This window comes from Cellulomonas sp. SG140, from assembly GCF_025770785.1.
Classification (GTDB): Bacteria; Actinomycetota; Actinomycetes; order Actinomycetales; family Cellulomonadaceae; genus Cellulomonas.
Genome location: NZ_JANZLA010000007.1, coordinates 57,672 through 113,682 on the forward strand (window position 1 = coordinate 57,672; position 56,011 = coordinate 113,682).

Here is a 56,011-nt window from a genome sequence, read left to right on the forward strand (position 1 = left end):
GGGCGGCGTCGACGACGCAGTGGTCGAGGTGGTCCTCGAGCAGCCCGAGGCCGACGGCCTGCAGCGCCTTGGTCACCGCGGCGATCTGGGTGAGGACGTCGATGCAGTACGTGTCCTCGTCCACCATGCGCGCGATGCCGCGCACCTGCCCCTCCACGCGGCGCAGCCGCTTGAGGTAGGCGTCCTTGTCGTCGCTGTATCCGGGCACCGGGGGTCCTCCTCGCGCGGGCCGTCGTCGACCCGTCGCTCGTGACTATATACCCCTACCGGGTATTGGTACCAGGGACTGACGACCTGTGTCGGTGACGACGTCCCTAGGCGGCTGCGTCCGGGAGGGCTGAGGATGACGACGACCGGACCACCCGACGGCGAGAGGGCTGCCATGGACCACGTCGCACGAGCAGAGGTGTTGATCGGTGCGCCAGCGGAACGCGTCTGGGACGTCCTGACCAGCCCCGAGCCGCGGCCGGAGATCATGTTCGGCGCGCGAACCGTCAGCGACTGGCAGCCCGGCCACCGGATCACGTGGAGCGGTCAGTGGCAGGGCCACCCCTTCGAGGACAAGGGCGAGGTGCTGGAGGTCGAGCGTCCGCACCGGCTGGTGGTGACGCACTTCAGCCCGATGTCGGGGCAGCCGGACGTACCGGAGAGCTACCACCGGCTCCAGTACGTGCTCGAACCGGTCGACGGCGGGACCAGGGTGGTCCTCGAGCAGGACAACAACCCGACGGCCGAGTCGGCCGAGCACAGCGCCGCCAACTGGCGCGCGATGCTCGACGGGTTGAAGACGGTATCGGAGGCTCGCGGGACCTAGCTGGTCCGTCGCCGTGTCGAGGTCAGTGGCCGCCGAGGTACACGCCGCCCCAGGCCACGCCGTCAGCGTCGTGCGCCGGCAGGTACTGCCGCGGGTCGCGGAGCCGCCCGCACCGCGGGCAGCGCAGGACGACGACCGTGTGGTCCTCCGCATTCGGGTGCAGCACGCGCCTGCCGTGCCACCCGACGTAGCAGCGCATCGACGCGCGACCGCCGCAGAGACCGGTCAGCACCTCCCAGCGCAGGCGCGGGGCCGCAACCAGCATCGAGGCGGCGAATGCGAGCGGGTGGGGGGCATCGGCGAGCTCGGCGTCGAGCTCCTCCCGGTACCGCCGCCGGGCGGTCGGCGGGAGCAGCCGCACGGCAGCGGTCAGCAGGGCGGTAGCGAGGCGGGGCATGTCACGCCTCGTCCGGCAGCGGCGGCGAGGCGACTGGTCCTGCGAGCCGGCGCCGCAGCCGAGCCTGCCGGGCGGCGACCCCGGCCAGGGCGGTCCGGGCCTGCTCGGCGCCGGCGGGAGTGAGCCGGTAGAAGCGACGGCGGGGGCGTCCGACGGCAGAAGGGTCGACGCTCTCCCACTGGCTCTCGACCCAGCCCGCTGCCTCGAGGCGGGCGAGGACCGGGTGGATCGTGCCGCTGGCCAGGCCCGTCGCCGCGCCGAGCTCCAGGCCGTAACGAGCGGACCGCGGCCGCTCGAGGAACGTCTCGAGCACGCTGACCACTGCGCTGGACATCTTCGGCGCCTTCGCCATGGTCTAACTCTACCTAGGGCTCATGAAGCGGTCCAGAAGACCGACGAGCCTCGGGAGGCACCGTCAGCTGACGCGCAAGGGCGCACGCGATCCCGACGCCGCCACCTAGTGGGGCATCCACACCCAGAGGACGAGACTCACGGTGCCGATGAACCAGGCGCCGTACGCGGCCGTCCCCACGACGAACGAGAACGTCCCGAGCGCGATCCGCTGGCCGAGCCCGACCCGCGCACCGAGGCGGAGGAGGGACCGAGCCCGCGCGGAGACGATCTCCGGCCGGTCGGTCGCTGCCGCCGTGAGCGCCATGCGCAGCGGCGTCGGAAGCCGCGGGTCCGGGCCCAGCCACAGGAGCACGCAGCGCCTTCGCGCATCGCGGAGGTAGACGACGTGGGAGGCGAGTCCCGGGCGTCCTTGGATCGTCAGCGCGCCGATGCGTCGCAGAGCCCGCAGCTCAACCTGCCTGCACCCGAGGACCGTGTCCACGAGGAGCTCGTCAGGTGGGTCGACTTCGGCAAGGGCGGGCCGACCCACGGGCAAGACCAAGAAGGGTGTGAGTGCCGCGACCACCAGGGACAGGAGGAAGAGGGTGATGGCCACGGGGTGATCCGGCAGGCCATGGTCGAGCGGTGCGTGGATCCAGAGCGGTCTGGTGGCCCACGCGGTGACCCAGATGGCCGGGATGGCGGCGAGCGTGATCCGACCGAGACGCACGAGGACGTCGACACGACGCCGGTTCTCGTGAGCTTCGCTGGTGTGCCGAGGTCTACGCGTCGCGCCTACCGCCGCCGGGGTCTCCTCCGGACTCATGTCGTCCGCCGAGGTGCTGGGGGGTCACCCGTGGGCATGAGGGCGGCGAACGGCCACGGCTCGACGTCGAGGTACTCCCGGTGCACCACCGCGCTGACCTGCGCCTCGTCCGGCGGGAGTGCGTAGCGGTTGGCCTGTAGACGATGCAGGACGGCGGCGACGACTGCTTCGTCGTCCAGCGGAGGGTCGTCCGGAAGCGGTCGGCCCCCGACGGGATGCTCGTACCCCGCCATTCGCAGCGCGATCAGCGTCTCCATGGTGCGCCGCCTGGCCCCGGTCTTCTCGAGCACCAGTCCGTGGTCAGCGGCATCCATGTCGCGCAGGAGCTGAACAACGCGGGCCCGGTCACCGAGCTGTGCGCGCCAGTCGGACTTGCGCGCGAGCGTCACGCACAGCACGGCGAGGGCGCGAAGATCGGCCTCGACCCGGGCGTTGATGGTGCCGGCGGCGTCGAGCGGCGCCTCGTTCCGTCCTCGCCCGATCCGGTTGACCCAACTGGCGAAGCTTCGGCGACGGCGGCGAAGCTGTTCGATGCCCGCTGCATGACTGCCACCACCTCGGACTGCGGCGCCGATCGAGTCGCCTCCCCGGGTGGCCGACCACGACGTCAGGATCCAGCTGTCCCCCGTCGTCGCTCCGCAGTCCTCGTAGGGCAGCACGACCTCGAGCTCGTCCGCGACGACGTGCGCGCCGTCCGGAGCGAGTACGAGATCACAGGCGGCGTGGGCCGGCCGCCCGGGGATCAGGAGGCCTCCGTCCGCAGCACGAGCCTCGCGTAGCCAGGCGCTGAGCGTCATAGGACTCCAGGCGGAAGAGCGCGGGGGTGACCCTGATGCCGTACCCGGACGGGTCAGGCGGTCGGGCGCTCGGCCGTGGCGGCCGCCGCGGCAGCCGCAGGCAGGGCCGCCTCGATCCGGCCGATCGCCTCCTCGTCGTGCGCGGCGGAGACGAACCACGCCTCGAAGGGCGACGGCGGCGCGTACACCCCGTGCTCCAGCAGCGCGTGGAAGAAGGGCGTGTACCGCCAGTGCTCGCTGGCCAGCACGGCGTCGTAGTCCCGGGCACCCGCGGCGGCCGGACCGGCGCCGAACATGGTGCTGAACAGCGACCCCGCCCACTGCATCGCGTGCGGCACCCCGGCCTCGCCGAGCGCCCGCGACAGGGACGTGCGCAGCCGGGCCGACGTGGCGTCGACCCGGGCGTACACGTCCTCGTCGGCCAGCCGCAGCGTCGCGAGGCCCGCAGCCACCGCCACAGGGTTCCCGGACAAGGTGCCCGCCTGGTACACGGGCCCGAGCGGCGCGAGCGACGCCATCACGTCGGCCCGTCCACCGACCGCCGCGACCGGCAGCCCGCCGCCGATCACCTTGCCGAAGGTCAGCAGGTCCGGCGCCCAGCCCTCGGCCTGGCCCTCCAGCCCCCACCAGCCCGACGCCGACACCCGGAACCCGGTCAGCACCTCGTCCTGGATCAGCAGGGCACCGGCCTCCGCGGTGATCCGGCGCAGCTCGGCGTTGAATCCCGGCAGCGGCGGCACCACGCCCATGTTGGCCGGCGCGGCCTCCATGATCAGCGCGGCGATGCGCGGCCCGTGCGCCTCGAAGGCGGCGCGGACGGCGTCGAGGTCGTTGTACGGGAGCACCAGCGTCTCGGCCGCGACCTCCGCGGTGACGCCCGCGGATCCCGGCAGGGCCAGCGTGGCGACGCCGGACCCGGCCGCGGCCAGCAGGGCGTCGACGTGCCCGTGGTAGCAGCCGGCGAACTTCACGACGAGGTCGCGACCGGTGAACCCGCGCGCCAGGCGCAGGGCCGTCATCGTCGCCTCGGTGCCCGTCGACACCAGCCGGATCCGCTCGGCGGCGGGGACGCGGCGCCGGATCTCCTCGGTCAGCTCGACCTCGGCCAGCGTCGGGGCGCCGAAGCTGAGCCCTCGAGCTGCCGCCTCCTGCACCGCCGCGACCACCTCGGGGTGCGCGTGCCCCAGCAGCGCGGGCCCCCACGAGCCGACCAGGTCCACGTACTCCGCGCCGTCGACGTCCCGCACGTACGCACCGTGCGCCGATGCGATGAACCGCGGTGTCCCGCCCACCGAGCCGTAGGCGCGCACCGGCGAGTTCACCCCGCCGGGGATCACCCCCAGGGCGCGGTCGAAGGCGTCCGCGCTCGCGGACTGCTCGGTACGGGCGTGGGTCATCGGGTCCCCTCGGAGAGCCAGTGGGCCAGCTCGACGGCCCAGTAGGTGAGCACGGCGTCGGCGCCGGCACGGCGGATGGACAGCACGGACTCGGTGATCGCACGGCGGCGGTCGATCCAGCCGTTGGCGGCGGCGGCCTCGATCATGGCGTACTCGCCGGACACCTGGTACGCCCACACCGGCACGGGAGACGTGGCGGCGACGTCGGCCAGCACGTCGAGGTAGGACATCGCCGGCTTCACCATGACGACGTCGGCCCCCTCGGCCACGTCGGCCGCCACCTCGCGGGCCGCCTCGCGGCGGTTGGCGGGGTCCATCTGGTACGTGCGGCGGTCGCCCTGCAGCTCGCTCTCGACGGCCTCGCGGAACGGGCCGTAGAACGCCGACGCGTACTTCGCGGCGTAGGCCAGCAGCGCGGTGCCGGTGAACCCCGCGGCGTCGAGGGCGTCGCGGCAGGCCGCCGTCTGGCCGTCCATCATCCCGGAGAGCCCGATCAGGTCGACGCCGGCCGCGGCCTGCGCGAGCGCCATGTCGGCGTACCGCACCAGCGTCGCGTCGTTGTCCACCGAGCCGTCGGGGGCCAGCACGCCGCAGTGGCCGTGGTCGGTGAACTCGTCCAGGCACAGGTCGGCCTGCACGACGAGCGCGTCGCCCACCTCGGCCACCACGTCGGCGATCGCCACGTTGAGGATGCCGTCCGGCTCCGTCGCGCAGCTGCCCACCGCGTCCCGACGCTCGGGGATGCCGAACAGCATCACGCCGCCGACACCGGCCTCGGCCGCCTCGACGGCGGCGCGGCGCAGCGAGTCGCGCGTGTGCTGCAGCACGCCCGGCATCGAGCCGAGCGGGCGGGGGTCGGTCAGCCCCTCCTTGACGAACATCGGCAGGATCAGCTGCTCGGCGTGCACCCGCGTCTGGGCCGCCAGGCGGCGGCGGGCGGGGGTGGCGCGCATCCGGCGCAGGCGGACGCGGCCCGGTGTGGGGACGGAGCGGGACTCAGGGGTCGGGACCGTGGTCATCGGGTCTCCTTCGGGTCGAGGTCTGCTGCGTCCGGTGCGACCGGCGCCGGTGGGGCGTCGCCGTGGGTGGCGACCACCGCCTCGGACAGCGCGCCGACCAGGGCGGACATGGTGCGTTCGGGGGCGACGACGGCGACCGGCAGGCCGGCGTCGCGGGCGGCGTCCGCCGTGGTCGGCCCGATGCAGGCCAGCACCGTCCCGCTCGGCGGCGGTCCGAGCCGGGTGGCCAGCGCCCGGACGGTGCTCGGGGAGGTCAGCAGGGCCGCGGCGATCGAGCCGTCCCGCCAGGCCGCGACCACGTCGTCGGGCGCAGGACCGGCCGGCACCGTGCGGTACGCGACCACGTCGTCCACGGCCCAGCCGCCCGCGCGCAGCCCGTCCACCAGCTCGGGACCGGCCAGGTCGCCGCGGGTGAACAGCACTCGGGCCCCGGCGACGTCGGGCGTCGGCCACGCGTCGGCCAGAGCACGCGCACCGGAGGTCCCGACGAGGTCCGCCGTGACGCCCACGGTTGCCAGCGCGCGCGCCGTCGCCGGACCCACGGCCGCCACCTTGGTCCGGCCCACGACGTCGCCGAGCGCCTCCGCACTCTCCAGCGCCCGTCCGACGAGCGCACCGACCGCCGCCGCACTGGTGACCGCCAGCCACGCGTACCGGCCGGCCCGCAGGTCGGTCAGCGCCGAGTCGAGCACCGTCGGGTCGTCGACCGCCTCGGTGCGCACCAGTGGCACCACCACCGGCTCGGCACCGACGGCCCGCAACGCCGCCTCGGCGTCCGCGCTCCCGGACGCCGGCCGTGGCACCAGCACCCGTAGGCCTTCGAGCGGTCCCGTCATCCGCGCGCCTTCGGCTGCGCCGCGCCGCCGACCTGGGCGGTGTCGTCTGCTGCCGGACCGGCCGATGCCGTCGGACCGCGCGATGCCCCCGGCCCGACCGGCGCCAGCTCCGCCGCCCCGTCCTCCAGCAGCAGGTCGGCCACCCGGGTCCCGAGGTCGCTGGCGGCAGCCACGTCGGCGCCGGTCGCGGCCAGCGTGCGGCGCAGCGCTCGGCCGCCGTCCACGCCGGCGACCACGGCCTGCAGCTGCAGCTGGTCCCCGACCAGCTGCGCGAGCGCTCCGACCGGTGCCGCGCAACCGGCCTCGAGCCGGCCGAGCAACGCGCGCTCCGCCGTGACCGCCAGCCGGGTGGCGAGGTCGTCCAACGTGCGCAGCGCTGCGGCCAGGGCGCCGTCTCCCGACGCGTCCTCGGCCCGCACCTCCACCGCCAGCGCACCCTGCCCGGGTGCCGGCAGCATCACGTCGGCGTCGAACACCTCCGTCACCGCGTCGAGCCGGCCCAGCCGCGCCAGCCCGGCACGCGCCAGCACCACCGCGTCGAGGTCGCCAGGACCCGTGCTACCCGCCACCCGACCGAGGCGCGTGTCCACGTTGCCGCGCAGGTCCACCACGTCCAGGTCCGGCCGTGCGGCCCGCAGCTGGGCGGCGCGCCGCGGCGACCCGGTGCCAACCCGCGCACCACGGGGCAGCTCCGCGAGCGTCAGGCCGTCCCGCGCGCACAACGCGTCCCGCGGGTCCTGCCGCACGGGCACAGCCGCGACGACGAGGCCTGGCGCGGGCGCCGTCGGCAGGTCCTTGAACGAGTGCACCGCAACGTCGCAGCGTCCCTCGAGCAGCGCGTCGCGCAGTGCGGTGACGAACACACCGGTGCCTCCCAGCGCCGCGAGGGAGGCGCGGCTGCGGTCACCCTCCGTGCGGACCCGGACGGTCTCCACGGCCAGGCCGGCCGCCGTCAGGTCGGCTGCCACGTGTCCGGTCTGGGTCAGCGCGAGCGCGCTCGCGCGTGTGCCGATGCGCACCTGCATGGGCGTCAGTGTCCCTCCGGTGGCTGTGGCATCGAAATCCGGGGGCCGACGGGGCGCATTCCCGAGGGCTGCGGGACGGCATTGCGACGCGCGTCGCACCGGACCGGCGGAAATCGAGGAGGCGACATTTCTGACGCGGTGTCAGATCAATGCTCGTCGCGAAATGTCGGCTGGTCGGGCTCGCCCGCTCGGCTCCGCCGGCTCAGCCGCGCGGGCTCGGCGCTCCCAGCAGCTCTACGGCTGCCGCCCGGGCCTGCGGCACCACGGACGCCAGACCGTTGCCGGCCACCCACGCACCGGCCAGCGCCAGCCCGGGCACCCGCTCGACCGCGTCCCGCACCGCCGCCACGGCGTCGCGGTGCGCCGCGCTCGGCCGGGGCAGCGCCTGCGTCCACCGCACCACGTCGTGCCCCACCAGCCGGTCGGCCGGCAGCGGCGTGCCCAGCAGCGTGGCGGCGTCGGAGAGGGCGAGCCGCACCAGGTCGTCGCCGGCGGGGAGCGTCGCAGAGTCGCCCTCCGCTCGACCGAAGGACAGTCGCAGCACGTGCCGCCCGGGACCGGCGGCAGCCGCGAGCCACTCCCACTTCGCCGTCGCGTGGGTCAGCGCCTTGGCGGTGACGTCGGTGGCGTCGGGGGCGACCAGCACACCGGTGCCGCGCGGCGCCGAGTCGAGGGCCGTCACGCCGTCGAGCACCAGCGTGACCAGGGTGACCGGCGTCCCCTCGTCGGTGCGCATCGCGCTCGGGTCGGCACCCGTCAGCTCCGCGAGCAGCGGGACGGCAGCCGCCGTGGCCAGCAGCACCCGGTCCGTCCGGACCTCGTCGTGGGCGGTCCGGACCACGAAGCCGCCCTGGGCCGTCGCCGCGGCCCCGACCTCGTCCGCCGCCAGGCCTGTGACGGCCGACCGGACCCGCACCTCGCCACCGTGCGCCTGCACGTCCGCGACCAGGGCGTCCACCAGCCGCCACACCCCGCCGGCCAACCCCTGCACCGCCGACCCGGCCGGCGCCGCGGCGCGCAGCGCGCCGACCGCCCGCCCGAGCGTCCCGTGCTGGGCGAGCGCCGCCCGCAGCCCGGGCGCCACCACGTCCACCGCCAGCTGGTCCGGGTCGGCTGCGTGCACACCCCCGACCAGCGGCCGCACCAGCCGGTCGAGCACCCTTGCGCCCATCCGGGCCCGCACCAGCGCGCCCAACGTGGTGGCGTCGGCGCCGACCCGTGCCGGCAGCACCCCGTCGAACCGTGCCCGCCAGGAGCCGACCAGGCCCAGCGTGCGCCGCACGTCCGCCGCGCCGGGGTCCGTCGGGATGCCGAGCAGCCCGGTGGCCGGCAGCGGGCCGTCGCCGCTGACCAGGTGCACCCAGGAGCCCCGCGGCGCCGGGGTGCACAGGTCGTCGGTCATCCCCAGCTCGTCGACCAGGGCCGCGACCGCCCCGCCGCGCGTCGCGAACGACTCCGCGCCGGCGTCCAGCCGCAGCCCGGCCACGTCGTGCGACCGCACGGCGCCCCCGGGCGCGTCCCGGCCGTCCAGCACCAGCACCCGCAGTCCCGCCCGAGCCAGCTCGCGCGCGGCCACCAGCCCACCCAGACCTGCGCCGACGACGACGGCGTCCCAGCGCTCGGTCACAGCGAGTGCACCAGCTCGACCAGCCTGGTCAGCACGTCGGGATCGGTGTCCGGCGGCACCCCGTGACCGAGGTTCACCACGTGCGCGGGTGCCACGGAACCCCGCTCCACCACGTCCCGCACGTGCGCCTCGAGCACCTCCCACGGCGCCGCGAGCATCGCCGGGTCCACGTTCCCCTGCAGCGGCGTGCGACCGCCCAGCCGCCAGCTCGCCTCGTCCAGCGGCACCCGGTAGTCCACGCCCATCACGTCGGCACCGGCGTCACGCATCGCCACCAGCAGCTCGCCGGTGGCGACCCCGAAGTGCACCGCCCGCACGCCGAGCTCCCGCACGCCCGACAGGACCCGCGCCGAGGCCGGAACCACGTGCTGCGTGTAGTCGGTCAGCGACAGCGACCCCGCCCAGGAGTCGAACAGCTGCGCCGCCGACGCCCCGGCCCGCACCTGCGCCTGCAGGAACGCCCCGGTCACGTCCGCCGCCCAGCCCATCAGCGCGTGCCAGGCGGCCGGGTCGGAGTGCATCAACCGGCGGGCGCCGAGGTGGTCGCGGGACGCGCGGCCCTCGACCAGGTACGCGGCGAGCGTGAACGGCGCACCGGCGAACCCGATCAGCGGGGTGTCGCCCAGGGCGGCCACCGCGGCGCGCACGCCGGCGGTCACCGGGGCGGCCCGTTCGTCGGTCAACGGGCCGAGGTCGCGCAGCCGTGCCACGTCGTCCACGGTCCGCACGGGCGAGCCGAACACCGGGCCCACGCCGGGCTCGATCTTCACGTCGACCCCCAGCAGCGCCATGGGGACGACGATGTCCGAGAAGAAGATCGCCGCGTCCACCCCGTGCCGGCGCACCGGCTGCAGCGTCAGCTCCGCCGCGAGGTCCGGGTCCAGGCACGAGTCGAGCATCGCGACGCCCGCCCGCGACGCCCGGTACTCCGGCAGCGACCGTCCCGCCTGCCGCATGAACCACACCGGCAGTCGTCGCGGTCGGTGCCCCGAATAGGCGCTGACCAGGGGGGAATTCGTGGTGCGGCCGGTACGCAGAGGGTGGTCCTCGGGAAGGGTCACACCGCGATTGTGCCGGACAAATGTTCGGGTGATTCAATCGGCCGCGTGGCGCTGCTCAGCTGTGCCGCCAGCCACCACGACCTCGAGCTGTCCGCCCTGGAACGTCTGTCCACCGACTGGGCCGGCGTCGGCCCCGAGCTCGTGGCGGCGGCGGGTCCCGTCCGGGGTGCCGTGGTCCTCGCCACGTGCAACCGCTTCGAGCTGTACCTGGACGTGGACGACGAGCGGCTCGCCGAGGCCTGCGCCGCGGCCTCCGAGGCCGTCGCCGCGCGGTCCGGCCTGGCGCCGGCCACCGTCCGCGGGCACCTGCGCCACCGCACCGAGGCCGATGCCGCGCAGCACCTGTTCGCCGTCGCCGCCGGGCTGGACTCGATGGTGGTCGGCGAGCGCGAGATCGCCGGACAGGTGCGCCGGGCGCTGACCCACGCGCGCCGCGAGGGGACCACCACGTCGGTGCTGGAGCAGCTGTTCCAGCGGGCGTCGCGGGTCTCCCGTGCGGTCGAGGCCGCGACCGGGCTCGGCGGCACCGGCCGCTCGGTGGTCGGGGTCGCGCTGGACCTGGCGGCCGGCACGCTGCCGCGGCACGTGCACGACGCGGCCGCGGGGCCCGCGGGAGAGCACGTGGACTGGTCGGGGCTGCGCGTGGTGCTGGTCGGCACCGGCTCCTATGCCGGCGCGAGCCTCGCGGCACTGCGCGGCCGCGGGTGCCGGGACGTGCGGGTGTGGTCGGCGAGCGGCCGGGCAGCGGCCTTCGCCGCAGCCCGCGGTGCGCACGTCGCCGATCCGGACCTGCTGGCGGAGCTGGCCCACGCCGACCTCGTCGTCGCCTGCAGCGGCACCGGCGGCCCGGTGCTGCACGGGTCGGCGCTCGCGGCCGTCCGGGCCGCCGCGGGGAACGCCGCGCCGCTGACCGTCGTGGACCTCGCGCTGCGGCACGACGTGGACCCGAGCGTGGGTGCGCTGCCCCAGGTGCACCTGGTGTCGTTGCACTCGGTCGCGGAGCACGCCCCGGCCGGCTCGGTGGCCGTCAGCGAGGGCGCTCAGATGGTGGCTGCCGCCGCGGCGGAGTTCGTCGCCGAGCGTCGGGTCCGTGCCTGGGATCCCGCCGTCGTCGCCGAGCGCACGCGGGTGCTCACGGCGACCGAGGGCGACCAGGCTGCTCGCCGGCGCGCCCGTGCAGCGCTGCACGGTCCGACCGTCCGGGCCCGCGAGGCCGCTCGGCGCGGCGACGTCGACGCGTACCGCCAGGCGCTCGCGGAGCTGGCCGCCGTCCAGCCGGTGGTCGGCGACTCGATCGCCTGAGCCGCGCGTCGCCGCCTCGGCTGCGGGCGTCTGCGCCCCGCGCGACTGGCCACCGGTCCGCCCGACGACGGACGTGCCGGGCCTGGACGGGGGGAGCGCCAGGCCCGGCACGCGTCCGGGGCGCCGCGCGGACCGCAGACCGCGCCGCGGTGGTCCGTCAGTAGTGCGCGTGGTGCTGGTAGGGGGCGCCGTAGGAGCGCTGGGACGTCGTCGTCGGACCGGGCGCCCACGTGACCGGCACCACCTGGTTGGTCTGCAGGTCGGTGAGCTCGGCGGCGTAGACCACCGCCTCGTACACGCCGGCCTCCACCTGCTGCAGGTGGAGCCGCTCGGCACGGTCCATGTCGTCGCCCAGGTGCGAGATGCGGGCGACCACGTACCGCTGCGCGTCCTGCCACTGGTCGACCACGCGCACCGCGAGGCCGTTCCAGCGTGCCGTCAGGTCGAGCTCGAACAGCTCGGAGACCTCGGTGCGGGCGACGTGCCGGTACCAGCGGCCGCTCGGCGACTGGTCGAACCCGGTCTCGGCCAACGGCGGGTTGGCCAGGGCGAGCACCACGGTGTCGTCGTCCAGCACGTCCGCCTCGAGGTACGCCGAGTGCCACTTGGCCACCGGGCCGACGCAGCGCGAGAGCGAGGACAGGCCGGGCTGCCCGGGGATGCCGGGCGCCGAGGTCCAGCCGGTACCGACGTCGCCGTACCAGGCCAGCAGCCGCGAGCTGCCGTCGGAGTACACCCGCACCAGCTCGGTGCGCGGCGGGATGCGGGAGTGCCGCAGCCACCACAACGGGACGATGTAGCCGGGCACGTCGCGGTACTGCAGCTGCGGTGACGACTCGAAGCGCAGCAGGTCCACGTGGTCGTCGGTGGGCCGGAACGGCGAGCCGGGGTAGCCGAGCCCGTGCACCTCGAACAGCTGCGCCGGGGTGGTGGCGAACGACACGTCCGCGGCGCGCACCACGTAGCCGGCCATCCGGTCGTGACCGTTGACCAGGTGCGCGTACGACGACGCAGGTGTGACCACCTTCTGCATGAGCGTCACGGGAGAACCCTGCTGCGAGATGGGGAGGAACCCGGGTGAACCGGACGAGCCGTGGGCATTCTGGCCCTAACAAGCACACGTGTCCAGGTTGCGGCGCGTCGCCGCGGGAGCGCTCACACGGACGGGCGACGCAAGGTCCGTCGCCGTGCTCCCGCGGTGCTGCGGGGCCTGCTCGGCCGGCGAGGCGGTCCCTCTCAGTCGGTCAGGTGGTCCACCAGGTCCGCGGCGATGCCGGTGTACGCGGCCGGCGTCATCGCCTGCAGGCGCGCGGCGACGTCGTCCGGCAGGCCGAGCGACCCGATGAACTCGCGCATGTCCGCCGCCGTCAGCCGGTGCCCGCGGGTCAGCTCCTTGAGCCGCTCGTACGGGTTCTCCATGCCGGTGACGCCGGCGACCGAGGCGGCCCGCATCGCGGACTGCACCGGCTCGGCGAGCACCTCCCAGTTCTCGTCGAGCTCCGCCGCCAGCAGTGCCGGGTCCACGGCCAGCCCGCCGAGGCCGCGGCGCACGTTGTCGATCGCCAGCAGGCTGTGCCCGAACGCCGGACCGATGTTCCGCTGGGTGGTCGAGTCGGTCAGGTCGCGCTGCAGGCGGCTGGTGACCAGCGTCGCGGCGAGCGTGTCGAGCAGGGCCGACGAGATCTCGAGGTTGGCCTCGGCGTTCTCGAAGCGGATCGGGTTGACCTTGTGCGGCATCGTCGAGCTTCCGGTCGCACCGGGGACGGGGATCTGGGTGAAGACGCCCCTGGAGATGTACGTCCAGACGTCCGTGGCCAGGTTGTGCAGCACGCGGTTGAACCGGGCGACGTCCCCGTACAGCTCCGACTGCCAGTCGTGCGACTCGATCTGCGTGGTCAGCGGGTTCCAGGTGAGCCCGAGGTGCTCGACGAACGTGCGGGAGACGAGCTGCCAGTCCGCGCCCGGCACCGCGGCGGTGTGCGCGCCGTACGTGCCGGTCGCGCCGTTGAGCTTGCCCAGGTACTCGTCGGACTCGATGCGGCGCAGCTGGCGGCGCAGGCGGTGCGCCAGCACGGCGAGCTCCTTGCCGAGCGTGGTCGGCGTGGCGGGCTGCCCGTGCGTGAGGGCGAGCATCGGCAGCGCGCGATGCTCGGCCGCGAGGGCGGCCACCTGGTCGACGAGCTCGACGGCCGCGGGGAACCACACCTGCTGCACGGCGCCGCGCACCATCAGCGCGTAGGACAGGTTGTTCACGTCCTCGCTGGTCAGGGCGAAGTGCACCAGCTCGCCGACCGACGGGAGCACGGTGTCGGCGCCCAGCGCCTCGGGTGCTGCGGCCAGCCGCCGCTTGAGGAAGTACTCGACCGCCTTCACGTCGTGCACCGTGGTCCGCTCGATCGCGGCCAGCTCGGCGATCTCGTCGGCGCCGAAGGTGTCCACCACCCCGCGCAGGTACTCCTCCTCCGCCGGGCTGAGCGAGGGCGCGCCGGGCACCACAGCGTGCGCGCACAGGTGGATCACCCACTCGACCTCGACGGCGATGCGGGCGCGGTTCAGCGCGGCCTCGGAGAGGTGGTCCACCAGGTCGGCGACAGCCGGACGGTAGCGGCCGTCCAGCGGGCCGAGGGCGATGGCAGGGGTGATGTCGGCCAGGCGCACGCGGGGCATGGCAGCAGTGTCCCAGAGCGGTGGACGGCGGCGGCGGGCGGTGCGGACGACGAGACGGTGCGGGCCGCCGGGCCGGGGTCGTCGCAGGCGTGTCGCGCACCCACAGCCCGGACGGCGCGCTCCTCGTCCGTGCGCTCGATCCTCCGGCGTCCGCCGCGCCCGGAGGCGTCCCTAGCGTCCCGGCCGTGGACATCCGAGGGGCGCAGGTGGTGCTGACGGCGGCGCAGCAGGAGGTGGGGTCGGTGCGGGCCGACGTGGCCACCTGCCAGGGGCTGCCCTGGAGATCGCCGGCGGCGGTCGCGTACGAGGACCAGATGGTGGCGGCCGCCGGGGACCTGGGCCTGTGCGCCCGGGGACTGATGACGTCGGGAGGCCTCGTCGCGGCGGGCATCAACGGTGGACCCACCTGGTGCACCTCGGACCACGGACCGGTGCCGCCGGTGGCGGGCTGGTCGACACCCGTCCCGCGCTCGAGCGTGGGCGGCACCTCGGTCCGGGTGGGTGCGGACGGGGTGACCAGCGTCGACCCGGAGGCGCTCCAGGTCGCCGCCGCCAAGCTCACCTCGTGCGCCGACCGCCTCGACCACGTCCACGCGTCGCTGTCCACGCTGACGGTCGCGCTGCCGACGCCGGTGCTGATCGACAACCACCAGCGAGCCTCGATCTGCCTCCTGCTCGGCGCCCGCTGGTCGCCGTACCACCTGGCGGAGAACCTGCGGGAGCTGGCGAAGCGGCTGCACGCCGCGGCGGAGGTGCACGCGGCCGGCGAGAGCACCGTGTCGGGGGTCGTGCGCGGGGCTGGCGCCGTCTGGGGCGGGATCGTCGGGCTCCTGCCGGCGCCGGTGCTGGCCGTCGAGGGCGTGCTGGCAGCGGGTGCCGCCGGGCTCACCGGACTCGCCCTGTTCGGCGAGACGTCGCGCGTCGTGGGGCCGGAGAAGGCGGCGCAGCTGGCGGAGACGGCCGGGGCGGCCGCGGCCAAGGCGGCTGTGCGCTCGGGGGTGGTCGAGGTGGCGACGACGGCCGTCTCGGCGGTTGCACGGGGGCAGGCCGGCGGCCTCCCCACGCTGCACCCGGTGCCGGGCGGCGCTGCGGTGCTGGCCGGGCTGATGACGGGGCCGGCGGGCACGGCCGTCGTGACGCCGGTGGCGGCACCGGTGCCGCAGCCGGCACCACACGGCCTGGCCGATGTGATGCGGCTGGTCGCCACCAGCTACGGCGGCTCGGCGGCACCGGGCACCGAACCCGGCACGGTGACCATCCAGCGCCTGGACCGGCCCGACGGGACGCGCTCGTGGGTGGTGGCTGTGCCCGGCACCCAGACCATGGCGATGTCCGGGACGGTTCCTACGGACATGGGCACCAACCTGCGCCTCGAGGCGGGGCTCGCCGACACGATGACGGCCGGCGTCCTGGCCGCGATGCGGCAGGCCGGCATCCCTGCCGGCCAGCCTGTGACGCTGGTCGGTCACAGCCAGGGCGGCATGGTGGCGATGAACGTCGCGGCGAGAGCCGGCAAGGAGTTCACCGTCGGCGCGGTGGTGACCGCCGGCTCACCGGACGTCCCGGCGCAGCTGCCGTCCAACGTCCCGGTGATCCGCATGGAGCACGTGGAGGACGGCACCGCGCGGCTCGATGGGGCACCGACCCGGGTGGCGCCCCAGGTCACGGCGATCACCAGGGAGCTGGCGGAGGACGGCCAGGGCACGCCCAGCTGGGGCACCGCGCACGGGATCAAGAACTACATCGAGACGGGGCGCCGGGTGGACGAGGCGGTCGCGCAGGCGCCGGGCTCGATCCCGGGGGTCGGCGCGCTCGACGGCGTGCTCGGTGGTCCGGGGACCGTCGCGACGACGTCGCAGTACGTGGTCCGGCGGGAGGTGGGCTGACGGGTCAGTGGGCTGACGGGTCAGTGGACGCGGCGGCGGCCGACCACCAGGGACAGCACCCAGCTGACGATGCTGATGATCAGCGCGCCGACCACGGCCGTCCCGAAGTTGTCGACCTGCAGGCCCCAGGCGGCGTGGCTGGTGATCCAGGCGGTGAGCATGAGCATCAGCGCGTTGACGACGAGCGTGAACAGCCCGAGCGTCAGCACGTACAGCGGCAGGGACAGCATGGCGACGATCGGCTTGACGATCGCGTTGACCAGGCCGAAGACGAACGCGACCAGCAGCAGCACACCGACGGTGCTGCCGGTGAAGCCGCCGCCGGCCACCTTGACGTGCATACCGCTGAGCAGCTGCGTGGCCAGCCAGATCGCCACGCCGTTGATGAGGACCCGCAGCACGAAGCGCACGGTTCGATCCTGCCAGCCGCACCGGTCTGCCGACCAGGCTTGACGTGCATCGGTGCTGGTCGACGGCCGGCTCGATGGCCTGGTCGGTGGTCTGGTCAATGGCCTGGTCGGTGGGCTGACCGGTGGGCTGACCGGTGGCCTGACCGGTGGCCTGACCGGTGGCCCGGTCGGTCGGGGTCAGCGGCCGAGCCTGGCCTTCGCCTCGGGGCTCACCGGCGTGAAGCAGTTGACGAGCGTGCCGTCGGGGTCCCGCAGCAGCAGCGAGCGGTTGCCCCACGGCATCGTGGTCGGCTCGTTGACGAAGGTGCCACCGACGCCGGCCAGGCCGTCGTGCAGCCGGGCGTAGACCGCGTCCACGTCGTCCACCAGGAACTCGACGATCGCCGTCCGGTTGTCGGCGGCGTGGACGGAACCGGGGGCGAACGCGGCGACGGTGCGCGTGCTGCCGATGGCCAGCGTGCCGGCGGGCGTGGCCAGCTCGGCGAAGTCGGGGGTCGCCCAGCGGACGGGGGTGTCGGTGACGAGCTCGTAGAACGCGGCCAGGCGGGCGACGTCGTCGGTGATCACCCGGACGGAGACGAGGGAGGCGGGACGCGGAGCGGGTTCGTTCGAGGTCATGGCAGGTGACGGTAGGACGTATACCGGACAGGATCCGCCCGCTATCGGCCAGGATGTCGGGATGACCCGTCCGACCGCCCGCGTACTGGCCCTGCTCGAGATCCTGCAGGCCGGTGGCACGCGCACGGCCGCCGACCTGGCTCAGCGTCTCGGGGTCGACGAGCGCACCGTCCGTCGGTACGTCGAGCACCTGGTGGACCTCGGCGTCCCGGTCGAGTCGGTGCGCGGCCGCTACGGCGGCATCCACCTGGTGCCCGGCTACCGGATGCCCCCGCTGATGCTGACGGAGGACGAGGCGCTCGCGGTGGTGCTCGGCCTCGTCGGCTCGCGTCGCGACGGGTCCACGTCCAGGTCCGCTGGGACCGGCGGCCTGCCCGGAGCCAGCACGGTCGCGCTGGAGAGCGCCACCGCCAAGGTGCTGCGCGTGCTGCCCAAGACGCTCGCGCGCCGGCTGGACGCCCTGCTGACCGGCGTGCAGCTCACGGCGCCGACGGGCGAGCCGACGGCGGTGCAGGCGGACCACCTGCTGGTGGTGGCGGAGGCGGCACGGGACCGTCGGCCGGTCGCCCTCGAGTACACCGACTCGCAGGGTCGTCGCAGCAGCCGCACCGTCCACCCGTACGGCGTCGTCGCCCACTCCGGCCGGTGGTACGTGACGGCCGCCGACCCGGCGGCGCCGGGCGTGCGGACGTTCCGGGTGGACCGCATCGCGGCCCTCACCACGCTCCCGGGGTCGTTCGAGGTGCCGGAGGGGTTCGACCCGGTCGGTGCGCTGCTGCAGGCGGTCGCCGGGGCGCCACGTCGGCACGCGGTCCGGCTGCGCGTCCAGGCGCCGGCCGACGCGGTGCGCGGCATGTTCCCGGCGGGCATCGCCACGCCGGACGGCACGGACGACGAGGGCTGGACGCGCGTGGTGATCCAGGTGGAGCGGCTCGACTGGGTGCCGACGGTCCTCGCGGCAGTCCCGGTGCCGTTCGTCGTCGACGGCCCGGAAGAGCTCTGGTCGCTGCTGCAGGCCCTGGCCGCTCGGTTGACCGCCGCCGCCCCGGCCACGGTCCAGGCCGCGTCCCCCTCCGCGCACCCCTCCTCGTCCCCCTCCGCGCCCCCTGCCGCCGAGGCGGCCCCGGCCGCGGACGTCTGACGCGGCGGTGGCATGCTGTCCGGCGTGACCCGCGTGCCCCTCCGCCGTGCCCTCGCTGACCTCCCGCCGTACGTGCCGGGCGCCCGCGCCGGCGGCGGGGCGATGGCCTACAAGCTCTCGTCCAACGAGAACCCGTACCCGCCGCTGCCCTCCGTGATGGCCGCGATCGCCGACGGCGCGGTGGACGTGAACCGGTACCCGGACATGTACGCCACCGAGCTGACGGAGGCGATCGCGCGGCACCTCGACGTGCCGGTCGAGTCGGTGGTGACCGGCGGTGGGTCGGTGGCGCTGCTGGGCCACGTGCTGGCCGCCGTGTGCGAGGCCGGTGACGAGGTGGTGCTGCCGTGGCGCTCGTTCGAGGCGTACCCGATCTACGTCACGCTGGCCGGTGCCGTCGGCGTGCCGGTGCCGGTGGGCACCGACGGTCGGCTGGACCTGGTCGCGATGGCGGCCGCCGTCACGCCGCGGACGCGCGTGATGCTGGTCTGCACACCGAACAACCCGACCGGCCCGGCGGTGCGCGCGGACGAGCTGGCGGCGCTGCTCGACGCCGTGCCGAAGGACGTGCTGGTGCTGCTGGACGAGGCGTACGTCGAGTTCGTCCGCGACCCGGAGGCGGCCGACGGGCTCGCGGTCTTCGCCGAGCACCCCAACGTGGTGCTGCTGCGCACCTTCTCCAAGGCGTACGGGCTGGCCGGTCTGCGCGTGGGCTACGCCGTCGCCCGGCCGCGCCTGGCCGCCGCGATCCGAGCCGCCTCGACGCCGTTCGGGGTGTCGCACATCGGCCAGCTCGCGGCGTTGGCGTCCCTGGCGGCGCAGCAGGAGATGCGGACGCGGGTGGACGCGATCGTCGCGGAGCGTGCGCGCATGCTGACCGGCCTGCGTGCGCAGGGCTGGCACGTGCCGGACAGCCAGGCGAACTTCGTCTGGCTGGCGCTCGGGGAGCACGCGAAGTCGTTCGCCGACCGGTCGGCGCGCGCCGGGGTGCTGGTGCGGCCGTTCGCCGGGGACGGCGTGCGGATCAGCGTCGGCGAGACCGAGGCGACCGACCTGCTGCTCGAGGTGACCGCGGAGGTCGTCCGGCGCTGAGCGCGTCCCACTGGCCGTGCGTCACGGGGCGCGGCACGCTGTGGGGAGCCGACAAACCGGCTCGGTGAGGCTTGTCGGCACCCCGGTCGGGAAACCTACGGTTCCGTAGCCTACGCTGACGTAGGTTCGGCGCCGGGAGCGGGCGCACCGCCGCACACGAGGAGCACGCGTGACCACCCTTCCCACGCACCTTCCCCCGCAGCAGGGCCCCCTCACGGAGGACGGCCTGGTCCAGCTGCTCACCCCCGCCGGCCAGCGCGTCGACCACTCCGACCCGTACGCGGACGCCCTGGACGCCGACCGGCTCCGGGCGATGTACCGCGACATGGTGCTGGCCCGCCGGTTCGACACCGAGGCGACCAGCCTGCAGCGGCAGGGCGAGCTGGCGCTGTGGGCGCAGGCGCTGGGCCAGGAGGCCGCGCAGATCGGCTCCGCGCACGCCGTCCGTGACCAGGACCAGGTGTTCCCGTCGTACCGGGAGCACGGTGTGGGCATGGCCCGCGGGGTGGACCCGGTGGACATCCTGCGGCTGTTCCGGGGGGTCGACCACGGCGGCTGGGACTCCGAGGCGGTCAGCTTCCACCTGTACACGCTGGTGGTGGGCGCCCATCCGCTGCACGCCGTCGGCTACGGCATGGGCCTGCAGCGCGACGGGCTGGTCGGCACCGGCGACGCCGCCCGCGACGCCGCGGTGATCACGTACTTCGGTGACGGGTCGACGTCGCAGGGCGACGTGAACGAGGCTCTCGTCTTCGCGGCCGTGAACCAGGCGCCCGTGGTGCTGTTCTGCCAGAACAACCAGTGGGCGATCAGCGAGCCGACCACCCGGCAGGCGCTGGTGCCGATCGCCGACCGCGCCCCCGGCTTCGGCATCCCGAGCGTCCGGGTGGACGGCAACGACGTCATCGCCACCTACGCGGTCACGGCCGCGGCGCTGGACCGGGCCCGCAACGGCGGCGGTCCCACCTTCATCGAGGCGTTCACCTACCGGATGGGCGCCCACACCACCTCCGACGACCCGACGCGCTACCGCACGCACGAGCAGGAGGAGCACTGGCGGCGTCGTGACCCGATCGACCGCCTCAAGGCCTACCTCGAGGCGGCCGGCGAGCTGCCCGAGGTGTTCCAGGCCGAGCTGGCCGGCGAGGCGGACGCCCTCGGCGAGCGCGTCCGCACGCAGGTGCGCGCGATGCCGAAACCGCCGGCGGACAGCATGTTCGAGCACGTGTACGCCACCCCGCACGCGGTGGTGGACGGCGAGCGCGCGGCGTTCGCCCGGTACGAGGCGTCGTTCCTGGACACCGAGGAGGCCCACCGATGACCACCACCACCGAGCGGCGCACCGCGGCCGCCCCGTCCGGCGTGCAGAAGCTGACGTTCGCCAAGGCGATCACCCTGGGACTGCGTCGCGCGATGGTCGACGACCCCAAGGTGCTGCTGATGGGCGAGGACATCGGCAGGCTCGGCGGCGTGTTCCGCGTGACGGACGGTCTCTACGACGAGTTCGGCGCGCAGCGCGTGGTGGACACCCCGCTCGCCGAGTCCGGCATCGTCGGGACCGCCATCGGCCTGGCGCTGCGCGGCTACCGGCCGGTGTGCGAGATCCAGTTCGACGGGTTCATCTTCCCGGCGTTCGACCAGATCACCACGCAGCTGGCCAAGCTGCACTACCGGTCCCGCGGTCGGCTGACCGTGCCGGTCGTCATCCGGGTGCCCTACGGCGGCGGCATCGGCGCGGTGGAGCACCACAGCGAGTCGCCGGAGGTGCTGTTCGCGCACACCGCCGGGCTGCGCGTGGTGAGCCCGTCGAGCCCGGCCGAGGCCTACACGATGATCCAGGCGGCGATCGCGTCGCCGGACCCCGTGCTGTTCTTCGAGCCGAAGGTGCGGTACTGGGAGAAGGGCGAGGTGGACCTCGGCCCGGCGGACGACGAGCGGGTCCCCGGTTCCGTCCCCGCGCCCGACGACGCCGTGCTGAACCGGGCGCGCATCGTCCGGCCCGGCACCGACGTCACCGTGGTGACCTACGGCGGGAGCGTGGCGACCGTGCTGAAGGCGGCCGACGCCGCCGCGGCCGAGGGCACCAGCCTCGAGGTGATCGACCTGCGTGCCGTCTCCCCGCTGGACACCGCGACGGTCGCCGAGTCGGTGCGCCGCACGGGCCGCTGCGTCGTGGTGCACGAGGCGCCGGTGCTGTACGGCTCCGGTGCCGAGGTCGCGGTGCGGATCACCGAGGAGTGCTTCTACCACCTGCAGGCGCCGGTGCTGCGGGTCGGCGGCTTCCACACCCCCTACCCGGTGGCCAAGCTCGAGCACGAGTACCTGCCGAGCCTGGACCGCGTGCTCGACGCGGTGGACCGCACGCTCGCGTTCTGACCCGCCGACCCACCCGCGACCCGACTGGCCGTTCCGGCCCTTGACTGGCTGATCCGAGGAGACACCGGTGCCGACCTACCAGCAGTTCCCGCTGCCCGATGCGGGCGAGGGCCTGACCGAGGCCGAGATCGTCGAGTGGCGCGTCGCGCCCGGTGACGTGGTGACCGTCAACCAGACGATCGTGGAGATCGAGACCGCCAAGTCGCTGGTCGAGCTGCCGTCGCCCTGGTCGGGCGTGGTGAGCCGGATCCTGGTCGAGGTGGGCACCACGGTGGACGTGGGGACGCCGATCATCGAGATCGACACGGATCCGTCGGGGACGGCCACGCCTGCGGCCGGGGGCCGGGCGGTGAGCGGGGCCCAGTCGCCGCACGGGCACCACGAGCACCCGTCCCGCGCCTCCGAGGAGCCGGGCGGTGCCGAGGAGATCGGCGCCGCTCGCGACGAGCGCGCTGAGACGTCGGGGTCCGTGCTCGTCGGGTACGGGCTCGGGTCGGGCGGGTCCGGTCGGCGTCCGCGGGCGGGCGCTGCGCGCGCCGCGGGCGCGGCGACGAATCCGACCGCGCCGGCCCCCACAGGCGCGTCCGTCTCCACCCCGGAAGCACCCGCACCCACCCCGGCGGCGACGGTCTCGGCGCCGGCACCAGCCCCTGTGCGGCCGGCCACGACGACCAACGGCAACGGGTCCTCGTCGTCCGTCGCCTCGTCGTCCGCCACCTCGTCGTCGGCCGCCGTCCACGCCCTCGCCAAGCCGCCCGTGCGCAAGCTGGCCAAGGACCTCGGTGTCGACCTCGAGATCGTCACGCCCACCGGTCCCGGCGGGATCGTGACCAGGGAGGACGTGCTCGAGCAGGCCAACCGGGCGGAGGGGCGCACGCTCGCCACCTACCCGGGCGACGACGCGCCGTGGCTGGCCAGCGGCACGGTGTCGGCGGACGGCCGCCAGACGCGGGTCCCCGTGAAGTCGGTGCGCAAGCGGACCGCCGAGGCGATGGTCACCAGCGCGTTCACCGCCCCGCACGTCACGGTGTTCCACACGATCGACGTCACGCGCACCATGCACCTGGTGCAGCGGCTGCGCGCCGACCGCGAGTTCGCCGACGTCCGGGTCACCCCGCTGCTGATCGCCGCCAAGGCTCTGCTGCTCGCGGTGCACCGGCACCCGGAGGTGAACGCCTCGTGGGACGACCAGACGCAGGAGATCGTCTACAAGCACTACGTGAACCTCGGCATCGCCGCCGCGACGCCACGCGGCCTGGTGGTGCCGAACATCAAGGACGCCCACCGGATGAACCTGCTGCAGCTGGCGCAGGCGCTCGGTGACCTCACCGCGACAGCGCGGTCGGGCAAGACCACCCCGACGGCGATGTCCGACGGCACCATCACGATCACCAACGTCGGGGTGTTCGGCATCGACACCGGGACGCCGATCCTCAACCCGGGCGAGGCCGCGATCCTGGCCTTCGGTGCCATCCGGGAGCAGCCCTGGGTGCACAAGGGCAAGATCAAGGTCCGCCACGTCACCCAGCTGGCGCTGAGCGTCGACCACCGGCTGGTGGACGGGGAGCTGGGCTCGCGGGTGCTCGCCGACATCGCCGCGATCCTGGCCGACCCGGCGCAGGCGCTCGTCTGGGGCTGACCGCAGGCCCGGGGACAGCGACCGGCCGCGCGGCGTGTCGGCCGCGCGGCCGGTGTCCGTGCCGATGTGCTCAGGCCTGCTCGATGCGCACCATGTTGCCGGCGGGGTCGCGGAACGCGGCGTCCCGCACGCCCCACGGCTGGCTGACGGGCTCCTGCAGCACCTCGGCACCGGCCGCGGCGGCGACCTTCTCGAACGTCGCGTCGAGGTTGTCGGTGCGCAGCTGCAGCATGCCGAGCGCACCCTTGGCCAGCAGGGCGGCCAGCGCGTCGCCGTCCTCCTGGGAGCGGCCGGCGTGCGCCTCGGATAGGACGATGTTGATCTCCGGCTGGCTCTCGTTCACCAGGGTGATCCAGTGGAAGCCGCCCTGGGCGACCTCGTTGCGCACGGTCATGCCGAGCGTGTCGCGGTAGAACGCGAGGGCGGTGTCGATGTCGTCGACGGCGACGTGGACGCCGCTGAGAGAAACGGTCATGGGGACGACGCTAGGCGGGCGCCGTGGCGGGTGCTTCTTCGAAACTGCTCACTTGCGTGCCCTCCGTCGTCGGACGCGGCTCGGACTCCTCGCCGCGGGTGCGGCGCGGCCGGGTCGCGGCCATCACGTGGCAGACGGGCAGCTGACGCAGGGCGGTGTGGTCCGCCGCCCGGTAGGCGCTGGGCGTCTGGCCCACCAGCTCGGTGAACCGGGAGCTGAACGAGCCGAGGCTGGTGCAGCCCACCTCGAAGCAGACCTCGGTGACGCTGAGGTCGCCCCGCCGCAGCAGGGCCTTGGCCCGCTCGATCCGCCGGGTCATCAGGTAGGAGTACGGCGTCTCGCCGTAGGCCTCGCGGAACCGGCGGCTGAAGTGCGCCGTCGACATGAACGCGGTGGCGGCCAGCGCAGGGACGTCGAGCGGCTCGGCGTACTCGCGGTCGATCCGGTCGCGCGCGCGACGCAGCCGTCGCAGCTCGTCGAGGTCCGCCGCCATGCACCGATTGTGCACATGACCCCGGCCGGACCGCTGCTCCCTGGTCCCCCGGCGGCCGGCGGCGTCAGGTCTCGGCGGGACCGACGCGGACGAGTCCCGTCTGGTAGGCGACCACCACCAGCTGGGCGCGGTCACGCAGGTCGAGCTTCACCATCGAGCGGTTGACGTGGGTCTTCACCGTGGCGGGGGAGATCACCAGGCGCTCGGCGATCTCGTCGTTGGTCAGGCCCTCGGCCACCAGGGCGACGATCTCGCGCTCGCGGTCGGTGAGCTGCTCGAGCCGCGCCGGGACGCCGGCGGCGGCCACCCGGTTGGGCTGGGAGAGGAACGTGGTGATCAGGCTGCGGGTGGCGGCAGGGGACAGCAGCGCCTCACCGGCCGCGACCAGGCGGATCGCATCGAGCAGGTCGTCGGGGTCGACGCTCTTGCCGAGGAACCCGCTCGCTCCGGCGCGCAGCGCGAGGAACACGTAGTCGTCGAGCTCGAAGGTGGTGAGCACCAGCACCTTCACGCCGGCCAGGTCCTCGTCCGAGCAGATGCGGCGGGTCGCCTCGAGGCCGTCCATCCCGGGCATCCGGATGTCCATCAGCACCACGTCGGCGCGGGCGCTGCGGGCCAGCTCCACGGCCTGGGCGCCGTCGGCCGCCTCGCCGACCACCTCCAGGTCGTCGGCACCGTCCACCAGCACGCGGAAGCCGGCGCGGATCAGCGCCTGGTCGTCGGCGATCACCACGCGGGTGGTCATCGTCCCGCCCCGCGCGTCGCGTCGGTCCGGGACGAGGGCGACGCCGGGGTCGGTGAGCCCGTCGCGTCGGCCCGCGGCGCGAGCGGCAGCTGCGCGGCGACCCGGTAGCCGCCGTCCTTGGTCGGACCCGTCTGCAGCTGCCCACCGGCCGCAGCGACCCGTTCCCGCATGCCGACCAGCCCGAGGCCCGAGCCGGTCGGTCCGTCCTCGGACGGCACCGGGCCGGCGGCGGGACCGCGCGGCAGGGCGCCGGCCGGCGGCCGGTCGTTGGTGACGGTGACCTCCAGGCGACCGGCGCGCGAGGAGAGCAGGACGGTGGCGCGCGCCCCCGCAGCATGCTTCTGCACGTTGGTCAAGGCCTCCTGCACCAGGCGGAACGCCGTCAGGTCGACCGCGGGCGTCAGGTGCCACGGCGGTCCGGAGCGTTCCACGGTCACCGGTGTCCCGATCGCGCGGGCCGACGCCACCAGCTCCCCGATGCGGTCCAGGCCCGGCGTCGGGGCGGTCGGCAGGTCGGACTCGTCCTGCCGGAGCACGCCCAGCACCGACTGCAGCTCGGTCAGCACCGCCTTCGCGGACTCGCGCACGTGGTGCAGGGCCTCGCGCGCGGCGGCGGGGTCCCGGTCGACGACGTGCTCGGCGACGCCCGCCTGCACGCTGATCACCGCGGCGTGGTGCGCGATCGCGTCGTGCAGCTCCCGTGCGATGCGCACCCTGTCCTCGGCCACCCGGCGCAGCGCGGTCTCCTCGCGGGTCTCCTCCGCGCGCCGTGCCCGGTCCTGCAGCGCCGCGAGGGTGGCGCGCCGTCCCTGCACGGCCATGCCGAGCGCCGCGGCGGTCCACAGCCAGAGGATCAGGTTGTGCCGTCCCCACACCTGGTCGGCCACGGTCAGGCCGAGGGCCCAGGTGGCCCCGAGCACCACGGAGGTGGTCGCCGCGGCCACCAGCGCCTTGGTGCGGGAGGCACGGCTGGCGTAGACGTACAGGGCGATCACGAGGGCGAGCTGGGCCAGGTTGACCGACCAGCCGCCGAGGAGCGCCGCGAGAGCGGCCGCCCCGGTGGCGAGCAGCGTGACCAGTGGGAGGCGCCGGACCTGGGTCAGGGCGGCGGCGCTCACCAGCGTCAGGACGACGTCCGGCCCGGTGACCGTCAGGTCGAAGCCGCCGCCGTAGCGGCCGGACTGCGCCATCAGGATGGGCACCCGCAGGAACACCACGGCGAGGACGAGGGCGACCAGCAGGTCGACCAGCGCCGGGCGCGCACGCAGCGCCCCGACGACCGTCCTGGTCCTCACCATGCGCGCCACCCTAGGTCCGCCTCATCCGGAGCCGCGGGTCCAGCGCCTGGTCAGACGTCGCGCCGGCTGATCGCCACCACGGCGCCGACCAGCACGGCCAGCACCCAGGCGACCAGGACGGCGACGCCGGCGCCGACCCCGAGCACGTCGGTACCGGCGCGCTCCACGGTGGTGAACGCGGCCGCAGCGGAGCTCGGCAGGTACTTCAGCGCCGGGTCCCAGCTGGTGGGCAGCAGCGCCCCGGCCAGACCGGGGAGCACCAGCAGGCCGGCGATGAGCACGCCGATGCTCCCCGCCACGCTGCGCAGCAGGACGCCGAGCCCCATCCCGAGCAGGCCCACCGCGGTCAGGTAGCCGGCCATCCCCAGCACCTGTCGGAGGACGCCGGGGTCGCCGAGCGCCGCGGTCTGGTTGCCGCCGGAGTGCAGCACGGACATGCCGAGGAAGAAGGCTCCGAACACCCCGACCAGCGTGGTGACCACCAGCACGCCGGTGAGCACGAGCGCCTTGCCGACCACCACCTGCCACCGCCGCGGCACCGCGGCGACGGTCGAGGCGATCATCCGGGAGCCGTACTCCCGGGCCCCGAGCACGCAGCCGAGCACGCCCACCACCAGCACGCCGATGTTCGCTCCGGTCAGCACCGTGGCCACCGGCCCGACCCCGGCGAACGGCCCGTGCCGGTCCGGCGCCTGGCCCATCCGGTTGTTGGAGATCGCGGACGCCAGGGCCGCGAACCCGATGAGCAGGGCCATCAGCAGCAGCTGTCCGGCCCAGCTGGCGCGCAGGGTGCGGAACTTGATCCACTCGAAGCGGAGCACGCGTCCGAAGCTCTGCCGGTAGTGCCGGACCAGCCTCCGGTCGGGCAGCACGGTGGTCGGGGACGGGATCGTGGTGGTCATCAGGCGGCGCTCCTCTGGGCGGTTCCGGCGTGCGGGGCGTGGTGCTCGACGGCGCCGGCGTACTCGACCTCGTCCCTGGTCAGGGCCATGTAGGCCGACTCGAGCGAGCCGGTGTGGGTCGCCAGCTGGTGCAGCCGCAGCCCGTTGGCGGCAGCGACGTCGCCGATCACGTCGGCCGCCAGCCCCCGGACCTCGAACGTGCCCGCCTCGGTGGAGGTGAGGGTGACGCCGTCCCGCGCCAGCAGGGGCGCGAGCGCGGCGGCGTCCGGCGAGGCGACGACGACGGTGCCGACGGACGCCTGCGCGATGAAGTCGGCGATCGGCATGTCCGCCAGGATCCGGCCGCGCCCGATCACCAGCAGGTGGTCGGCGACCAGCTCGAGCTCGCTCATCAGGTGGGACGACAGCAGCACGGTCCGACCCTCCGCCGCGAGCTCGGTGAGCAGCGCCCGGATCCACTGGATGCCGTCGAGGTCCAGCCCGTTGACCGGCTCGTCCAGCAGCAGCACCGACGGGTCGGCGAGCAGCGCCGCCGCGATCCCCAGCCGCTGTCCCATGCCGAGCGAGAACTCCCGCGTCCGCTTGCCCGCCACGTGGCTGAGGCCCACGGTGCCGAGCACCTCGTCGACCCGACGCGGCCCCACGCCGACCGTGGCGCCGAGCGCCAGCAGGTGGTTGCGCGCGGTCCGCCCGCCGTCCGTCCCCTTGGCGTCGAGCAGCGCACCGACCTCCGCCAGGGGCGCCCGGGAGTCCACGTACGGCCGCCCGTTGACCAGGGCGACGCCGGAGGTCGGCCGGTCCAGGCCGAGCACCACGCGCATGGTGGTGGACTTCCCGGCGCCGTTGGGCCCGAGGAAGCCGGTGACCACCCCCGCGGGGATGGTGGCGCTGATCCCGTCGACGGCGAGCTTGTCGCCGTACCTCTTGGTCAGCTGATGGAGCTCGATCATGGTGCCGCCTGTCTGTGGGCTGGTGGCGGACGAGCCGTGCCACGGCGTGGTCCGGTGGGGTACGGCATCAGGGTCACCCGGCCGGGGGCTCGTCGTCGTCCTCCGCCCGGACGGTTCGGCGCGTACGACGAGCGCGGTACGCGACACCGCGTGGCTCTGGCGGAGGGGTGGGTCGGTACGGCACGGTGGGCTGCCGCCGCCCGTCGACCCCGGAGCACCCCGTGAGCCAGCACGAGCCGACCCCGTCGTCCCTCCCCTCGCCCTCCGCCCTGCCGACCCTGCCGCCCGAACCGCCCTACTACGCGGTCGTCTTCACGTCCCTGCGCACACCGGGCGACCAGGGCTACGCGGAGCGCTCCGACGAGATGGAGCGGCTGGCTGCCGGGATGCCGGGGTTCCTCGGGTTGGACTCGGCGCGCGGCGCCGACGGGTTCGGCATCACGGTGTCGTACTGGCGGGACGAGGAGTCGATCGCCGGCTGGCGCGACCAGGCGGACCACGCCGCGACGCGCGCCGACGGGCGCGCGCACTGGTACGAGTCCTTCGCCGTGCACGTCGCCAAGGTCGAGAGGTCGTACGACTTCCACCGCTGACCTGGTGCGGCGGACCCCTCGGTGCCAAGGTCGGCACTGAGGGGGGCGTCCGATGCGCGTGCTTCGGTGGGTGGCGTGGGCGGCGGTGGCCGCATGGGTCGGGCTGTTCGTCGCGTGGATGATCCAGGGGCGCGAGCTGCCGGCCTCGTTCGTCGCGGCGCCGTACGTCGCGTTCGGCGTGCTGTTCGTGGTCGCGGTGGTGCGCGACGTCGTGCGGCCGCGGCGCGGCGGTGCGGCGCGGGCGACGCTCGGCCCCGTCGTACGGGGGTTCGACGACGTGCAGGACATCTACTTCGGTCGGACGCCGGGGATCACGCCGCGGTACGGCAGCGACGAGCCGGACGTCGCCTCTCTGGTCGAGCCGCACCCGGACCCGTTGGACGAGCGGCGGTGGGTCGTTCCCCCGCAGCAGCCTCGTACCTGACGTCCGGACCCGCCGGGTCCCTCGACCGGCTCGTCCCGTCGCGCCTCGTGGACTGACGAGGTGCCCGGTCAGGGACGGCGGGGGCGTTCGACGACGAGCAGGACGAGCGACAGCACGATCGCGGCCGTCTCCGTGACGGCGGACGTCCAGATGGGGACGCCGGTCCACTGCTCGTGCACGCCGAACAGCCCGTGCGCCGTGGTGGACACGAGGAACGCGCCGAACGTCGCGACGCCGAAGCCGAGGGCGCCGAGCAGCGGCAGCCAGTGGCGCCAGACGAGCAGCAGCACGCCGATCACCAGGCCGCCGACGGCGTTGAGCAGGAAGGCGGGACCGACCACCGTGAACTGCCGGAACCCCGAGAACCACAGCTCGAGGTGCACCACGGCGGACATCAGCACGCACGCGGCGAGCAGGCCACGCAGCACGTCGGAGGCCGCCTGGCGTCCGGTGTGCCAGGTGGCGAGGTTCGAGCGGGACGTCGTCGTCCCCGGCGCGGGCACGGCTCAGCCCTTGCCCGCCATGACCGTGCCATTGACCACGTGCACGTCGACCGGGGGGAGCGGGGACGGCGCCGGGCCCTGCTTCACCGAGCCGTCGAGGGCGAACACCGAGCCGTGGCACGGGCACTCGAGGTCGCTCTTGGCGGCCATCACCGTGCAGCCCTGGTGGGTGCAGATCGCCGAGAGCGCGGTGACGGTGCCGGCCGTCTGCTGCACCAGCAGCACCGGCTTGCCGTCCACCTTCGTCGCCAGCGCGCCGCCCACCGGGATGTCCGAGACCTTCGCCAGACCGCCGGCGGCACCGCCGCCGGAGCCACCGGCGCCGCCCGAGCCACCGGATCCGCCCGACGACGAGGCCCCGCACGCCGCCAGCACGCCGACGGCCGCGACGCCGAGCCCCACGGCGCCGCCGCGCACCAGCAGGTCACGCCTGCTCAGGCCGGAAGCCTCCACGGTCTCGGTCTGCTCGGTCGAGGTCATGCACGCCTCCGGGGTGAGCGCAAGGGTCAGACGTCCTGACCTGCACCGACGCTAGTCGGTCGCGGCGCCAGGCTGCCCGTCGGTCGCCGGATTCACAGCAACCTTTACGTCCGCGGATCGCTCGCCCGCCACCCGCGCGCCTGCCGATCGCTCGTCCGCGGACGCGGTGCGCTCGTCGGACGCGCGCTCGTCGGCTGCCGCGGTGCGCTCGTCGTGCGCCCGCTCGTCCGCCTGCCGGCTCTGGATGCCGGAGACGTTGCGCAGCGGCAGCTCGGGCACCAGGAGGGTCAGCACGATGCCGGCCACCATCACGATCGCCGCGAGCAGCAGGACCTTGTCCACCGACTGGCTGAAGCCGACCAGGAACGGCTGTGCCAGGCGCGGGTCGAGGGCGTTGATGAAGGCGGAGTCGTCCAGCGACGGCGCCGGACCGCCCTTCAGCATGCCGATCACGGCGGCGTTGGCGGGGTTCGCCGCGACCGCGGGGTCGGCGACCGCGGCGAGGAACGACGGGGTCTTGACGGCGGCGCGGAAGGCGGTGGCGATGTTGTCGCCGACCGTCGAGAACAGCACGGACAGGAACACCGCGGTGCCGAGCGTGCCGCCCATCTGCCGGAAGAACAGGGACGACGAGGTGGCGACGCCCATGTCCTTGGCCGGCACGGCGTTCTGCACGGCGAGCACCAGCGGCTGCATGACGAAGCCGAGCCCCAGGCCGAACACGACCGAGTACGTGAAGAACTGGGCCATCGGCGTGCTGGGGTCGAGGCGGGAGAACAGCAGCGCGCCGATGCCCATCAGCACCGTGCCGCCCACCGGGAACACCTTGTAGCGGCCGGTGCGGGCGGTCGTCTGCCCGGAGGCGATCGACGCGGTCATGATCCCGACCGTGAAGGGGATCAGGACGAGGCCGGCCTTCGTCGGGCTCAGGCCGCGGACGATCTGCAGGTAGAGGGGCAGCGTCGCCAGGCCGCCGAACATGCCGAGGCCGATGACGGCGTTGGCCCCCGCGCCCACCGAGAAGGTCCGGTTGCGGAACATGTAGAGCGGCAGGATCGCGTCGGCGCCGGCGCGGGTCTCCGCCGCGAGGAACAGGCCGATGCCCACCACGCCGATCGTGTAGCAGAGCAGCGCGTGACCCGAGCCCCAGCCCCACGCACGGCCCTGCTCCGCGACCAGCAGCAGGGGCACCAGCGCGACGATCAGGGCCAGCGCGCCGGGCCAGTCGATGCGGTGCTCCACCTTGCGCAGCGGCGGCAGGTGCAGCACCCGCCAGATCACCGCGATGCCGACCAGACCGAGCGGCACGTTGACCAGGAACACCCAGCGCCAGCCCGTGATGCCGAGGATGTGCGGCGTGCCGGCGAAGAACCCGCCGATCACCGGGCCGAGCACCGAGGACGTGCCCCACACGGCCAGGAAGTACGCCTGGTAGCGGGCGCGCTCCCGAGGCGCGACGAGGTCGCCGAGGATGGTGATCGCCAGGCTCATCAGGCCCCCGGCGCCCAGGCCCTGCAGTCCGCGCGCGAGCGCCAGCTGGTACATCGAGCCGGCCATGCCGGACAGGACCGAGCCGACGACGAACAGGCCGATGGCCGTCATGTAGAACGGCTTGCGGCCGTAGATGTCGGACAGCTTGCCGTACAGCGGCGTGGCGATCGTCGAGGTCAGCAGGTACGCCGTGGTGACCCACGCCTGCAGCGACAGGCCGTGCAGGTCGTCGCCGATGGTGCGGATCGCGGTGGCGACCACCGTCTGGTCGAGCGCGGCGAGGAACATGCCGATCATCAGGCCGCCGATGATCGTGAGGATCTCGCGGTGGCTCGGGGCGTGCAGGCCGGCGGGCTGCGGCGACGCTGGCGACGCGGCCCCTGAGGCGTCGCGTGACGCGGCGGGAGGCGAGGCCTCCGGGGTGCTCTGCTGGTCGGTACGAGAGGACATCGGACCTTCTGGGCTCTGGGCGGTCGCTGGGACGGTGCGTGTCACCGGGACGGTGTGTGTCCCTGGGGCGGTGTGTGTGGGGCGGTGCGGTGTCGCCGGGGCGGTGCGGTGCGGTCGGGTGCTGCTCGCCGCGGCGCGCGGGGCGCACCGCGGTGCGAGGGCCGAGCGAAGGCGTCGCGGGACGTCCGCCGGCAGCTTCCCGGCACAACACCGTCCACAGCGCGATGTGTTCCCGCTGTGCGCCGGCGGCTGCCGTGCGATGTGTTCCCGCTGTGCGGCGGCGGCTGCCGCGCGATGTGTTCCCGCTGTGCGGCGGCGGCTGCCGCGCGGTGACGACGGTCGGCTCAGGTGCGATCGACCGTCGGTCGCTGTCCCGACGAGCACGGCGACACGCGCTCCGGCCTGCTTGCAGCCAGGGGCGTTCCGCCGAACCGTCCACAACCCCGCTGATTTGCACTGGTGCATCAACTGACGGGCGACCTTTTCCACCCAATTCTCTTCCGGGTGTATTGGACCCCGCGGTGCGCTGACCTGCGCGTACGCGCCTGTCCGCTGTGTCAGTGGTCGTCGGTAGTGTTGTTGGAGCGGAAATTCGGTGCGGGGGCCGAGGAATGTGCGGAGGGAGGCGAAGGCGTGAGTGGGATATCGGCGGTGAGGAGTGCGGGTCGACCGGCGGACGTGATCGGCGCTGCGCCGGCCCTTCTCGCGCTGACTGCCGCGGTGGACGAGGTCGTCGGCCTCGTGCGCGGCGCCGAGGCCGACCTCCGCGGCGGCCAGGACTCGATCGACCTCCTCCTCGGCGTCCGGGCGCAGCTCGACCGGTTGGTGGTCGCGTCCTCCTGCCTCGCCGTGACGGTGGATGCCGACGGGTGGTGGGCACTGGAAGGTGCGCGGTCGTTCTCCCACTGGCTGGCCGCCTCGTCGGGGTTGTCGGTCGCCCGAGCGCGTGAGGTCGTGGCAACCGGCCGGGCGCTGCGGGAGCACCTTCCGGCCACGGCGCGTGCGGCCTTCGACGGCGAGATCGGTGCCGAGCAGGCCGTCGTCGTCGCCAGGCTCGCCCCGACGTCCGACGCCCGACGCGCTGCGCTGGCCGCTCCTGCGGAGGAGTGCGGCGAAGGGTTCCTCACGGCTCAGGCGAAGGTGCTGCCCGTCGGCTCCTTCCGACGGCTCGTACAGCGATGGGCTGCCGCGGCGGATCCGGAGGCGGACGAGCGTGGGTACCGGGACGCCTGCGATCGGGAGCACGTCACCCTGTCGACGACGACGGGCGGCGTGCACCTCGCGGGCTTCCTCACCTCCGAGCACGGTGCGCTGCTGAGCTGCGCCCTCGACTCCGTGACGACGCCACCGGCGCCGGACGACCGTCGCTCGACTCCTCAGCGTCGCGCCCAGGCGCTCGCAGACGTGGCGCGACTCTGCCTCGACCACGGTCTGACGGGGACGGGCGCCGCGGTCCGGCCCCACGTGTCCTGCGTCGTGGACTTCGAGACCCTCCGCCGCGCCGTCGGTGCGGACAGGGCCGGGAGGCGCGGGGCTGGGAGGCGCGGCGCTGGTGGGCCCGGCGCGGACGATGCCGGAGTGGTCGGCACGGACGGTGCCGGAGTGGTCGGCACGGACGGTACCGAGACGGCCGGTGCGGAAGCGGGCGGGACAGCCGGTGCTGAAGCGCTCGGCGCCGAAGCCGGCGGGACAGACGGCGTCGGTCGGTTCGGTGGCTCGCGTCGACGGTTCCGGCTGCCGGCCGTCGCCGACGTCGAGCGGTTCGCCGTCGCGGAGGTCCTCGGGTCTGGCCCGGTGCCGCCCTCCGTGCTGGCACGGCTGGCCTGTGACAGCGAGATCAGCCGCATCGTCTTCGGTCCGGACTCGCAGGTGATCAACGCCGGCCGTGCCGAGCGGACCTTCTCCGGACCGCGACGACGAGCGGTGATCGCCCGCGACGGGACCTGCCGGTATCCCGGCTGCAGTGCACCACCGGCCCTGTGCGAGGTGCACCACGTGGACGGATGGGTCGCCCGGCGTGGTGAGACGGACGTGAACCGAGGCGTGCTGCTCTGCTGGCACCACCACGACGTGGTGCACCGGCGCAGCGTGCGCATCGAGTCGACGCCCGGCGGTGGGTTCGGGTTCCGGACGCGCCACGGCACGCCCGTGGCCGGCGCACCTTGACGGTGGGCGGAGGGCTCCGGATCGGCTTTGTGGGGTGCGGCGCACTAGCGTGCCGTCCGTGCCGAGTGGGAGCAGCAGCGTGCCGACGACAAGGTTGACCGGTCCGACGGACGGCGAGGGTGTGCCCTGCGTCGAGGCGGGTGGCGCCGTCAGCGGCCGCCGACCGGCGCGTCGCTCGGTGCTGACCGTCCTGGTGGCGGCCCTGGTGGGCGTCCTCGGCGTGGCAGTCGCCGGCCCGGCCGCCGCCCACGACGAGCTGGTGTCCACCGACCCCGCGGACGGCGCCACCGTCCCGACGGCCCCCGACCAGGTGACGCTGACGTTCACCGACAAGGCGATCGCGCTCGGCACCGAGGTGAAGGTGACGGCTCCGGACGGGTCGGTGGTCAGCACCGGCGACCCGCAGCTGGGTCCGACCACCGTCGCACAGCCGCTCGCGCCGGCGCGCCCAGCCGGCACGTACACGGTGGTGTGGCGCGTGACCTCCGCCGACGGGCACCCCGTCTCCGGCACGTTCCGCTTCGTCGCCACGTCGGCCGTCGGCGTCGCGGCCCCGACGGCCTCTGCCGTGCCGTCCGAGGTGCCCAGCGCCACGCCGGGCGCCTCCGTCGCCAGCCCGTCCGCAGCCGGTCCCGCCCCGACACCGAGCGCCTCCGCCGACCCGGTGCCCTCCGCGTCGACCGGTCGCCCGTCCTACTGGCTGGTGGTCGGCGCCGTGCTGGTGCTCGCGGCCGTGGCGGCTGCCCTCGGCCGACGTCGGCGCCAGGCGCTCGGCGCCGGGACCGACGCGGGGACCGGGGCTGGTGCCGACTCCACCGACGCCGCGCGCGGCACCGGGACTCCCCCGGAGCAGCCGCAGCCCTGAGCCCACGTCCCCGCCCGGCCGCCGCACGGACACCGGGGACGGAACCGAACCTCCCGCACGTTGACCCGGACAGCGGCGACCGCGCCCGTGCGTCCCGCCTCCCGCCCGAAAGGACCTCCGATGAGCACCAGACGTGGGCGTCACGCCTTCGCCGCGCTCGGACTTCTCGTCGCCACGGCGCTGGCCGTCACCGGGTGCACCGCGGGCGCCTCACCGAAGCCGACAGCCTCGTCGTCCACCGCCGCCGCCCGCACCGACGCGACGCTCCGCCTGGGCCTGGCCGCCTCCCCCGCCAACCTCGACTTCACCACCACGGGCGGCGCAGCGATCTTCCAGGCGCTGATGGGGAACGTGTACGAGGGGCTGCTGCGCCTGGACCAGGGCGGCAAGGTGGCGCCGCTGCTGGCGACCGGGTACACGGTCAGCCGGGACGGGCTCACCTACGACTTCACGCTGCGCGAGGGCGTGAAGTTCTCCGACGGCTCCCCGTTCGACGCGGCCGCGGTCAAGTTCTCCCTCGAACGCGTCAAGACGTGGAAGGCGAACACCCCCGGCAACCTGGCGGCGCTGGACCACGTCGAGGTCGTCTCGCCCACCGAGGTCAAGGTGGTGCTGAGCACGCCGGACGCGACTGTGCCGTTCTGGCTGGCCGGTCCGCTGGGTGCGATGTTCTCCCCGACGGCGGTGGGTTCGTTGGCGACCAAGGCGGTGGGCACCGGACCGTTCACGGTGGCGTCCTACCAGACCGGCGTGAAGCTGGTGCTGACCCGCAACGACGCCTACTGGGGTGCGAAGGCCCTGGTCAAGCAGGTGGACCTGGACTACTTCGCCGATGCGAGCGCCGCCGCCAACGCCATGCGGTCCGGCGGGGTGGACGCCCTGTACCAGTCGGAGGCGTACGACCAGCTCGCCTCGTTCGCCAACGACCCGAGGTTCGTGGTCACCACCGGGAGCACCCAGGGCGTGGTGGTGCTGTCGATGAACGAGGCGAACCCGGCGCTCGCGGACGTGCGGGTCCGGCAGGCCATCAGCCACGCGATCGACAAGAAGGCGGTGGTCGCGGCGGCCACCGGGGGGTTCGCCACCGAGCTGAACGGGCCCGCGGTGCCGACGGACCCCTACTACGTCAGGTCCGACGAGCCGTACCCGTACGACCCGTCACAGGCGAAGCAGCTGCTCGCCGACGCCGGCGTCACGGGGTTGAACCTCACCTTCACGGTGCCGAACCGGCCGTACGCCCAGGCGATCAGCCAGGTGGTGCAGCAGGACCTGGCGGCGGTGGGCATCACGGCCACCCTGCAGACGCAGGAGTTCCCCGCCGTGTGGGTGGACAAGACCCTCACGCAGCACCAGTTCGACCTGACCGTCGTGAACCACGTCGAGCCGCGCAACGTCACCAACTACGGCAACCCGAGCTACTACTGGAGCTACTCGAACCCGGTGGTGGAGAAGGACTTCGCGGCGGCGAAGGCGGCCACCGACGAGGACGCCTATATCACGCACATGACCGACGCGGTGCAGGCGATCATCAAGGACGCCGCAGGGGTGTGGCTGTACAACCCCCCGAACGTGGTCGTGTCCACCCCGGCCGTGCACGGGATGCCGACCGACGACCTGGGCGTGGGGATCGGCCTGGCCGGCGTCTCCGTCACGGGCTGACGCCCGACCGGTGAGCCGTCGATGCTGCTGACCGTGCTGCGGCGCCTCGGGGTGTTCGCCCTGGCGGCCCTGGTGGCGTCGATGGTCGTCTTCGTCCTGCTGGCCGTCCTGCCGGGCGATCCGGCACGGGCCCAGCTCGGCCTCGACGCGACGCCCGACCAGGTCGCGGCGCTGCGGCACCAGCTGGGCCTCGACCGGTCGCTGCCGGCGCAGTACGTCCACTGGCTCGGTCAGCTGGCGACCGGCAGCCTCGGTGTCTCCTACTCCACGCGCGCACCGGTGGGGCCGGAGGTGCTGAACGCCATGCAGGTGTCGCTGCTGCTGGTGCTGGCCGGCATGGTGGTGGCGGCGCTGATCGCCCTGCCGACCGGGCTGCTGGCGGCCGTGCGGCAGGGGCGCGCCGACGGCGCGGCGCTCTCGGCGGCCACCCAGGTGGGCATCTCGGTGCCGAGCTTCCTGGCCGGGCTTCTGCTGGTGACGGTGTTCGCCGTGCGGCTGCACTGGCTGCCGTCCGGCGGGTGGGTGGCGCCGGTGGACGGAGTCGGGGGGTTCCTGCGGCACCTGGTGCTGCCGGCGCTCGCGCTGGGCCTGGTCAGAGGCGCGATCCTGTCCCGCTACCTGCGCTCGGCGCTGCTCGACGTGCAGCGTGAGGACTTCATGCGGACGGCGCGGGCCAAGGGGATGACCCGGTGGCAGGCGCTGCGGCGGCACGGGCTGCGCAACGCCCTGGTGCCGGTGGTGACGGTGACCGGCGTGGAGCTCGCCGGGCTGCTGGTGGGCGCCGTGGTCATCGAGAGCGTGTTCGTCATCCCCGGGCTGGGGTCGTTGCTGCTGCGGTCGGTGGCCAACCGGGACCTGGTGGAGGTGCAGGCCGTGGTCATGGTGGTGGTGCTGCTGGTGCTGGCGCTGAACCTGCTGGTGGACCTGGTGTACGTGCTGGTGGACCCGCGGCTGCGGCGGGCGCGATGAGATCGAACCGGTGGAACGCACCGCTGCTGGTCGGGGCCGTGATGGTCGGCGCCGTCGTCCTGCTCGGGCTGGTGTCCCTCGTCTGGACCCCGCACGACCCGCTGGCCACCGACCCGCTGCACCGCCTGCAGGGGCCCAGCGCGGCGCACTGGCTGGGCACCGACGGCCTGGGGCGCGACGCGGCCAGCATGCTGATCGCGGGCACGCGGGTGCCGCTGCTGGTGGGGCTGGTCGCGGTGCTGATCTCCCTGGTGCTGGGCGTGCCGTTCGGCATCGCCGCGGCGATGACGCGGCAGGGCGGTGCCGGGCTGTGGCTGATGCGGTGGAACGACGTGGTGCAGGCGTTCCCCGCGCTGCTGCTCGCGATCGTGCTCGCGGCGGTCCGCGGGCCGTCGACGTGGACGGCGATGGTGGCGCTGGGGATCGGTGCGGCGCCGGGGTTCGTGCGGGTGACGCGGGCCGCGACGCTGCAGGTGCTCAGCCGGGAGTACGCGCTCGCGGCACGGGCCGCCGGCCGCGGACCGCTGTACACGGCGGTGCGGCACGTGCTGCCGAACGTCCGCAGCATGCTGATCGTGCAGGCGTCGGTCGGCTTCGCCCTCGCGGTGCTCGCCGAGGCCGCGTTGTCCTACCTCGGCCTGGGCACTCCGCCGCCGACGCCGTCGTGGGGTCGGATGCTGCAGGACGCGCAGGCCTTCCTCTACGTGCAGCCCCTGCTGATCGTCTGGCCCGGGGTCGCGATCGCCTGGACGGTGCTGGGTTTCAACCTGCTGGGCGACGGCCTGCGGGACCTGCTCGATCCACGCCTCGAGGCGGCGGCATGAGCGCGTTGCTGCAGGTGAGCAACCTGCGCGTGCACTCCGGACCCCGCGAGCTGCTGCACGGGATCGACCTGCGGGTGGAGCGCGGGGAGCGGGTCGGGCTGATCGGCGAGTCCGGGTCCGGCAAGACGCTGACGCTGCTGGCGCTGATGGGTCTGCTGCCGGAGACGCTGTGCGCGACGGGCGCCGCACGGCTGGACGGCGAGGACCGGGACCTGCTGACGTTGGGGGACCGGGCGTCGGCGCGGCTGCGCGGGCGGCGGATCTCGATGGTGTTCCAGGAGCCCATGACGGCGCTGGACCCGCTGATGCCGGTGGGGCGCCAGGTGGCCGAGATCCTCACGCTGCACGGGTTCGCCGGTGGCGCACGGGCGGCGCGGGCCCGGTCCGTGGAGCTGCTCGACGGCGTGGGCCTGCCGGACCCGGCAGCGGCGGCACGGGCCTACCCGCACCAGCTGTCCGGCGGTCAGCGGCAGCGCGTGATGCTGGCGATGGCGATGGCCAACACGCCGGACCTGCTGCTGGCCGACGAGCCGACCACAGCCCTGGACGTGACGGTGCAGCGGCGCGTGCTCGACCTGATGCGCGAGCAGGTCGCGCGGTCCGGCACGTCGCTGGTCTTCGTCACGCACGACCTGGGGATCGTCGCCGACCTGTGCGACCGGGTGGTGATCCTCCGTGACGGGGCCGTGGTGGAGGAGGGCCCGCTGGACCGGGTGTTCTCGGCGCCGCAGCACCCGTACACGCGGTCGCTGCTGGCGGTGTCCGCCCTGGCGACGGACGCCCGCGGCCGGCTGGTGACGGTGGTGGACCTCGGCGCGGTGGCGCCGGACCGACCCGCGGCAGACGCCGAGACGGAGATGCTCGGCGCGGTCCTGCCGACTGCGCCTGTGGACCGCGGCGCGGGGGCTGTCGTCCTCCCCATGCCTGGCCGCGCCGCTGCACCGGAACCCGGCCGGCACGAGGTGCTGCCCGACCGAGCCGGCCACGTCTTCAACCACCTCCCCGGCGACGACCCGCTGCTGGCGGTCGCGGACCTGCGCCGCATCTACGTCCGCCCGCACCGCATCGGCCGGGCCACGCGCGTGCAGGCCGTCCGCGACGTCTCCTTCGAGGTCCGCGCGGGGCAGCGGTTCGGCGTGGTCGGGGAGTCCGGCAGCGGCAAGTCGACGCTGCTGCGCCTGGTCACGGGCCTGGACCAGGCGACCGCCGGGTCGGTGCGGATCGGCGGGCGCGAGGTGGTCGGAACGCCGGAGCGGTCGCTCGCCTGGCTGCGGCGGACCGCGCAGATCGTGTTCCAGGACCCGATGGGGTCGTTGGACCCGCGGATGCGGATCGCCGAGGTGGTCACCGAACCGCTGCGCGGCGTGGGCGCCGACGAGCGTCGGGCGCGGGCCGCGGAGGTGCTGGACGCCGTCGGGCTGCCGGCTGCCGCGCTCGACCGCTACCCGCACCAGTTCTCCGGCGGGCAGCGGCAGCGCATCGCGATCGCGCGGGCCGTCGTCACCCGCCCCCAGCTCCTGGTGGCGGACGAGGCCGTGTCGTCCCTCGACGTGTCCGTGCGCGCCCAGGTGCTCAACCTGCTGTCCGACCTGGCGGACGAGTACGGGCTGACGCTGCTGTTCGTCTCCCACGACCTGGCGGTCGTCCGCCGCACCTGCGACACGGTCGCGGTGATGAACGAGGGCCGGATCGTCGAGTGCGGCCCGACCGAGCAGGTGTACGAGCACCCGCTGCACCCGTACACCGCCGAGCTGGTCGCCGCCGCGCCGCGGCTGCGGGCCACCGGCGCCTGACCTGCGGCAGCGGTCGTCGCGGTCGCGGCTCGTCCGGGCCGCGCGCACGATGGACGGCATGCCACCCGTCGACGTTCCGACGACGACGCCGTCCACCGGCGTCGCCCCCGCCGTCGAGCCCTCCGCGGGGACGGCACCCTCTCTCGAGCCCTCGTCGGGCGCACCCACACCCTCGGTCGAGCCCTCGTCGGTTGCACCCACGCCCTCCGCCAGCGCCTCGTCGGGCGCCGCACCGACACTCCCGCCCCGGGCAGCCGTGCCCCTGCGCAAGCCGGCACCGCGCGGTCCGATCAGCGCTGCCCTGCTCGCCGCGCTGAGCCGCTCCCCCGGGGACGTCGACCTCGGTCCGCTGCGCGTCGCCGTCGCCGCCCGGCTCGCTGATCCCGCCGACCTGCGCACCGACGAGGACGTCCAGCTCGCCCTGCTCTGCCTGTACGAGCTGCACTACCGCGGCATCGCCGGTGTCGACGACGACTGGGAGTGGGACCCGGACCTGCTGGCCGCCCGCGCCGAGCTCGAGGTGCCGTTCGAGGCCGAGCTGCGCCGCACGGTCCCGGTGCCGGGGTGCGACCGCCGGGACCGGACGGGCGTCGCCGAGCGGCTGTTCGCGATGGCGGCCGCGGACGCCGGGCCGAGCCTGTCGCGGTTCGTCGCCCGGAAGGCGACCGAGCCGCAGCTGCGCGAGCTGCTGGTGCACCGCTCGATCTACCAGCTCAAGGAGGCCGACCCGCACACGTGGGCCATCCCGCGGCTGGCGGGCGGACCCAAGGCGGCGCTGGTGGAGATCCAGGCGGACGAGTACGGCGACGGCGACCCGCACCGCATGCACGCCGAGCTGTTCGCCCTGGCCATGCGGGCGTTCGGGTTGGACGACGCGTACGGCGCCTACGTCGACCACGTGCCCGCGGCGACGCTGGCCTCGCTGAACGCCATGTCGCTGCTCGGGCTGCACCGGCGGTCGCGCGGGGCGATCGTCGGGCACCTGGCGGCCTTCGAGATGACGTCCTCGCTGCCGAACCGGCTGTACGGCAACGGGGTGCGGCGGCTGGGTCACGACGAGGTCGCCGCGACCTGGTACTTCGACGAGCACGTCGCGGCCGACGCGGTGCACGAGCAGATCGCCGGCCGTGACCTCGCCGGCGCCCTGGCCGAGCAGGAGCCGGAGCTGGTGGACGACATCCTGTTCGGCGCCGCCTGCTGCCTCGCGCTCGACGGCGCGGCCGCCGCCCGGATGCTGCAGGCCTGGGACGCCGGCCGGACGTCGCTGCTGCGGCCGTTGCCGTGACGGAGGAGCACCGGTCGACGCCTCCCCACCCGGGGAGCATCGTCGCGTGCCCGGACGGCCCCCTGCTGGTGCGTGGTGACGTCGAGGTGCTCGACGCCGAGGGTCACCCGCTGGACACGAGTCGACGGACGGTCGCGCTGTGCCGCTGCGGAGGTTCGTCGATCAAGCCGTGGTGCGACGGCACCCACAAGGTGAACGGCTTCGCGACCTCGTCGTGACGCGCTTCTCGTGACCCGGACCCGGCGGCCGCTGCCCGCGCGGACGGAGCGGACCGATGCGACGCTGAGGCGATGTCCGTCGTCTCCCGTGACCTGCCCTGCCAGCCCGAGGACGTGCTCCGTGTGCTCGCCGACGGCTGGAGCTACGCCACGTGGGTGGTGGGGACCAGCCGCATCCGCGGTGTCGACGCGGAGTGGCCGGCACCGGGCGCGCGCATCGCGCACTCGGCCGGCCTGTGGCCGATGGTGCTGCAGGACGTCAGCATCAGCCGCCGCTGGGACCCCGAGCGGGGCATCGAGCTGGAGGCGAAGGGCTCGTTCGTCGGCGACGCCAACGTCGCGATCTCCGTGGTGCCGACCGACGGCGGCTGCCGGGTGCGCATCGCGGAGGACGCGGTGCGCGGACCGGCCCGGTTGGTGCCCGAGCCGCTGCGCGACGCGCTGATCTCGTGGCGCAACCGCGAGACGCTCTACCGCCTCGGCGCGCTGGCCTGCCGCCCGTCGACCTGACGCGCCTCCGCCGCCCGTCGAGCGAAGCGGCCGACCCGGCAGCTCAGCGGTCGGGCAGCACCCGGTCCCACGCGGTGCGCACCAGCGCCCGCCGCAGGGCACCCGCCGGACCCGCCTGACCGAGCGCCGCGCGCGCGGCGTTCCAGCCGCAGGCACCGTGCACCCCGCCGCCGGGGTGGGCGCCGGCACTCGCCAGGTACAGGCCGGTCACCGGCGTCTCCGGCCGACCCAGCCCGGTGGTGGGCCGGAACACCAGCTGCTGGTGGATCGACGCCGTGCCGCCGTTGGTCGCCCCGTCGACCAGGTTCGCATCGGCCGCCTCGATGTCCGTCGGGCTCTGCACGTAGCGGCCCACGATGCGCGAGGTGAACCCGGGCGCGGCCCGCTCGACGGCGGCCTCGACCCGTCGCACCTGCGCGTTGACCGCGTCGGCGTCCCAGGTGATGCCGTGCGGCACGTGGGTGTACGCCCACGCCGACTCGGTGCCTGCCGGTGAGCGGCTGGGGTCCGCGGTGGTCATCTGGCCGAACAGCAGGAACGGTCGCTCCGGGATGCGGTCCATCGACAGGTCGGCGGCCATCTGCACGAACCCGTGGTCGTCCACCCCGAGGTGCACGGTGCCGGCGCCGCGCGCACCCTCGGCCGTCCACGGCACCGGCCCGTCCAGCGCCCAGTCCAGCTTGAACGTCGAGTAGTCCCACTGGAACGTCTCCATCCGGCGCTGCAGCGCCGCCGGCACGTCCCGCTGGTGCAGCAGCCGGCCGAACAGCGCGGGCGCCGAGACGTCGGCGAGCACGGCCCGTCGGACACCGACCTCCAGCCCACCGGCGGTCCGCACCCCGACCGCCCGGCCGGCCCGTACCTCGACGTGCGTCACCTGCGCGCCGGTCAGCACCTCGCCGCCGGCCGCCTCGAACCGCCGCCGCATCGCCTCGGCCAGCCGACCGGCACCGCCCTCCGGCACCGGGAACCCGACGTCCTGCCCCAGCATCGCCAGCAACCACCCGTACAGCCCGCTGCCGGCGGCGTCCGGGGGGATGTCCGCGTGCAGCGCGTTACCGGTCAGCAGCAGCCCGCCGCCCTCGCCGCGGAAGGTCTCCTGGCCCAGCCGGCGCACCGGGAGGGCGGCCAGCCGGGCGATCTCCAGGGCGCCCGCCGTCCGGGTGCGGGCCAGGATCCGAGCCAGCGCGCGCACTGGAGGGATCGGTGTGAACAGGGCGTCGAGCAGCGGGTCACGCAGGCGGCGGTAACCGTCCACCAGTCGGCGCCAGGCGTCGCCGTCGCCGTCGGCCCACACGTCGAGCCCGGCCGCGGTCGCGTCGACGTCGTGGTGCAGCACCGCCGACCGGCCGTCGTCCAGCGCGTGCGCCAGCACCGCCGGAGCGTGCAGCCAGCGCAGCCCGTACCGCTCGAGCTCCAGGGCGGTGATCGCCGGCGATGCCGCCGCGAGCGGGTAGAAGGCGCTGAACAGGTCGCTGCGGAAGCCCGGGACCGTCACGTCCCCGCTGCGGACCGCACCGCCTACCTCGTCGTTCGCCTCGAGCAGCAGCACGTCCCAGCCGGCGTCGGCCAGCGCGTTGGCCGCGACCAGGCCGTTGGGACCGGCCCCGACGACGACGGCGTCCACGGTGCGGCGCATGGGGCTCCCCGGGGTCGACGATGTCCGTTCGAGCATCGCAGCGCCCGCCCGGCCCTGCCATCCGGGGTCGTGGTGCGCCGAGCCGCGCGCGCCCCACCAGCCAGGGTGTGCGGGGCGGCCGACGGGTGTCGCGGAGCCGGGTCAGGCGCGGCCGCGCCGCGCGCGGAACTCGTCGGCAAGCTGCCGCGCCTGCAGGCTGATGAGGGCGCGGTAGTACTCGAACAGGAGGGCGACACGTTCGGGTGGCACGTCCGCGTCGGCGTCCCGTGCCGCGAGCCAGTCGTACTTGGCCGCGTGGATCTCGTCGTCGGAGATGAACAACGGCGGGTTCACCGCCATCGAGTGCTCGTCGCCCGCGTCCATCCTCGGAGTCTTGCGGTGCGGCCCGGCGAGCGTGGCGGGCCCGGAGTCTTCACCCGCTGTGACCTGCGGTCCGAGGTGGAGTCACGGTCGACCGATTCGGCGGCACCTGTCCGAGTTGCCGTCCCTCGGGCAGGTGGCGCATCGGTCGCGCCGCTGTCACGACGGGTAGTGGGACTTCACCCGCGGCAGGCGTAGCCGCGCCGCGGACAGCCGTGCAGGGCAGTGGCGCCGGCGCTGTGCCGCGCGGGAATCGGCGCGGTCGGGTGCCCGTTGAGCGGTGGGGCGCAGCCACACGGTGAGCAGTGCGGGCGCACCAGAGGGGACAAGGGACACGGATGACGAAGACGGCGGGCACGACAGGCGGCACCCTCCGCTGGCAGGACCCGCGGGAGCTGACGGACGTCGGCGTGCTCCTGACGAACGGCCGACTCGCCCCCCGACGGTTCGCCAGCCTCGCGGAGGCGCAGGCGTGGGCTCGGCCGGACGCCGGGGAGCAGGTGGTGGAGCTCAACACGGTCTGCCAGTGCGATCTGTGACCGGCGGTGTCTGAGGGGCTGGACCAGCCGCCAGCCGTGCCCGGCACCGCCGCCTAGGCTGGACGGATGCTGACGCGTCGCCCTGTCGTCGCCGTGCGCGGGCTCGCGGTGCTGGCGGCCGTCGCGGTGGCGGCCGTGCTGGTCGCGGTCTCGTTCAGCGGGGCCGCGGCGGCCACCGCGCTGGCAGATCCCGGTGCGGCGGTCCGCTGGGGGCTGCCTGTGGTGGACGTGCTGACCGACCTGGCGCTGGCGGTGACGCTCGGGTCGCTCGCGCTGGTGATCGGCATCGTCCCGCGGCGGGCGGCGGTGGAGGCGCACCCGGAGCGGCGGGGGACAGCGGGCGGTGCCGGTGGCGCGGCGGCGGTCGGTGCCGCGTGGCCGGCCGGGACGACGGTGGCCGCGGTGGCCGCCGGCGTGTGGACGGTGCTGGCCGTGGTCCGCGTGGTGCTGACGTACGCGCAGGTGTCGGGAAGCCCGGTGGACCTCGGCTCGTCGGGCGCGCAGCTGTGGCTGTTCGTCACGCAGGTGGACCTGGGACGGGCCTACGCGGGCATCGCCCTGGTGGCCGCGGCGGTCACGGCCCTGTCCCTGGTGGTCGGCACCCCGACCGGCGCCGGCTGGACCGGTGCGCTGGCGCTCGTCGCGCTGTGGATGCAGTCCGGCACCGGCCACGCGTCCGGCGCCGCGCACCACGAGGTGGCCACCGAGGCGCTGCTGCTGCACCTGCTCGGTGCCGCCGTCTGGATCGGGGCGCTCGCGGCCCTCGCGCTGCTCGCCCGCCGGCTCGGCACCGACCTGCCCGCGGCGGTGCGCCGCTACTCGGTCGTCGCCGGCTGGTGCCTGGCGGCCGTGGGGGTGTCGGGCCTGGTCAACGGGTTCATCCGGGTGGGCGGCTGGTCCGACCTGGGCACCCGGTACGGCCTGTTGCTGATCACCAAGGCGGTGCTGCTGGCCGCGCTCGGCGCGCTCGGGCTGGCGCACCGTCGGGCGACCATCCCGCGGCTGAGCGCCGGTGCCGGCGTCGCCTTCGCTCGGCTGGTGCTGGTCGAGCTGGCCGTGATGGGGGCCGTGTCCGGCGTCGCCGTGGCGCTGTCGTCGTCCGCACCGCCCGTTCCCAACGTCCCGGTGGCGGACACGTCGCCCGCGTTCCGCGTGATCGGCCACTCGCTCCCGCCGGAGCTGACGGGCGCCCGCTGGTTCACCGTCTGGAACTGGGACGTGGTGATGGCCACCGCCGCGGCCGCCGGCCTGGTGGTGTACCTGCGCTGGGTGTGGCGGCTGCGCCGGCGCGGCGACCGCTGGCCGGTGGGCCGGACCGCTGCGTGGGTCACGGCGATGGTCGTCTTCGTCTGGACGACGTCGGGCGGCCCCAACGCCTACGGGCACGTGCTGTTCAGCGCGCACATGGTGCAGCACATGATCCTGGCGACGGTGATCCCGGTGTTCCTGGCCCTGTCCGCGCCGGTGTCGCTGGCCCTGCGCGCGCTGCCGGCCCGGTCCACCCGCCTCGCCGGCGACACCTCCCGCGGTCCGCGCGAGTGGATCCTGGTGCTGGTGCACAGCCGGGTCGGCCGGTTCTTCGCCAACCCCGTGGTGGCGGCCGCGAACTTCGTCGCCTCGATGATCGTCTTCTACTACAGCGGCGTGTTCGAGTGGTCGCTGCGGACCACCGAGGGCCACCTGTTCATGGTGGTGCACTTCTCGCTGGTCGGGTACCTGTTCGCCAACGCGCTGATCGGCGTGGACCCCGGTCCGCAGCGTCCCGGCTACCCGCAGCGGCTGCTGCTGCTGTTCGCGACGATGGGGTTCCACGCCTTCTTCGGCATCTCGCTGATGAGCGGTGAGGGGCTGCTGGTGGCCGACTGGTTCGGCCTGCTCGGCCGTCCGTGGGGACCCAGTGCGATCGCCGACCAGCAGGCAGGCGGCGGCATCGCGTGGGGGATCGGCGAGCTGCCCACGTTGGCGCTGGCCATCGCGGTGGCGGTCGCCTGGGCGCGGGACGACGAGCGGCTGGCCCGGCGCCGCGACCGGCAGGTGGACCGGACCGGCGACACCGAGATGGACGAGTACAACGCGATGCTCGCGCGGCTGGCGGGGCGCGACGCCCGTCAGCGGCCGGCGACGCGCGACGACGAGCCGCGGCACGACGAGCCTCACGATGCACCGCACGACGCACCGCAGCACCAGCCGCACGACGCACCGCAGGGGGAGACAGGCCGATGACCTCGCAGACCGGCAACCAGCTCGGTGACCTGGACGAGTACGTGGCGCTGCCCAGGCTGTCCGGCCTGCGCCTCTCGCCGGACGGCACGCGCCTGGTCACGGCCGTCGCCACCCTGGACACCAAGGGCACCCGGTACGTCACCGCCCTGTGGGAGGTCGACCCGACCGGCGCCCGCCCGGCCCGGCGCCTGACCCGCAGCGGTCGCGGCGAGTCCAGTGCGGCGTTCACCCCGGAGGGCGACCTGCTGTTCACCTCCGCACGGCCGGACCCGGACGCCGAGCCCGGCAAGGACGGGTCCGACGACGACGTCGCGGCGCTGTGGCTGCTGCCGCGCGACGGTGCCGAGGCCCGCGTGGTGGCCCACCGGCACTCCGGCCTGGGCGACGTGCACGTCGCGGCCGACGCCGGGGTGCTGCTGGTCGCGTCCGACGTGCTGCCGACGGCACAGGACGCCGCCGACGACGAGAAGCTGCGCACCGAGCGCAAGGACGCCAAGGTCGGCGCGATCCTGCACGACTCGTACCCGGTCCGGTACTGGGACCACGACCTCGGCCCGCAGTCGCCGCACTGGTTCGTCGGACGCATCACGCCGGGGCTGGTCGCGCCCGCCGCCGGCGTCGCCGAGCCGCGCGTGGAGCTGACGGACGTCACGCCGGGTGCCCGGGCGGCGCTCGTCGAGCAGCACGGGGACGTCACGCCGGACGGCGGCACGGTGGTCACCACCTGGGCGGTGCCGGGACGCGCGGCGGAGGTCCGGACGCAGCTGGTGGCGATCGACGTCGCCTCCGGTGAGCGCCGGGTGCTGGTGGCCGACGAGGGCTTCGACGTGCTCGACCCCATGGTGTCGCCCGACGGCGGGTGGGTGGCCTTCACCCGCGAGACGATCTCGACGCCGCAGCGGGCGCCACGCGTGGACCTCGCCGTGGTGCCGGTGGCGGGTGGCCCGGTGCGGGCGCTCACCGACGGCTGGGACCGGTGGCCGTCGGGTGCGGTGTGGCTGCCGGGGTCGGACGGGCTGCTGGTGGTGGCCGACGACGACGGTCGCGCGCCCGTGTTCCACGTCGACCTGGCGTCCGGCGCGGTGCGTCGCGTGACGTCGGACGACGCGGCCTTCAGCGACCTGCAGGTGGCGCCCGACGGTGCGACGGCCTACGCGCTGCGCTCGTCGTACACGGCCCCGCCGCACGCCGTCCGCATCGACCTGGCCGGGGCCGCCACCACCGGCGCCCCGGTCACGGCGGACCCGCTGCCCGGCCCGGCACCGCTGCCGGAGCTGCCCGGCCGCCTCGAGGAGGTCCGCGTCGCCGCCGCCGACGGCACGCCGCTGCGCGCCTGGCTGGCCCTGCCGCACACCGCGGGCCCCGACCGGCCGGCACCCCTGCTGCTGTGGATCCACGGCGGTCCGCTCGGGTCGTGGAACGCGTGGTCCTGGCGCTGGAACCCGTGGCTGCTGGTCGCACGCGGCTACGCGGTGGTGCTGCCCGACCCGGGGCTGTCCACCGGCTACGGGCAGGAGTTCGTGCAGCGTGGCTGGGGTGCCTGGGGTGCCGAGCCGTTCACCGACCTGATGACCGTCACCGACGCGGTGGTGGCGCGTCCCGATGTGGACGGCGACCGGACCGCCGCGATGGGTGGGTCGTTCGGCGGCTACATGGCCAACTGGGTGGCCGGGCACACCGACCGGTTCCGGGCGATCGTCAGCCACGCCGGGCTGTGGGCGCTCGACCAGTTCGGCCCCACCACCGACGCCGCGTACTACTGGCAGCGCGAGATGACCGCGCAGATGACGGCGGACAACTCGCCGCACGCGTCCGTCGGCGCGATCACCACGCCGATGCTGGTGATCCACGGCGACAAGGACTACCGCGTGCCGGTCGGCGAGGCGCTGCGCCTCTGGTACCAGCTGCTGTCGTCGTCGGCCCTCGCCACGGACGACGAGGGCCGCACGCCGCACCGGTTCCTCTACTTCCCGGACGAGAACCACTGGGTGCTGTCGCCGCGCAACGCGACGGTCTGGTACGGCACGGTGCTGGCGTTCCTCTCCGAGCACGTCCTCGGAGAGCCGGTCCCGTACCCCCGCCTGCTCGGCTGACCCTTCGGCGCCGGTGCCCGCCGCCCGCCCGCGCTCGGCGTGCGGGCCCTCCGACCTCGGGTGACACTGGCAACGCCCGGGCCAGACCCGGACGAGGAGAAGGAGCGCACATGTACATCGGAGGCGGCATCACGCTGCTGGTGATCGGCGCGATCCTGTCGTTCGGCGTCCGGGACAGCATCTCCGGCGTGAACCTCACGGTGATCGGCTACATCCTGATGGCGGCCGGCGTCCTGGCGATCATCCTGTCGATCATCTTCAACGCCCAGCGCACCAACACCACGCACCGCGAGGTGATCGAGCGGCACGACGACCGTCCGCTGCCGCCCGTCTGACCAGGGCGCCCGGCCGGCCCGTCCGGCCAGCACGGCGCCGGCGGCCCGTCTGACAGCACGGCACCGGCGGCCCGTCGATATGACCTCGCTCGGGGCATTCGACGGTTCCGCCGGGCCGCCGGGGCGGGTGACATCGCCCGGACCTCACCCGGTGGCCCCTCGTGAGCGGTCTTCGGCACCCGCGATCATGGACACGTGGTCCACTGGCTCACCGCCGAGGACGCGCGCGAGCAGGGTTCGCCCGCCGCGCGTGCCGGCGGTGTGCCCGAGCTCGCCACGGCCGCGAAGCGGCTGGGCTACGCCGCGAGCCTGGAGGAGGTCGGCACCGTCGCGACGGTGTGCGCCAAGGAGGTCCTCGCCGCCCAGCACGCCGCGCTGCTCCGCATCGAGCAGCGGACGTGCCGTGTGCTGGCCGTCGCGCCCGGTCCGCGCGACACCCGCGAGATCGACATGTCGCGCGCCGAGTTCCGGGCCGAGGACCGGCCGGCGCTGAACAGCCTGATCCGGGACCGTCTGCCGTGGGTGGCCAGCGCGTACGACGAGGACGGCACCCTGCTCCCGCCCGGCGATCCGCGCGCGGGGGACGAGGTGGAGGTGGAGACGCTGATCGCGCTCGGCGCCGCCGCCGCGATGGCCGTGCCTGTCGAGGTGAACGGGACCGTGTGGGGCGAGGTGTACATCACCCGGAACGCCCCCGGTGAGCGCTTCGGGCCGACCGAGCTGGCGGCGGCGACCGTGCTGGCCGGCCTGGTCGGGGGTGCGGTCGCGCGGGTCGACCTCGAGGCGCAGGTGCGGCACCTGGTCGCCGACGACCCGCTGACGGGCCTGGTCAACCGGCGGATCGCCGACGCAGCCGCCGAGCACGCGCTGGCATCGGGCGGCGAGACGTGCATCGTCATGTGCGACGTGGACGGCCTCAAGCGCGTCAACGACGAGCTGGGCCACGACGCGGGTGACGATCTGCTCCGGGCGGTGGCCGACGTGCTGCGCCGCATCTCGGAAGCGTTGCCCGGTGCGACCGCCGCGCGGCTCGGTGGTGACGAGTTCTGCGTGATCACGTCCGGCCACCCGCTGGCGACGGTCCGCGAGGTGACCGCCCGCACGGTCGACACGTTCCCGCTGCCGCACGCCGCGTCCCTGTCGTTCGGCATCTCGTCCACCGCGATCGCGGGTGCGGTGCCGGCCAGCCAGCTGTTCCGCCGTGCCGACCAGGCGCAGTACCGCGCCAAGCGGGCGCACGCACGGTTGCGGGCGGCGGCCGGACCGGTGACCGCCGACCCCGCGGTGACGGCGGAGCGCCTGGTGGTCAGCGTGTCGGCGGCGCTGGTGGACGTGCGGGGCGGGCCGGTGGCCCGGCTGTGCGCGCTGGCGGCCGCGGCGGCGGACACCCTCGGCGCCGGCGAGTGGGCCGTCCTGCGGCGGCGGGACGACGACGAGCAGGCCGACACGGTGGCCCGCGGTGGTGACGACGGCAGCAGGGGCGAGCACGTCCGTCTCGAGGCGGCGTACGGCACGTGGCTGATCGAGGTGTCCGCGTCGGCGACCGCCGCGGTCGCCGAGCCGGTGCCGACCACGCTGACGGCCCTGACGGCGCTCGCGGTGGTCGGCGCCGCCTGACGGCCGTCCCCGGAGCGCCGGCCCTCAGCCCAGCAGCGGCAGCGTCAGCACGTCGGGCGCACCGGCCTCGAGCCGCACCGGCACGCCCCAGTCCTGGCTGGCCAGGTGGCACGCCGGGTACTCGATCGCCGGGTCGGCATCGCACGACGCGGCCTGCGCGGTCACGTGCAGCACACCCTCGCCGACGGCGGGGTCGAGGGTGAGCACCCTGGTCAGCGGCACGTCGTCGCCGGCGCCGTCGAACAGCAGCCCGGCGGGGGACGACGACACGCGCAGCCGCGTCGACGGCCCGTACCGGTCGTCCTGCTTCTGGCCCGGCGCCGGGGTGAAGACGACGTCCAGCCGCACCTGTCCCGGCGCGAGGACGGTGACGGGCCGCTGGGTGCGGTGCGCACCGTCGTCGACCCGTCTGCCGACCCCCGCCGGCAGCGGCACGCGGACCAGCCGGTGGGCGGCGGACTCGACCACCAGCACCTGCGGTGCCGAAGGGTCGTCGGTCAGCACGACGAGCCCGCTCGGCTCGGCCAGTCCCGTGGCGACGGTGCTGACCTCCTCGGTGACGGGGTCGTACCGGCGGACCGCGCCGTTGTAGGTGTCGGCGACCAGCACCGTGCCGTCCGGCAGCGCGGCGACGCCGAGCGGGTGCTGCAGTCGCGCCTGCGCGGCGGGGCCGTCCACGTGACCGAAGTCGAACAGCCCCTCGCCGACCAGCGTGCGGACCCTGCCGCCTCGATCCGACGAGCCGGTGGAGTCGTCGCCCGCCTCGGCGGCCGTCTGGTCGTCTGCGGTCTCGACCACGCGCAGCGCCGAGGTCTCGGAGTCCGCGACCCAGAGCCGTCCGCCCTCGTCCACTGCCAGGCCTGAGGGCTGGGCGAACCACGCCTCGCGCGCGGGCCCGTCCAGCAGCCCCTCGGTCATGGTGCCCGCGGCGTGCCGCACCGTCCCTGCGACCGGGTCGAACGCCCAGAGGGTGTGGTGCCCCGCCATCGCCACGGCGAACGCCTGCCACGGCTCGAACCAAACGACGTCCCACGGCGACGACAGCCGCACGCCCGTCGCCGGCCCGTCGTACCCGACACCCCGACGGTCCGCCGGGGTAACCGCGCTGGCCGCGGAGTCGCCCGCGCCGACCGCCGAGTCCACCACGTTGTCCGGGGCGCCGACCAGGAACTGCGTCCCGGTACCGGCCACCGTGGTCACGGTCCCGTCCGACAGTCGCACACCGCGCAGCACGTGGTTCGCGGTGTCGGCCACCAGCACGTCCCAGCCGACCGTCGCTCGCAGACCCTCCGGCAGCAGGGCCAGCCCGTTCGGCTCGGCGAACCGCGCCTCGTCGGGACCCCCGTCCACCAGTCCGCGCGTCCCCGCGCCGATCCGCCGCACCAGCGTCTCGCCGTCCGCCTCGAGCTCCGCGAGCCCGTGGTGCCCGGCGTCGGCCACCAGCAGGTGCCCGTCCGGGAGCACGATCGCGCGCGCCGGGAACCGCAGCGTCCCGGGCTCCGGCTCGGGGATCACCACCGGCCCGTCGCCGCGGCGCAGCGTCCCCTTCGCCTCGTGCTCGGCCACCAGTTCGCCGACCAGCGCCTCGAGGTTGTGCGCGTGACCCTCGCCGGCCAGCTGCGCGACGACGTACCCCTCGGGGTCGATCACCACCAGCGTCGGCCAGGCGCGGGCCGTGTACGCCTGCCAGGTCACCAGCTGCGGGTCGTCCAGCACCGGGTGGTGCACCTCGTACCGCTGCACGGCGGCGGCGAGGGCGACCGGATCGGCCTCGTGCACGAACTTCGGCGAGTGCACCCCGACGACCACCAGCACGTCGGAGAACCGCGCCTCGAGGTCCCGCAGCTCGTCCAGGACGTGCAGGCAGTTGATGCAGCAGAACGTCCAGAAGTCGAGCACCACCACCTTCCCCCGCAGGTCCGCGAGGGTGACCGTCCGCCCACCCGTGTTCAACCACCCGCGCCCGACGAGCTCGGACGCACGGACACGGGGCAGACGGGCGGTGCTGGTGCTCACGGCACAAGTCAACAGGACGCCGCGACGTCCTCATCCCCCGCCCAAGAGCACGGCCCGCGCCGCGGTCCGGGGGGCGGTCGACGTCAAGTACCGGGAGGACGAGGACAAGCCTCGGCACCCCTTCTCCGGTCAGCTCGTCGCGCGCATGACGGACGGCCGCGCTGTCCGCTACAACGGGCGCGCAGCGGAGCACCTGCGGGCCCTCGCTGAGCAGATTATGGGCTCCCGTGTCCGCGCTGCCAGCGGTGGCCCGATCGCCTACCTGGAGCCCGTCCAGGCTGCCGACTGACACCCGGTGGCACGCCTACCCGGGTTAGCGGTTTGCCCTGGACAATTGTCCAGGGTCCCTATGTCCCTGACGTCAGGGCCTGACAATAGGTTGTCGACCAGCTCGGCCGTGCAAACCATGCCCAGATGCGCTCCGACGTCCTAGGCTGATCGCCATGGGTCTGTCGCGGTGGAGCTGGCGTTTTCTGCCGGCGTGGACGTTCCTCCTAGGACTGCTGGTCGGAGGGTTGCCGGGTGGCCTACTGAGGCTTTCAAACCTCGGCGTCGTGCTGCTGTACGTCGCTCTGACCGCCGCTGTGTGGGTGCCACTCGAGCTGTATGCCCGCAAACGTGAGCGTGAGGAACAGCGCGTACAACCTGGCTCTCCGCACCCTCAGTAATTCGTGTGACGGGCGTCACACGAATTACTGCCACCGCCCGGCCTGGCATTAGAGAAGTGTGTGCCCTGAACGATCCGCAGGGGGCGGGTCCGTGCATGGGGGGAATTCATGGGAATCAAGGCACTTTCTCATGCTCTCGTCGCGACGCTCGTGAGCGCCGCACTGGTGGTCGCTGGGACTACGACCGCCCAAGCCGCGCCGCCGCCGACACCTGGTGACGCTGTGGCCTCGTCAACAACCACCGCCGGCCTGATACCGGTCAAGGCCATCACCGACCAGGGGTACTCCCTGGCGGAAGTCGAGGCGGCGATCGCCAACAGCCCCTACCTGAGCCTGGGGCAGGCCCCGGTGGTCACCGGTCACGGGGGCATCACCCCGCAGGGAGTCACCTTCGGCGCGTACATCTACGTCCGATGCTCCCAGCGGGTCGCCAAGGCGCTTCAGGTAGCCGACGTCGCGACCGTCATCGCCATCTTGGGCCTGGCGACCGGTGGCATCGGGCTCGTCATCGCCACGGCGGTCTTCACGTTCATGGGGTCGATTAACGACGACTACCTGAACCAGTGCGCGAACTGGGAGTTCCGCTTCACGTACCCGACGCCGTGGAGCGGCAGCCAGCTCGCGAGCGCGAGCTGCTACTACCCGTGATCGTCGGCAGCAACTGAGGAGCGGACGCCGGCGGCCACCCAGTGGCCCGCCGGCGTCCGTGCGTCTGCTCGACGCGAGTGTCGGCTGAGCACGATGACGCGCCGGTAATCGCTGGTACCGCGCAGGCCGGTGCGACCGGCGCCAGTTCCCACCGCCCGGTGCCGGACGGCGTCTAGCGGGCACGAACGCCGGCAGCGGCCCGGCCCTGTGACGCGCGCCGTAGGTGTGCCTACACTCGCCCCGCCGACGACGAGGTCGAGGAGGCGGTGTGGCCCGACGCGCAGCGGGTGCCGACCCGAGCCGGTCCCAGCCCCCGAACGAGACGAGCCGGTCCACCGCGGCCGAGCCGACGTCGAGGCTGCGCGATGCGCACGAGCGGTTCGTCAGCACCGGAAGCGCACCGGCCCGGCTGGTGCGACGGGTCGTCGTCGACTCGTGGCGGCGCAGCGCACGCATCGGCATCGACCCGGACCGGGTCAGCGCGCCGGTGGACCTGTCGGACCCCGAGCTCGCGGCGGTCCGTCGGTCCCATCCGTTGGCCGCCGGCATCCCGACGGCCCGCCGGCTGCTGCTGCAGCCGGACGCCGGCTGGGTCGCGGCACTGACCGACCACACGGGTCGGCTGCTGTGGGTCGAAGGGGACCGGTCCGTGCGGCGGTCGATCGAGCAGATCGGGTTCGTCGAGGGCGGGGTGTGGCGGGAGGACACCGCCGGCACCAACGCGCCCGGCACCGCCCTGGCCACCGATGCCGAGGTGCAGGTGGTCGGTGCCGAGCACTGGGCGCGGTCGGTGCACCCCTGGAGCTGTGCGGCGGCGCCGGTGCACGCGCCCGACGGCCGGGTGGTCGGCGTGCTGGACGTCACCGGGGGGCCGGCGGCCGGCACGCCGATGGCGATGTCCCTGGTCAGGGCGACGGCGGCGGTGCTGGAGGCGGGGCTGGCGATGCCCTCCGCCGGGCCGGTCGGCACCGAGGGACCGCACCCGGTGGACGTGCACGAGCCGCGGCTGCAGGTGCTCGGCGCCCACGCCGGGGTGCTGCACCTGCCCGTCGACGCCGGCGGTGGCCGGGTGCGGCTGTCCCGCCGGCACACCGAGATCCTGCTGCTGCTCGCCGAGCACCCCGCCGGCCTGTCAGGGGACGAGCTGGCGGTCCTGCTGTCCGACGACGAGCTGTCGGACGTCACCGTCCGCGCCGAGGTGTCGCGGCTGCGCCGTGCCGTCGGACCGCTGCTCTCCGAGTCGCGCCCGTACCGGCTGACCCGCGCCCTGCGCACCGACGCCGACACGGTGCGGGACGCGCTGGCGCTCGGCGACACCGCCGCCGCGCTCACCGCCTACGCCGGGCCGGTGCTGCCACGGTCCGAGGCGCCCGGTGTCGACCGGGTGCGCACCGACCTGTGCACCGACGTCCGGGCGGCGGTGCTCGCCTCGCGGGACGCCGAGCTGCTGTGCCGGTGGGTGGCGTCCGACGAGGGCGCCGACGACTGGGCCGCCTGGCGCGCGCTCGCGGCGTGCA

The 56,011-nt window shown here is 74.4% G+C and carries 54 protein-coding genes (2 of these 54 only partly in view); 27 read left to right on the forward strand and 27 right to left on the reverse strand.

Translation table 11 applies throughout. The features are described 5' to 3' along the window. On the reverse strand, positions 1–208 hold the 5' portion of the coding sequence (locus N0B34_RS13375; protein WP_263731903.1) for a metal-sensitive transcriptional regulator. It extends 74 nt beyond the left edge of the window; 208 of the gene's 282 nt are visible here — the first part of the coding sequence; the start codon lies at positions 206–208; its stop codon lies off the left edge, out of view. A 174-nt stretch (positions 209–382) separates the two neighbouring features. Here N0B34_RS13375 and N0B34_RS13380 point away from each other — a divergent pair, with 174 nt between their 5' ends. Continuing rightward, positions 383–814 carry an SRPBCC domain-containing protein gene (locus N0B34_RS13380; protein ID WP_412175755.1) on the forward strand — a complete coding sequence of 144 codons (432 nt, stop codon included), beginning with the start codon at positions 383–385 and terminating at the stop codon, positions 812–814. 22 nt (positions 815–836) lie between these two features. Here the strand turns inward: N0B34_RS13380 and N0B34_RS13385 are convergent, their stop codons facing one another. From N0B34_RS13385 to hemE, 10 genes are all read right to left on the reverse strand, one after another. Continuing rightward, positions 837–1,211 (reverse strand): hypothetical protein, encoded by a 375-nt coding sequence (locus N0B34_RS13385; RefSeq protein ID WP_263731904.1) that lies wholly within the window; start codon positions 1,209–1,211, stop codon positions 837–839. 1 nt (position 1,212) lies between these two features. Continuing rightward, positions 1,213–1,563, reverse strand: coding sequence for a PadR family transcriptional regulator (locus N0B34_RS13390; protein ID WP_263731905.1), 351 nt, complete (start codon positions 1,561–1,563; stop codon positions 1,213–1,215). Positions 1,564–1,668: 105 nt separating this feature from the next. Continuing rightward, positions 1,669–1,917, reverse strand: a complete 249-nt coding sequence (locus N0B34_RS13395; protein WP_263731906.1) for a hypothetical protein — start codon at positions 1,915–1,917, stop codon at positions 1,669–1,671. A gap of 449 nt (positions 1,918–2,366) precedes the next feature. Continuing rightward, positions 2,367–3,167, reverse strand: a complete 801-nt coding sequence (locus N0B34_RS13400; RefSeq protein WP_263731907.1) for a hypothetical protein — start codon at positions 3,165–3,167, stop codon at positions 2,367–2,369. Between the two features lie 53 nt (positions 3,168–3,220). Continuing rightward, entirely contained in the window at positions 3,221–4,564 is a 1,344-nt protein-coding gene (hemL, locus tag N0B34_RS13405) for a glutamate-1-semialdehyde 2,1-aminomutase (RefSeq protein WP_263731908.1), read from the reverse strand. Next, the gene (gene hemB / locus N0B34_RS13410) at positions 4,561–5,583 is read right to left on the reverse strand and encodes a porphobilinogen synthase (protein ID WP_263731909.1); all 1,023 of its coding nucleotides are present in this window, start codon (positions 5,581–5,583) and stop codon (positions 4,561–4,563) included. Before hemB ends, hemL begins: the two co-directional genes overlap by 4 nt. Beyond that, positions 5,580–6,419 carry a uroporphyrinogen-III synthase gene (locus tag N0B34_RS13415; protein ID WP_263731910.1) on the reverse strand — a complete coding sequence of 280 codons (840 nt, stop codon included), beginning with the start codon at positions 6,417–6,419 and terminating at the stop codon, positions 5,580–5,582. Before N0B34_RS13415 ends, hemB begins: the two co-directional genes overlap by 4 nt. Beyond that, positions 6,416–7,444, reverse strand: a complete 1,029-nt coding sequence (gene hemC / locus N0B34_RS13420) for a hydroxymethylbilane synthase (RefSeq protein WP_263731911.1) — start codon at positions 7,442–7,444, stop codon at positions 6,416–6,418. Before hemC ends, N0B34_RS13415 begins: the two co-directional genes overlap by 4 nt. Positions 7,445–7,646: 202 nt before the next feature. Continuing rightward, entirely contained in the window at positions 7,647–9,071 is a 1,425-nt protein-coding gene (gene hemG, locus N0B34_RS13425; protein WP_263731912.1) for a protoporphyrinogen oxidase, read from the reverse strand. Then, positions 9,068–10,132: a uroporphyrinogen decarboxylase gene (gene hemE / locus N0B34_RS13430; RefSeq protein ID WP_263731913.1), complete on the reverse strand. Its 1,065-nt coding sequence runs from the start codon at positions 10,130–10,132 to the stop codon at positions 9,068–9,070. Before hemE ends, hemG begins: the two co-directional genes overlap by 4 nt. Positions 10,133–10,177: 45 nt before the next feature. Between hemE and N0B34_RS13435 the strand changes: the two genes are divergently transcribed. Further along, entirely contained in the window at positions 10,178–11,434 is a 1,257-nt protein-coding gene (locus tag N0B34_RS13435; RefSeq protein ID WP_263731914.1) for a glutamyl-tRNA reductase, read from the forward strand. Between the two features lie 157 nt (positions 11,435–11,591). On the opposite strand, the gene N0B34_RS13440 is transcribed toward N0B34_RS13435, so the two are convergent. Then, complete coding sequence (locus N0B34_RS13440; RefSeq protein WP_263732063.1) at positions 11,592–12,467, reverse strand: hypothetical protein; 876 nt, start codon at positions 12,465–12,467, stop codon at positions 11,592–11,594. Positions 12,468–12,670: 203 nt separating this feature from the next. Next, positions 12,671–14,101, reverse strand: a complete 1,431-nt coding sequence (gene purB, locus N0B34_RS13445) for an adenylosuccinate lyase (protein ID WP_263731915.1) — start codon at positions 14,099–14,101, stop codon at positions 12,671–12,673. Positions 14,102–14,286: 185 nt separating this feature from the next. Between purB and N0B34_RS13450 the strand changes: the two genes are divergently transcribed. After that, entirely contained in the window at positions 14,287–15,987 is a 1,701-nt protein-coding gene (locus tag N0B34_RS13450) for an alpha/beta hydrolase (RefSeq protein WP_263731916.1), read from the forward strand. 20 nt (positions 15,988–16,007) lie between these two features. On the opposite strand, the gene N0B34_RS13455 is transcribed toward N0B34_RS13450, so the two are convergent. After that, positions 16,008–16,397 (reverse strand): phage holin family protein, encoded by a 390-nt coding sequence (locus N0B34_RS13455; RefSeq protein WP_263731917.1) that lies wholly within the window; start codon positions 16,395–16,397, stop codon positions 16,008–16,010. 177 nt (positions 16,398–16,574) lie between these two features. After that, complete coding sequence (locus N0B34_RS13460) at positions 16,575–17,015, reverse strand: VOC family protein (RefSeq protein ID WP_263731918.1); 441 nt, start codon at positions 17,013–17,015, stop codon at positions 16,575–16,577. Positions 17,016–17,076: 61 nt separating this feature from the next. Here N0B34_RS13460 and N0B34_RS13465 point away from each other — a divergent pair, with 61 nt between their 5' ends. The 5 genes from N0B34_RS13465 to N0B34_RS13485 all read left to right on the forward strand — a co-directional run bounded on the left by N0B34_RS13465 (position 17,077) and on the right by N0B34_RS13485 (position 23,263). Continuing rightward, positions 17,077–18,156, forward strand: a complete 1,080-nt coding sequence (locus N0B34_RS13465) for a helix-turn-helix transcriptional regulator (RefSeq protein WP_263731919.1) — start codon at positions 17,077–17,079, stop codon at positions 18,154–18,156. A gap of 24 nt (positions 18,157–18,180) precedes the next feature. Further along, complete coding sequence (gene hisC, locus N0B34_RS13470; RefSeq protein WP_412175756.1) at positions 18,181–19,248, forward strand: histidinol-phosphate transaminase; 1,068 nt, start codon at positions 18,181–18,183, stop codon at positions 19,246–19,248. Positions 19,249–19,417: 169 nt separating this feature from the next. Continuing rightward, positions 19,418–20,569, forward strand: a complete 1,152-nt coding sequence (gene pdhA / locus N0B34_RS13475; protein ID WP_263731921.1) for a pyruvate dehydrogenase (acetyl-transferring) E1 component subunit alpha — start codon at positions 19,418–19,420, stop codon at positions 20,567–20,569. Then, positions 20,566–21,624: an alpha-ketoacid dehydrogenase subunit beta gene (locus N0B34_RS13480; RefSeq protein WP_263731922.1), complete on the forward strand. Its 1,059-nt coding sequence runs from the start codon at positions 20,566–20,568 to the stop codon at positions 21,622–21,624. Before pdhA ends, N0B34_RS13480 begins: the two co-directional genes overlap by 4 nt. A gap of 67 nt (positions 21,625–21,691) precedes the next feature. Further along, on the forward strand, positions 21,692–23,263 hold the full coding sequence (locus N0B34_RS13485; protein WP_263731923.1) for a dihydrolipoamide acetyltransferase family protein: 1,572 nt from the start codon (positions 21,692–21,694) through the stop codon (positions 23,261–23,263). Positions 23,264–23,333: 70 nt separating this feature from the next. On the opposite strand, the gene N0B34_RS13490 is transcribed toward N0B34_RS13485, so the two are convergent. The 6 genes from N0B34_RS13490 to N0B34_RS13515 all read right to left on the reverse strand — a co-directional run bounded on the left by N0B34_RS13490 (position 23,334) and on the right by N0B34_RS13515 (position 28,126). Next, the gene (locus tag N0B34_RS13490; RefSeq protein ID WP_263731924.1) at positions 23,334–23,738 is read right to left on the reverse strand and encodes a VOC family protein; all 405 of its coding nucleotides are present in this window, start codon (positions 23,736–23,738) and stop codon (positions 23,334–23,336) included. 10 nt (positions 23,739–23,748) lie between these two features. Next, positions 23,749–24,231 carry a helix-turn-helix transcriptional regulator gene (locus N0B34_RS13495; RefSeq protein WP_263731925.1) on the reverse strand — a complete coding sequence of 161 codons (483 nt, stop codon included), beginning with the start codon at positions 24,229–24,231 and terminating at the stop codon, positions 23,749–23,751. Between the two features lie 64 nt (positions 24,232–24,295). Further along, on the reverse strand, positions 24,296–24,976 hold the full coding sequence (locus N0B34_RS13500; protein ID WP_263731926.1) for a response regulator: 681 nt from the start codon (positions 24,974–24,976) through the stop codon (positions 24,296–24,298). Continuing rightward, positions 24,973–26,274: a sensor histidine kinase gene (locus N0B34_RS13505; protein ID WP_263731927.1), complete on the reverse strand. Its 1,302-nt coding sequence runs from the start codon at positions 26,272–26,274 to the stop codon at positions 24,973–24,975. The genes N0B34_RS13500 and N0B34_RS13505 overlap by 4 nt, the downstream gene beginning before the upstream one ends. Before the next feature lie 50 nt (positions 26,275–26,324). Next, positions 26,325–27,176, reverse strand: a complete 852-nt coding sequence (locus N0B34_RS13510) for a hypothetical protein (RefSeq protein WP_263731928.1) — start codon at positions 27,174–27,176, stop codon at positions 26,325–26,327. Then, positions 27,176–28,126: an ATP-binding cassette domain-containing protein gene (locus tag N0B34_RS13515; protein ID WP_263731929.1), complete on the reverse strand. Its 951-nt coding sequence runs from the start codon at positions 28,124–28,126 to the stop codon at positions 27,176–27,178. The genes N0B34_RS13510 and N0B34_RS13515 overlap by 1 nt, the downstream gene beginning before the upstream one ends. Positions 28,127–28,347: 221 nt before the next feature. Between N0B34_RS13515 and N0B34_RS13520 the strand changes: the two genes are divergently transcribed. Together N0B34_RS13520 and N0B34_RS13525 are read left to right on the forward strand one after the other, a co-directional pair. After that, complete coding sequence (locus N0B34_RS13520; RefSeq protein ID WP_263731930.1) at positions 28,348–28,719, forward strand: antibiotic biosynthesis monooxygenase family protein; 372 nt, start codon at positions 28,348–28,350, stop codon at positions 28,717–28,719. A 52-nt stretch (positions 28,720–28,771) separates the two neighbouring features. Further along, a complete protein-coding gene (locus tag N0B34_RS13525; RefSeq protein WP_263731931.1) occupies positions 28,772–29,143 on the forward strand; it encodes a hypothetical protein in 372 nt (123 codons plus the stop codon). Positions 29,144–29,211: 68 nt separating this feature from the next. Here N0B34_RS13525 and N0B34_RS13530 read toward each other — a convergent pair whose 3' ends face one another. Genes N0B34_RS13530 through N0B34_RS13540 form a run of 3 tightly spaced genes read right to left on the reverse strand, consistent with a single transcriptional unit; the run spans position 29,212 to position 32,067 of the window. Next, the gene (locus N0B34_RS13530) at positions 29,212–29,646 is read right to left on the reverse strand and encodes a hypothetical protein (protein WP_263731932.1); all 435 of its coding nucleotides are present in this window, start codon (positions 29,644–29,646) and stop codon (positions 29,212–29,214) included. A gap of 3 nt (positions 29,647–29,649) precedes the next feature. Then, a complete protein-coding gene (locus tag N0B34_RS13535; protein ID WP_263731933.1) occupies positions 29,650–30,126 on the reverse strand; it encodes a ubiquinol-cytochrome c reductase iron-sulfur subunit in 477 nt (158 codons plus the stop codon). A gap of 51 nt (positions 30,127–30,177) precedes the next feature. Beyond that, positions 30,178–32,067 carry an MDR family MFS transporter gene (locus tag N0B34_RS13540; RefSeq protein WP_263731934.1) on the reverse strand — a complete coding sequence of 630 codons (1,890 nt, stop codon included), beginning with the start codon at positions 32,065–32,067 and terminating at the stop codon, positions 30,178–30,180. Positions 32,068–32,718: 651 nt separating this feature from the next. On the opposite strand from N0B34_RS13540, the gene N0B34_RS13545 reads away from it, so the two are divergent. From N0B34_RS13545 to N0B34_RS13585, 9 genes are all read left to right on the forward strand, one after another. After that, the gene (locus N0B34_RS13545; protein ID WP_263731935.1) at positions 32,719–34,233 is read left to right on the forward strand and encodes an HNH endonuclease signature motif containing protein; all 1,515 of its coding nucleotides are present in this window, start codon (positions 32,719–32,721) and stop codon (positions 34,231–34,233) included. 79 nt (positions 34,234–34,312) lie between these two features. Beyond that, positions 34,313–35,098 (forward strand): copper resistance protein CopC, encoded by a 786-nt coding sequence (locus N0B34_RS13550; protein WP_263731936.1) that lies wholly within the window; start codon positions 34,313–34,315, stop codon positions 35,096–35,098. A gap of 120 nt (positions 35,099–35,218) precedes the next feature. Then, positions 35,219–36,757, forward strand: a complete 1,539-nt coding sequence (locus N0B34_RS13555; RefSeq protein ID WP_263731937.1) for an ABC transporter substrate-binding protein — start codon at positions 35,219–35,221, stop codon at positions 36,755–36,757. 21 nt (positions 36,758–36,778) lie between these two features. Next, complete coding sequence (locus N0B34_RS13560) at positions 36,779–37,726, forward strand: ABC transporter permease (RefSeq protein ID WP_263731938.1); 948 nt, start codon at positions 36,779–36,781, stop codon at positions 37,724–37,726. Further along, positions 37,723–38,550 (forward strand): ABC transporter permease, encoded by an 828-nt coding sequence (locus N0B34_RS13565; RefSeq protein WP_263731939.1) that lies wholly within the window; start codon positions 37,723–37,725, stop codon positions 38,548–38,550. The genes N0B34_RS13560 and N0B34_RS13565 overlap by 4 nt, the downstream gene beginning before the upstream one ends. Beyond that, the gene (locus tag N0B34_RS13570) at positions 38,547–40,343 is read left to right on the forward strand and encodes a dipeptide ABC transporter ATP-binding protein (RefSeq protein ID WP_263731940.1); all 1,797 of its coding nucleotides are present in this window, start codon (positions 38,547–38,549) and stop codon (positions 40,341–40,343) included. Before N0B34_RS13565 ends, N0B34_RS13570 begins: the two co-directional genes overlap by 4 nt. Positions 40,344–40,605: 262 nt before the next feature. Further along, complete coding sequence (locus tag N0B34_RS13575; protein WP_263732064.1) at positions 40,606–41,628, forward strand: iron-containing redox enzyme family protein; 1,023 nt, start codon at positions 40,606–40,608, stop codon at positions 41,626–41,628. Further along, positions 41,625–41,846 carry a CDGSH iron-sulfur domain-containing protein gene (locus tag N0B34_RS13580; RefSeq protein ID WP_263731941.1) on the forward strand — a complete coding sequence of 74 codons (222 nt, stop codon included), beginning with the start codon at positions 41,625–41,627 and terminating at the stop codon, positions 41,844–41,846. The genes N0B34_RS13575 and N0B34_RS13580 overlap by 4 nt, the downstream gene beginning before the upstream one ends. Before the next feature lie 72 nt (positions 41,847–41,918). Then, complete coding sequence (locus N0B34_RS13585) at positions 41,919–42,356, forward strand: SRPBCC family protein (protein ID WP_263731942.1); 438 nt, start codon at positions 41,919–41,921, stop codon at positions 42,354–42,356. A 43-nt stretch (positions 42,357–42,399) separates the two neighbouring features. Here N0B34_RS13585 and N0B34_RS13590 read toward each other — a convergent pair whose 3' ends face one another. Both N0B34_RS13590 and N0B34_RS13595 read right to left on the reverse strand, forming a co-directional pair. Then, complete coding sequence (locus N0B34_RS13590; protein WP_263731943.1) at positions 42,400–43,995, reverse strand: phytoene desaturase family protein; 1,596 nt, start codon at positions 43,993–43,995, stop codon at positions 42,400–42,402. Positions 43,996–44,136: 141 nt separating this feature from the next. Continuing rightward, positions 44,137–44,358 (reverse strand): hypothetical protein, encoded by a 222-nt coding sequence (locus tag N0B34_RS13595; RefSeq protein WP_263731944.1) that lies wholly within the window; start codon positions 44,356–44,358, stop codon positions 44,137–44,139. A 335-nt stretch (positions 44,359–44,693) separates the two neighbouring features. Here N0B34_RS13595 and N0B34_RS13600 point away from each other — a divergent pair, with 335 nt between their 5' ends. The 5 genes from N0B34_RS13600 (at position 44,694) to N0B34_RS13620 (ending at position 51,162) form a co-directional block, all read left to right on the forward strand. Then, entirely contained in the window at positions 44,694–44,894 is a 201-nt protein-coding gene (locus N0B34_RS13600; protein WP_263731945.1) for a hypothetical protein, read from the forward strand. A 66-nt stretch (positions 44,895–44,960) separates the two neighbouring features. Further along, the gene (locus N0B34_RS13605) at positions 44,961–47,117 is read left to right on the forward strand and encodes a bifunctional copper resistance protein CopD/cytochrome c oxidase assembly protein (protein ID WP_263731946.1); all 2,157 of its coding nucleotides are present in this window, start codon (positions 44,961–44,963) and stop codon (positions 47,115–47,117) included. After that, positions 47,114–49,210 carry an alpha/beta hydrolase family protein gene (locus tag N0B34_RS13610; protein ID WP_263731947.1) on the forward strand — a complete coding sequence of 699 codons (2,097 nt, stop codon included), beginning with the start codon at positions 47,114–47,116 and terminating at the stop codon, positions 49,208–49,210. Before N0B34_RS13605 ends, N0B34_RS13610 begins: the two co-directional genes overlap by 4 nt. 110 nt (positions 49,211–49,320) lie before the next feature. Then, on the forward strand, positions 49,321–49,545 hold the full coding sequence (locus tag N0B34_RS13615; protein WP_263731948.1) for a DUF6458 family protein: 225 nt from the start codon (positions 49,321–49,323) through the stop codon (positions 49,543–49,545). Between the two features lie 195 nt (positions 49,546–49,740). Next, the gene (locus tag N0B34_RS13620; protein ID WP_263731949.1) at positions 49,741–51,162 is read left to right on the forward strand and encodes a sensor domain-containing diguanylate cyclase; all 1,422 of its coding nucleotides are present in this window, start codon (positions 49,741–49,743) and stop codon (positions 51,160–51,162) included. Between the two features lie 24 nt (positions 51,163–51,186). On the opposite strand, the gene N0B34_RS13625 is transcribed toward N0B34_RS13620, so the two are convergent. Further along, complete coding sequence (locus N0B34_RS13625) at positions 51,187–53,178, reverse strand: NHL domain-containing thioredoxin family protein (protein ID WP_263731950.1); 1,992 nt, start codon at positions 53,176–53,178, stop codon at positions 51,187–51,189. Between N0B34_RS13625 and N0B34_RS13630 the strand changes: the two genes are divergently transcribed. The 3 genes from N0B34_RS13630 to N0B34_RS13640 all read left to right on the forward strand — a co-directional run. Beyond that, positions 53,171–53,467, forward strand: coding sequence for a hypothetical protein (locus tag N0B34_RS13630; protein ID WP_263731951.1), 297 nt, complete (start codon positions 53,171–53,173; stop codon positions 53,465–53,467). The two genes, N0B34_RS13625 and N0B34_RS13630, sit on opposite strands and share 8 nt — an antisense overlap. A 601-nt stretch (positions 53,468–54,068) precedes the next feature. Next, positions 54,069–54,494: a hypothetical protein gene (locus N0B34_RS13635; protein ID WP_263731952.1), complete on the forward strand. Its 426-nt coding sequence runs from the start codon at positions 54,069–54,071 to the stop codon at positions 54,492–54,494. A 268-nt stretch (positions 54,495–54,762) separates the two neighbouring features. Then, positions 54,763–56,011, forward strand: partial view of a helix-turn-helix domain-containing protein gene (locus N0B34_RS13640; protein WP_263731953.1) — the 5' portion only. The gene runs 71 nt beyond the window's last position; 1,249 of the gene's 1,320 nt are visible here — the first part of the coding sequence; it begins with the start codon at positions 54,763–54,765; the stop codon falls past the right edge of the window.

What these genes read in the sequence shown, in the direction of transcription:
- N0B34_RS13605 (WP_263731946.1), top strand. Translation starts at nt 44,961, where the DNA reads ATGCTGACGCGTCGCCCTGTCGTCGCCGTGCGCGGGCTCGCGGTGCTG.
- N0B34_RS13565 (WP_263731939.1), top strand. Translation starts at nt 37,723, where the DNA reads ATGAGATCGAACCGGTGGAACGCACCGCTGCTGGTCGGGGCCGTGATG.
- N0B34_RS13400 (WP_263731907.1), bottom strand. Translation starts at nt 3,167, where the DNA reads ATGACGCTCAGCGCCTGGCTACGCGAGGCTCGTGCTGCGGACGGAGGC.
- N0B34_RS13610 (WP_263731947.1), top strand. Translation starts at nt 47,114, where the DNA reads ATGACCTCGCAGACCGGCAACCAGCTCGGTGACCTGGACGAGTACGTG.
- N0B34_RS13390 (WP_263731905.1), bottom strand. Translation starts at nt 1,563, where the DNA reads ATGGCGAAGGCGCCGAAGATGTCCAGCGCAGTGGTCAGCGTGCTCGAG.
- N0B34_RS13600 (WP_263731945.1), top strand. Translation starts at nt 44,694, where the DNA reads ATGACGAAGACGGCGGGCACGACAGGCGGCACCCTCCGCTGGCAGGAC.
- N0B34_RS13510 (WP_263731928.1), bottom strand. Translation starts at nt 27,176, where the DNA reads ATGACCACCACGATCCCGTCCCCGACCACCGTGCTGCCCGACCGGAGG.
- N0B34_RS13465 (WP_263731919.1), top strand. Translation starts at nt 17,077, where the DNA reads ATGACCCGTCCGACCGCCCGCGTACTGGCCCTGCTCGAGATCCTGCAG.
- N0B34_RS13490 (WP_263731924.1), bottom strand. Translation starts at nt 23,738, where the DNA reads ATGACCGTTTCTCTCAGCGGCGTCCACGTCGCCGTCGACGACATCGAC.
- N0B34_RS13385 (WP_263731904.1), bottom strand. Translation starts at nt 1,211, where the DNA reads ATGCCCCGCCTCGCTACCGCCCTGCTGACCGCTGCCGTGCGGCTGCTC.
- N0B34_RS13595 (WP_263731944.1), bottom strand. Translation starts at nt 44,358, where the DNA reads ATGGACGCGGGCGACGAGCACTCGATGGCGGTGAACCCGCCGTTGTTC.
- N0B34_RS13515 (WP_263731929.1), bottom strand. Translation starts at nt 28,126, where the DNA reads ATGATCGAGCTCCATCAGCTGACCAAGAGGTACGGCGACAAGCTCGCC.
- purB (WP_263731915.1), bottom strand. Translation starts at nt 14,101, where the DNA reads ATGCCCCGCGTGCGCCTGGCCGACATCACCCCTGCCATCGCCCTCGGC.
- N0B34_RS13380 (WP_412175755.1), top strand. Translation starts at nt 383, where the DNA reads ATGGACCACGTCGCACGAGCAGAGGTGTTGATCGGTGCGCCAGCGGAA.
- N0B34_RS13505 (WP_263731927.1), bottom strand. Translation starts at nt 26,274, where the DNA reads ATGGTGAGGACCAGGACGGTCGTCGGGGCGCTGCGTGCGCGCCCGGCG.
- N0B34_RS13460 (WP_263731918.1), bottom strand. Translation starts at nt 17,015, where the DNA reads ATGACCTCGAACGAACCCGCTCCGCGTCCCGCCTCCCTCGTCTCCGTC.
- N0B34_RS13570 (WP_263731940.1), top strand. Translation starts at nt 38,547, where the DNA reads ATGAGCGCGTTGCTGCAGGTGAGCAACCTGCGCGTGCACTCCGGACCC.
- N0B34_RS13585 (WP_263731942.1), top strand. Translation starts at nt 41,919, where the DNA reads ATGTCCGTCGTCTCCCGTGACCTGCCCTGCCAGCCCGAGGACGTGCTC.
- N0B34_RS13540 (WP_263731934.1), bottom strand. Translation starts at nt 32,067, where the DNA reads ATGTCCTCTCGTACCGACCAGCAGAGCACCCCGGAGGCCTCGCCTCCC.
- N0B34_RS13415 (WP_263731910.1), bottom strand. Translation starts at nt 6,419, where the DNA reads ATGACGGGACCGCTCGAAGGCCTACGGGTGCTGGTGCCACGGCCGGCG.
- N0B34_RS13555 (WP_263731937.1), top strand. Translation starts at nt 35,219, where the DNA reads ATGAGCACCAGACGTGGGCGTCACGCCTTCGCCGCGCTCGGACTTCTC.
- N0B34_RS13440 (WP_263732063.1), bottom strand. Translation starts at nt 12,467, where the DNA reads ATGCAGAAGGTGGTCACACCTGCGTCGTCGTACGCGCACCTGGTCAAC.
- N0B34_RS13535 (WP_263731933.1), bottom strand. Translation starts at nt 30,126, where the DNA reads ATGACCTCGACCGAGCAGACCGAGACCGTGGAGGCTTCCGGCCTGAGC.
- N0B34_RS13590 (WP_263731943.1), bottom strand. Translation starts at nt 43,995, where the DNA reads ATGCGCCGCACCGTGGACGCCGTCGTCGTCGGGGCCGGTCCCAACGGC.
- hemC (WP_263731911.1), bottom strand. Translation starts at nt 7,444, where the DNA reads ATGCAGGTGCGCATCGGCACACGCGCGAGCGCGCTCGCGCTGACCCAG.
- N0B34_RS13500 (WP_263731926.1), bottom strand. Translation starts at nt 24,976, where the DNA reads ATGACCACCCGCGTGGTGATCGCCGACGACCAGGCGCTGATCCGCGCC.
- N0B34_RS13480 (WP_263731922.1), top strand. Translation starts at nt 20,566, where the DNA reads ATGACCACCACCACCGAGCGGCGCACCGCGGCCGCCCCGTCCGGCGTG.
- N0B34_RS13525 (WP_263731931.1), top strand. Translation starts at nt 28,772, where the DNA reads ATGCGCGTGCTTCGGTGGGTGGCGTGGGCGGCGGTGGCCGCATGGGTC.
- hemL (WP_263731908.1), bottom strand. Translation starts at nt 4,564, where the DNA reads ATGACCCACGCCCGTACCGAGCAGTCCGCGAGCGCGGACGCCTTCGAC.
- hemB (WP_263731909.1), bottom strand. Translation starts at nt 5,583, where the DNA reads ATGACCACGGTCCCGACCCCTGAGTCCCGCTCCGTCCCCACACCGGGC.
- N0B34_RS13560 (WP_263731938.1), top strand. Translation starts at nt 36,779, where the DNA reads ATGCTGCTGACCGTGCTGCGGCGCCTCGGGGTGTTCGCCCTGGCGGCC.
- N0B34_RS13495 (WP_263731925.1), bottom strand. Translation starts at nt 24,231, where the DNA reads ATGGCGGCGGACCTCGACGAGCTGCGACGGCTGCGTCGCGCGCGCGAC.
- N0B34_RS13615 (WP_263731948.1), top strand. Translation starts at nt 49,321, where the DNA reads ATGTACATCGGAGGCGGCATCACGCTGCTGGTGATCGGCGCGATCCTG.